Origin of the sequence: Mesorhizobium sp. CO1-1-8 (genome assembly GCF_020164875.1) — a bacterium.
Taxonomy (GTDB): domain Bacteria; phylum Pseudomonadota; class Alphaproteobacteria; order Rhizobiales; family Rhizobiaceae; genus Mesorhizobium.
Genome location: NZ_JAIUGZ010000004.1, coordinates 1 through 54687 on the forward strand (window position 1 = coordinate 1; position 54687 = coordinate 54687).

The 54687-nt window shown below is 63.7% G+C and carries 60 protein-coding genes and 1 tRNA gene (1 of these 61 only partly in view); 37 read left to right on the forward strand and 24 right to left on the reverse strand.

Going from position 1 to position 54687, the window contains the following annotated elements; all coding sequences use genetic code 11:
- Nucleotides 1–381: 381 nt before the first annotated feature.
- Nucleotides 382–636 (forward strand): hypothetical protein, encoded by a 255-nt coding sequence (locus tag LB558_RS08885; protein WP_224697230.1) that lies wholly within the window; start codon nucleotides 382–384, stop codon nucleotides 634–636.
- Between the two features lie 55 nt (nucleotides 637–691).
- On the opposite strand, the gene LB558_RS08890 is transcribed toward LB558_RS08885, so the two are convergent.
- From LB558_RS08890 to LB558_RS08900, 3 genes are all read right to left on the reverse strand, one after another.
- Nucleotides 692–768 (reverse strand) — tRNA-Arg (locus LB558_RS08890).
- A gap of 132 nt (nucleotides 769–900) precedes the next feature.
- The gene (locus LB558_RS08895; protein ID WP_224697231.1) at nucleotides 901–1827 is read right to left on the reverse strand and encodes a DUF1003 domain-containing protein; all 927 of its coding nucleotides are present in this window, start codon (nucleotides 1825–1827) and stop codon (nucleotides 901–903) included.
- 399 nt (nucleotides 1828–2226) lie between these two features.
- Complete coding sequence (locus LB558_RS08900; protein ID WP_224697232.1) at nucleotides 2227–3117, reverse strand: D-alanyl-D-alanine carboxypeptidase family protein; 891 nt, start codon at nucleotides 3115–3117, stop codon at nucleotides 2227–2229.
- Between the two features lie 205 nt (nucleotides 3118–3322).
- Between LB558_RS08900 and LB558_RS08905 the strand changes: the two genes are divergently transcribed.
- The 4 genes from LB558_RS08905 (at nucleotide 3323) to LB558_RS08920 (ending at nucleotide 7523) form a co-directional block, all read left to right on the forward strand.
- Nucleotides 3323–5137, forward strand: coding sequence for a methyl-accepting chemotaxis protein (locus LB558_RS08905; protein ID WP_224697233.1), 1815 nt, complete (start codon nucleotides 3323–3325; stop codon nucleotides 5135–5137).
- 120 nt (nucleotides 5138–5257) lie between these two features.
- Nucleotides 5258–6358 (forward strand): hypothetical protein, encoded by a 1101-nt coding sequence (locus LB558_RS08910; RefSeq protein WP_224697234.1) that lies wholly within the window; start codon nucleotides 5258–5260, stop codon nucleotides 6356–6358.
- Nucleotides 6359–6468: 110 nt separating this feature from the next.
- Nucleotides 6469–7089 (forward strand): nucleoside triphosphate hydrolase, encoded by a 621-nt coding sequence (locus tag LB558_RS08915; RefSeq protein ID WP_224697235.1) that lies wholly within the window; start codon nucleotides 6469–6471, stop codon nucleotides 7087–7089.
- 86 nt (nucleotides 7090–7175) lie between these two features.
- Complete coding sequence (locus tag LB558_RS08920) at nucleotides 7176–7523, forward strand: hypothetical protein (protein ID WP_224697236.1); 348 nt, start codon at nucleotides 7176–7178, stop codon at nucleotides 7521–7523.
- A 23-nt stretch (nucleotides 7524–7546) separates the two neighbouring features.
- Here the strand turns inward: LB558_RS08920 and LB558_RS08925 are convergent, their stop codons facing one another.
- The 3 genes from LB558_RS08925 to LB558_RS08935 are packed head-to-tail and all read right to left on the reverse strand — an operon-like array spanning nucleotide 7547 to nucleotide 9755.
- Nucleotides 7547–8251: a glutathione S-transferase family protein gene (locus LB558_RS08925; RefSeq protein WP_224697237.1), complete on the reverse strand. Its 705-nt coding sequence runs from the start codon at nucleotides 8249–8251 to the stop codon at nucleotides 7547–7549.
- A 35-nt stretch (nucleotides 8252–8286) separates the two neighbouring features.
- Nucleotides 8287–9495: a beta-ketoacyl-[acyl-carrier-protein] synthase family protein gene (locus tag LB558_RS08930; protein WP_224697238.1), complete on the reverse strand. Its 1209-nt coding sequence runs from the start codon at nucleotides 9493–9495 to the stop codon at nucleotides 8287–8289.
- Between the two features lie 5 nt (nucleotides 9496–9500).
- Nucleotides 9501–9755, reverse strand: a complete 255-nt coding sequence (locus LB558_RS08935; RefSeq protein WP_013528393.1) for an acyl carrier protein — start codon at nucleotides 9753–9755, stop codon at nucleotides 9501–9503.
- A 213-nt stretch (nucleotides 9756–9968) separates the two neighbouring features.
- Here LB558_RS08935 and LB558_RS08940 point away from each other — a divergent pair, with 213 nt between their 5' ends.
- The 5 genes from LB558_RS08940 to LB558_RS08960 are packed head-to-tail and all read left to right on the forward strand — an operon-like array spanning nucleotide 9969 to nucleotide 12328.
- On the forward strand, nucleotides 9969–10802 hold the full coding sequence (locus tag LB558_RS08940) for an urease accessory protein UreD (RefSeq protein ID WP_412033453.1): 834 nt from the start codon (nucleotides 9969–9971) through the stop codon (nucleotides 10800–10802).
- A 28-nt stretch (nucleotides 10803–10830) separates the two neighbouring features.
- Nucleotides 10831–11133, forward strand: a complete 303-nt coding sequence (locus LB558_RS08945; RefSeq protein WP_015314510.1) for an urease subunit gamma — start codon at nucleotides 10831–10833, stop codon at nucleotides 11131–11133.
- Between the two features lie 10 nt (nucleotides 11134–11143).
- Nucleotides 11144–11398, forward strand: a complete 255-nt coding sequence (locus LB558_RS08950; protein WP_027161066.1) for a DUF1272 domain-containing protein — start codon at nucleotides 11144–11146, stop codon at nucleotides 11396–11398.
- Nucleotides 11399–11426: 28 nt separating this feature from the next.
- Entirely contained in the window at nucleotides 11427–12014 is a 588-nt protein-coding gene (locus LB558_RS08955) for a HupE/UreJ family protein (RefSeq protein WP_224697239.1), read from the forward strand.
- An 8-nt stretch (nucleotides 12015–12022) separates the two neighbouring features.
- The gene (locus LB558_RS08960; protein WP_224697240.1) at nucleotides 12023–12328 is read left to right on the forward strand and encodes an urease subunit beta; all 306 of its coding nucleotides are present in this window, start codon (nucleotides 12023–12025) and stop codon (nucleotides 12326–12328) included.
- Nucleotides 12329–12348: 20 nt separating this feature from the next.
- Here the strand turns inward: LB558_RS08960 and LB558_RS08965 are convergent, their stop codons facing one another.
- Nucleotides 12349–12843 carry a hypothetical protein gene (locus LB558_RS08965; RefSeq protein WP_224697241.1) on the reverse strand — a complete coding sequence of 165 codons (495 nt, stop codon included), beginning with the start codon at nucleotides 12841–12843 and terminating at the stop codon, nucleotides 12349–12351.
- 129 nt (nucleotides 12844–12972) lie between these two features.
- Complete coding sequence (locus tag LB558_RS08970) at nucleotides 12973–13356, reverse strand: hypothetical protein (protein ID WP_224697242.1); 384 nt, start codon at nucleotides 13354–13356, stop codon at nucleotides 12973–12975.
- Nucleotides 13357–13538: 182 nt separating this feature from the next.
- Between LB558_RS08970 and ureC the strand changes: the two genes are divergently transcribed.
- From ureC to LB558_RS09010, 8 genes are all read left to right on the forward strand, one after another.
- Nucleotides 13539–15251 (forward strand): urease subunit alpha, encoded by a 1713-nt coding sequence (ureC, locus tag LB558_RS08975; protein WP_412033454.1) that lies wholly within the window; start codon nucleotides 13539–13541, stop codon nucleotides 15249–15251.
- A 97-nt stretch (nucleotides 15252–15348) separates the two neighbouring features.
- Nucleotides 15349–15942 (forward strand): hypothetical protein, encoded by a 594-nt coding sequence (locus LB558_RS08980; RefSeq protein ID WP_224697243.1) that lies wholly within the window; start codon nucleotides 15349–15351, stop codon nucleotides 15940–15942.
- Nucleotides 15943–15986: 44 nt separating this feature from the next.
- Nucleotides 15987–16592 carry a glutathione S-transferase family protein gene (locus LB558_RS08985; RefSeq protein ID WP_224697244.1) on the forward strand — a complete coding sequence of 202 codons (606 nt, stop codon included), beginning with the start codon at nucleotides 15987–15989 and terminating at the stop codon, nucleotides 16590–16592.
- The gene (gene ureE / locus LB558_RS08990; protein WP_224697245.1) at nucleotides 16589–17182 is read left to right on the forward strand and encodes an urease accessory protein UreE; all 594 of its coding nucleotides are present in this window, start codon (nucleotides 16589–16591) and stop codon (nucleotides 17180–17182) included. The genes LB558_RS08985 and ureE overlap by 4 nt, the downstream gene beginning before the upstream one ends.
- Nucleotides 17175–17846 carry an urease accessory protein UreF gene (locus tag LB558_RS08995; RefSeq protein WP_224697246.1) on the forward strand — a complete coding sequence of 224 codons (672 nt, stop codon included), beginning with the start codon at nucleotides 17175–17177 and terminating at the stop codon, nucleotides 17844–17846. Before ureE ends, LB558_RS08995 begins: the two co-directional genes overlap by 8 nt.
- A complete protein-coding gene (locus tag LB558_RS09000) occupies nucleotides 17843–18283 on the forward strand; it encodes a DUF3995 domain-containing protein (protein ID WP_224697247.1) in 441 nt (146 codons plus the stop codon). Before LB558_RS08995 ends, LB558_RS09000 begins: the two co-directional genes overlap by 4 nt.
- Complete coding sequence (ureG, locus tag LB558_RS09005; RefSeq protein WP_224697248.1) at nucleotides 18280–18924, forward strand: urease accessory protein UreG; 645 nt, start codon at nucleotides 18280–18282, stop codon at nucleotides 18922–18924. Before LB558_RS09000 ends, ureG begins: the two co-directional genes overlap by 4 nt.
- A gap of 83 nt (nucleotides 18925–19007) precedes the next feature.
- Complete coding sequence (locus tag LB558_RS09010; RefSeq protein ID WP_224697249.1) at nucleotides 19008–19775, forward strand: class II aldolase and adducin N-terminal domain-containing protein; 768 nt, start codon at nucleotides 19008–19010, stop codon at nucleotides 19773–19775.
- A gap of 61 nt (nucleotides 19776–19836) precedes the next feature.
- Here the strand turns inward: LB558_RS09010 and LB558_RS09015 are convergent, their stop codons facing one another.
- Nucleotides 19837–20469 carry an HAD family hydrolase gene (locus tag LB558_RS09015; protein ID WP_224697250.1) on the reverse strand — a complete coding sequence of 211 codons (633 nt, stop codon included), beginning with the start codon at nucleotides 20467–20469 and terminating at the stop codon, nucleotides 19837–19839.
- Nucleotides 20470–20726: 257 nt separating this feature from the next.
- Here LB558_RS09015 and LB558_RS09020 point away from each other — a divergent pair, with 257 nt between their 5' ends.
- The gene (locus tag LB558_RS09020) at nucleotides 20727–21686 is read left to right on the forward strand and encodes a sugar-binding transcriptional regulator (RefSeq protein ID WP_127260856.1); all 960 of its coding nucleotides are present in this window, start codon (nucleotides 20727–20729) and stop codon (nucleotides 21684–21686) included.
- Nucleotides 21687–21721: 35 nt separating this feature from the next.
- Here LB558_RS09020 and LB558_RS09025 read toward each other — a convergent pair whose 3' ends face one another.
- Nucleotides 21722–21907, reverse strand: a complete 186-nt coding sequence (locus LB558_RS09025; protein ID WP_224697666.1) for a hypothetical protein — start codon at nucleotides 21905–21907, stop codon at nucleotides 21722–21724.
- 110 nt (nucleotides 21908–22017) lie between these two features.
- On the opposite strand from LB558_RS09025, the gene gcvA (LB558_RS09030) reads away from it, so the two are divergent.
- The 10 genes from gcvA (LB558_RS09030) to LB558_RS09075 all read left to right on the forward strand — a co-directional run bounded on the left by gcvA (LB558_RS09030) (nucleotide 22018) and on the right by LB558_RS09075 (nucleotide 33601).
- A complete protein-coding gene (gene gcvA / locus LB558_RS09030; RefSeq protein ID WP_224697251.1) occupies nucleotides 22018–22923 on the forward strand; it encodes a transcriptional regulator GcvA in 906 nt (301 codons plus the stop codon).
- A gap of 225 nt (nucleotides 22924–23148) precedes the next feature.
- A complete protein-coding gene (locus LB558_RS09035) occupies nucleotides 23149–24459 on the forward strand; it encodes an ABC transporter substrate-binding protein (protein ID WP_224697252.1) in 1311 nt (436 codons plus the stop codon).
- Between the two features lie 124 nt (nucleotides 24460–24583).
- Nucleotides 24584–25456, forward strand: coding sequence for a carbohydrate ABC transporter permease (locus LB558_RS09040; protein WP_013528414.1), 873 nt, complete (start codon nucleotides 24584–24586; stop codon nucleotides 25454–25456).
- An 11-nt stretch (nucleotides 25457–25467) separates the two neighbouring features.
- A complete protein-coding gene (locus LB558_RS09045; protein WP_023810705.1) occupies nucleotides 25468–26292 on the forward strand; it encodes a carbohydrate ABC transporter permease in 825 nt (274 codons plus the stop codon).
- Nucleotides 26293–26341: 49 nt separating this feature from the next.
- Nucleotides 26342–27340, forward strand: coding sequence for an ABC transporter ATP-binding protein (locus LB558_RS09050; protein ID WP_127260858.1), 999 nt, complete (start codon nucleotides 26342–26344; stop codon nucleotides 27338–27340).
- Between the two features lie 2 nt (nucleotides 27341–27342).
- Nucleotides 27343–28113, forward strand: a complete 771-nt coding sequence (locus tag LB558_RS09055) for an L-iditol 2-dehydrogenase (RefSeq protein WP_224697667.1) — start codon at nucleotides 27343–27345, stop codon at nucleotides 28111–28113.
- A gap of 156 nt (nucleotides 28114–28269) precedes the next feature.
- On the forward strand, nucleotides 28270–29748 hold the full coding sequence (locus LB558_RS09060) for a mannitol dehydrogenase family protein (protein ID WP_224697253.1): 1479 nt from the start codon (nucleotides 28270–28272) through the stop codon (nucleotides 29746–29748).
- Nucleotides 29749–29763: 15 nt separating this feature from the next.
- Entirely contained in the window at nucleotides 29764–30447 is a 684-nt protein-coding gene (locus tag LB558_RS09065; protein WP_224697254.1) for an HAD family hydrolase, read from the forward strand.
- Complete coding sequence (locus LB558_RS09070) at nucleotides 30444–32030, forward strand: FGGY-family carbohydrate kinase (protein WP_224697255.1); 1587 nt, start codon at nucleotides 30444–30446, stop codon at nucleotides 32028–32030. Before LB558_RS09065 ends, LB558_RS09070 begins: the two co-directional genes overlap by 4 nt.
- A gap of 167 nt (nucleotides 32031–32197) precedes the next feature.
- A complete protein-coding gene (locus LB558_RS09075; protein WP_224697256.1) occupies nucleotides 32198–33601 on the forward strand; it encodes an MATE family efflux transporter in 1404 nt (467 codons plus the stop codon).
- An 86-nt stretch (nucleotides 33602–33687) separates the two neighbouring features.
- On the opposite strand, the gene LB558_RS09080 is transcribed toward LB558_RS09075, so the two are convergent.
- The 10 genes from LB558_RS09080 to LB558_RS09125 form a co-directional block, all read right to left on the reverse strand.
- Entirely contained in the window at nucleotides 33688–34269 is a 582-nt protein-coding gene (locus tag LB558_RS09080; RefSeq protein WP_127260870.1) for a cupin domain-containing protein, read from the reverse strand.
- Between the two features lies 1 nt (nucleotide 34270).
- Entirely contained in the window at nucleotides 34271–35527 is a 1257-nt protein-coding gene (locus LB558_RS09085) for a cysteine desulfurase-like protein (protein ID WP_224697257.1), read from the reverse strand.
- Between the two features lie 70 nt (nucleotides 35528–35597).
- Complete coding sequence (locus tag LB558_RS09090; RefSeq protein ID WP_224697258.1) at nucleotides 35598–36356, reverse strand: cyclase family protein; 759 nt, start codon at nucleotides 36354–36356, stop codon at nucleotides 35598–35600.
- Nucleotides 36357–36358: 2 nt separating this feature from the next.
- Nucleotides 36359–37537, reverse strand: coding sequence for an ABC transporter substrate-binding protein (locus LB558_RS09095; protein WP_224697259.1), 1179 nt, complete (start codon nucleotides 37535–37537; stop codon nucleotides 36359–36361).
- Complete coding sequence (locus LB558_RS09100; RefSeq protein ID WP_027040063.1) at nucleotides 37534–38583, reverse strand: branched-chain amino acid ABC transporter permease; 1050 nt, start codon at nucleotides 38581–38583, stop codon at nucleotides 37534–37536. Before LB558_RS09100 ends, LB558_RS09095 begins: the two co-directional genes overlap by 4 nt.
- A complete protein-coding gene (locus tag LB558_RS09105) occupies nucleotides 38580–39482 on the reverse strand; it encodes a branched-chain amino acid ABC transporter permease (RefSeq protein WP_224697260.1) in 903 nt (300 codons plus the stop codon). Before LB558_RS09105 ends, LB558_RS09100 begins: the two co-directional genes overlap by 4 nt.
- Nucleotides 39479–40210 (reverse strand): ABC transporter ATP-binding protein, encoded by a 732-nt coding sequence (locus LB558_RS09110; RefSeq protein ID WP_224697261.1) that lies wholly within the window; start codon nucleotides 40208–40210, stop codon nucleotides 39479–39481. The genes LB558_RS09105 and LB558_RS09110 overlap by 4 nt, the downstream gene beginning before the upstream one ends.
- On the reverse strand, nucleotides 40197–40976 hold the full coding sequence (locus LB558_RS09115) for an ABC transporter ATP-binding protein (RefSeq protein WP_224697262.1): 780 nt from the start codon (nucleotides 40974–40976) through the stop codon (nucleotides 40197–40199). Before LB558_RS09115 ends, LB558_RS09110 begins: the two co-directional genes overlap by 14 nt.
- A gap of 313 nt (nucleotides 40977–41289) precedes the next feature.
- Nucleotides 41290–41748: a nuclear transport factor 2 family protein gene (locus LB558_RS09120; RefSeq protein WP_224697263.1), complete on the reverse strand. Its 459-nt coding sequence runs from the start codon at nucleotides 41746–41748 to the stop codon at nucleotides 41290–41292.
- Nucleotides 41749–41835: 87 nt separating this feature from the next.
- Complete coding sequence (locus LB558_RS09125; RefSeq protein ID WP_224697264.1) at nucleotides 41836–42189, reverse strand: hypothetical protein; 354 nt, start codon at nucleotides 42187–42189, stop codon at nucleotides 41836–41838.
- An 80-nt stretch (nucleotides 42190–42269) separates the two neighbouring features.
- Here LB558_RS09125 and LB558_RS09130 point away from each other — a divergent pair, with 80 nt between their 5' ends.
- The 3 genes from LB558_RS09130 (at nucleotide 42270) to LB558_RS09140 (ending at nucleotide 45065) form a co-directional block, all read left to right on the forward strand.
- On the forward strand, nucleotides 42270–42848 hold the full coding sequence (locus LB558_RS09130) for a TetR/AcrR family transcriptional regulator (protein WP_224697265.1): 579 nt from the start codon (nucleotides 42270–42272) through the stop codon (nucleotides 42846–42848).
- Nucleotides 42849–42892: 44 nt separating this feature from the next.
- Entirely contained in the window at nucleotides 42893–44158 is a 1266-nt protein-coding gene (gene fabF / locus LB558_RS09135) for a beta-ketoacyl-ACP synthase II (protein ID WP_224697266.1), read from the forward strand.
- Between the two features lie 91 nt (nucleotides 44159–44249).
- Nucleotides 44250–45065: an oxidoreductase gene (locus LB558_RS09140; protein ID WP_224697267.1), complete on the forward strand. Its 816-nt coding sequence runs from the start codon at nucleotides 44250–44252 to the stop codon at nucleotides 45063–45065.
- Nucleotides 45066–45087: 22 nt separating this feature from the next.
- Here the strand turns inward: LB558_RS09140 and LB558_RS09145 are convergent, their stop codons facing one another.
- From LB558_RS09145 to speB, 4 genes are all read right to left on the reverse strand, one after another.
- Entirely contained in the window at nucleotides 45088–45735 is a 648-nt protein-coding gene (locus LB558_RS09145; protein ID WP_013528435.1) for an amino acid ABC transporter permease, read from the reverse strand.
- The gene (locus LB558_RS09150; RefSeq protein WP_127260882.1) at nucleotides 45732–46388 is read right to left on the reverse strand and encodes an amino acid ABC transporter permease; all 657 of its coding nucleotides are present in this window, start codon (nucleotides 46386–46388) and stop codon (nucleotides 45732–45734) included. Before LB558_RS09150 ends, LB558_RS09145 begins: the two co-directional genes overlap by 4 nt.
- 6 nt (nucleotides 46389–46394) lie before the next feature.
- Nucleotides 46395–47201, reverse strand: a complete 807-nt coding sequence (locus tag LB558_RS09155) for a transporter substrate-binding domain-containing protein (RefSeq protein ID WP_224697268.1) — start codon at nucleotides 47199–47201, stop codon at nucleotides 46395–46397.
- 80 nt (nucleotides 47202–47281) lie between these two features.
- On the reverse strand, nucleotides 47282–48343 hold the full coding sequence (gene speB, locus LB558_RS09160; RefSeq protein WP_224697269.1) for an agmatinase: 1062 nt from the start codon (nucleotides 48341–48343) through the stop codon (nucleotides 47282–47284).
- A gap of 254 nt (nucleotides 48344–48597) precedes the next feature.
- Between speB and gcvA (LB558_RS09165) the strand changes: the two genes are divergently transcribed.
- The 5 genes from gcvA (LB558_RS09165) to LB558_RS09185 all read left to right on the forward strand — a co-directional run.
- Nucleotides 48598–49572 carry a transcriptional regulator GcvA gene (gcvA, locus tag LB558_RS09165; RefSeq protein ID WP_224697270.1) on the forward strand — a complete coding sequence of 325 codons (975 nt, stop codon included), beginning with the start codon at nucleotides 48598–48600 and terminating at the stop codon, nucleotides 49570–49572.
- Between the two features lie 136 nt (nucleotides 49573–49708).
- Nucleotides 49709–51013: a nicotinate phosphoribosyltransferase gene (pncB, locus tag LB558_RS09170; RefSeq protein WP_224697271.1), complete on the forward strand. Its 1305-nt coding sequence runs from the start codon at nucleotides 49709–49711 to the stop codon at nucleotides 51011–51013.
- A 181-nt stretch (nucleotides 51014–51194) separates the two neighbouring features.
- Nucleotides 51195–52643: a hypothetical protein gene (locus LB558_RS09175; RefSeq protein ID WP_224697272.1), complete on the forward strand. Its 1449-nt coding sequence runs from the start codon at nucleotides 51195–51197 to the stop codon at nucleotides 52641–52643.
- A gap of 154 nt (nucleotides 52644–52797) precedes the next feature.
- A complete protein-coding gene (locus LB558_RS09180) occupies nucleotides 52798–54138 on the forward strand; it encodes an ABC transporter substrate-binding protein (RefSeq protein ID WP_224697273.1) in 1341 nt (446 codons plus the stop codon).
- Nucleotides 54139–54359: 221 nt separating this feature from the next.
- Nucleotides 54360–54687: the 5' end (the start) of a branched-chain amino acid ABC transporter permease gene (locus LB558_RS09185; RefSeq protein ID WP_224697274.1), read on the forward strand. Its footprint extends 554 nt past the window's final position; 328 of the gene's 882 nt are visible here — the first part of the coding sequence; the start codon lies at nucleotides 54360–54362; its stop codon lies beyond the right edge, outside the window.

Consider the following 54687-nt stretch of genomic DNA (forward strand, 5'->3'; position numbering starts at 1 on the left):
ATGGCAGTCAGCTTCGATCGGCGAGAGGGTCCAACCTCGCATTGACGCTGACAAGAACTCCCATACGCCTCCGCATTGTGCCGTATCAATGCGCACGTCTTGGCACGCGGCTTGCAAAGCCTTTCCATCTTGGGAGAAGATGGAATGCCTTTATCCAATCAGCTGCTCGACAAAAACCTGACGTTTCATTGTCCGAGCTGCAAAAACCCGATGGTCAGGAAGGGCTCATGGGTCAAGTCTGTAACCACATTCACATGCAACCGGTGCGGTGAGAAGGTGCGGCTCACCTACAGCGCCAAGCTGGAGATTTTCAGGCTGGGGGCCTCCAATTGAGCAGCGGATTTAAGAGGAACCTAATATCCCTCAGCGACTTGTGTCGGGATGAGCACGCGCGGCGTCAACTTTCTTGACAAGTGGCTGAGCAGCAATGTGTCTGGCCTAGCCAGTTCAGACGTGATCTCGGTGGCGGAGGCTATCCAGAAGCTGTTCGTTGACGCGAAGACGGTCGGGATCAGCAGCGCCGAAATCGAGGAAGAGACCGGCAGCGTCTATGTCGCTCACCTGGCGGGCGCATCGTTCCCGTGGGTCCAAACCCCCAAGCCCCCATCCCCTTGGACCCACCCCAGCTGCACGTAAGCGCAAGCGAGAACAAATTGGGTCCTGGGCAAGGTGCCGATTTCATTAGGGAATCTGGCGCACCCGACAGGATTCGAACCTGTGACCTCTGCCTTCGGAGGGCAGCGCTCTATCCAGCTGAGCTACGGGTGCTTCCCGGAATCCGGAAAACGAACCAGCCGGTGAACCGGCAAGTCACGGCTTCTTAGCGGAAGCCGGCGCGGGCTTCAACGGGCAATTGGAGATTGGCGCAGCGACTTGCCTCGGGTGCGTCCAGGCTACCGCCTATGAGGTTTCCACCCCCGCCTTCACCGTCCGCCGTCCGCGCACCGCGCGCTTCGGCTTCTTCGCGCCGGCCAGCTCGTGCATCGCATCCAGCTGCATCTGCTGCATTTCGGCCAGCCGCGTCCATTGGCGCGAGATGAGGTAGTCGAGTTTTTCGTGCAGGTGGCGCACTTCGAGCTCGGCCTTGAGGTTGACGCGGTAGTCGTTGAAGGAGCGCAGGCGGTCCTTGGACTCCTGCCGCCTCTGGCTCATCATGATGATCGGCGCCTGGATGGCGGCGATGCAGGAGAGCAGCAGGTTGAGCAGGATGAAGGGGTAGGGATCGAAGGCGGCGCTCATGCCGGCGATCAGGTTGATGCCGATCCAGACCAGCAGCACGCTGCCGAACGAGATCAGGAACCACCAGCTGCCGCCGAAGGAAGCCATACTGTCGGAGACGCGGTCGGCGAAGGTGCGGTGCTCCTCGAACTCCTCCTCCGAGTTTTCGGAAATCGTGTCCTGCCTGGCGATCGATTCGACCACCTGGCGGTCGAGCTCGGAGAATTCGCCGTGCTCCTGCTGCAGCAGCTCCTCCATGTAGCGCATGCGGTAGCGGCCGAGCTCGGCGCGGCTGATGCGGGCGCCGGTTGGCAGGTCGGGATGGTCCGAGCGGATGCGGTCGGCGAGGCTCGGGCGCAGCGTGTCGATGCGCACCAGATCGCGCTTGCGGAATTTGCGGCCCGATATCGCCGACGGTTTTTTCTTCGGCTTGCCACGGTGGGCGCCTGGGCCCGCGGGTTCGGAGTCCGGCACTTCGGGTGTGTCGAATTGCTCGTCCGATACCGGATCGGCCTCGAGCTCACCGACGATCGGCGCCTCGAAATATTCGCCGCCGTCATCGTTCTGATTGTCTGCCGGTTGCTCGGGCGTTTTGGGGACGGTGCTCATGGTGGGCTCCTGGTAGTGCTGGGCGACGCTATGCCTATGCCGCAACATCGCCGGCTTCGCGACGGATTTCGCGGTGGGACAAGTGTTTTTGATCGGGGCTGCGAGCTCGTGCGTCGGCGGCGCTTGCGGGCTAGGGCGTTGACATTCGAGATTGGCCGAAGCCTCCATCGCTTTGTCATCCACGGGCGGAGCAGGAAGAACTTGCCCGATGTTAGCGCCAAGCCCGCTAACGTGCACAAGGTTCTGCACGGCGACGGCAACAAAAAACCCGCCTTGCCGGCGGGTCACGTTTCCAGTGGATCAATTGGCGCGACTCGGCACCATACCCAAAACAGTAGCATAACTGCCCTCACCGGGCAATCCATCACCGCGCAGCCAGGTGCAAATGTGCGGCGGCCGCTATTGTTCGGCGAACATCAGCCTTGTCTTGGCGCCGTCCATCGTCGGCGACAGGCTGCGCTGGATCAGCGCTTCGACATGGTCGTTGCGCTGGCGGGCTGAGTCCGCGCCCATCACCACGACGATCAAATTGCGGCCGTCGGCGTTGTAGGAGGTGACGATGTTGAAGCCCGAGGCCCTGATGTAGCCGGTCTTGATGCCGTCGACGCCGCGCACGCGGCCGAGCATGTCGTTGTGGCCGCGCACCAGCCGGCCGCGGAACATGAAGTCGCTTTCGGAGAAATAGTGGAACTGCTGGGGAAAGCGCTGATGCAGCGCCATGCCGAGCACCGCCATGTCGCGCGCGGTGGTCATCTGGCTGTCGTCGGGCAGGCCCGATGCGTTGCGGAAGGTGGTGCTGGTCATGCCGAGCTGGCGCGCCTTGGATGTCATCATGGCGGCGAACTGATCCTCCGAGCCGCCGAGATATTCGCCGACCGCCACCGCCACGTCATTGGCCGATTTGACGACGATGGCGCGGATCGCCGAATCGACGTCGATGCTCTCGCCGCGCCGGAAGCGCATCTTGGTCGGCGGCTGCGAGGCGGCGTGGTCCGACACCGGGATCTGCGTTTCCTTGCTGATGCGGCCGGAGTCCAGCGCCTCGAACAGCAAATAGAGCGTCATCATCTTGGTCAGTGAGGCCGGGTAGCGCTGCGCCGTCGAGCTGACCTCGAACAGCTGCTTGCCGGTCCTGGCGTCGACGACGATTGCCGCATATTTCTGCGCAGGCGCCGGCACGGCCAGCACGCTGTCGGGCGGCGCCACGGTCGTGCAGCCGGCAAGCAGCACCAGCAGGGCGAGTGCCGCAAAAACTCTCTGGATGATCGGAAGGGGACGCAGGTTGGACAAGGGCAGGACTGTTCTGGCGAAGCTGTTGCTGAGATGAAGCGAAGCTAACGTAACGCAAGTGATGCGTCCATTTGGTTAATGGCTGACAGGCCCAGGATTGTCGAGGGCCGGGGTTCGCCCCGAAAACGCCCGTTTCCGGTGTCTTTCCTTGCCAAGGCCGCGTTCCCGTGGGAAGGGGCGTGGTATCTGAGGGCGGGGGCTTGGCATGACTGACATCGGGGCCGGGGGCGCGGCGCCCTCGCTTATCAGGGCATCGCTCAGCCGCACCGGCAAATGGGCCGGCAGCGTCGCTTTCATCAGCGGCGCCGTTGGCGACGTGCTCAATCCGCTGGCGCCGTTCGCCGCCTATATCGCACTGGTCGCCGCGGTGGCCGCAATCATCATCGCCATTGCCATCGTGCTCAGGCTGGTGCTGGCGGCCAAGGCGCTGCCGGCCTTGATCTTCGCCACAAGTGCTGCCGCCGTCGCCGGCGGCGTCTACGGGCTGCAACAGCAGACCAACGCACAGAACGGGGTGATCGCCAGCTTGGTGCCGGCCATTGCCGGGCTGCAGCAGTCGATTGGCATCGTTTCCGAAAAAGTGGCCAGGATCGAGCAGACGGTTACGCAGACGCAAAAGACGGTCGAGGCGGTCAAGCAGACCACCGACACGGTGGCGAAGACGACCGACGAGATCGCCTCCGTCCAGCAGCAGCAGACCCAGCAGACGGCGGAAGTGCAAAAGACCACCGAAGAGGTGAAGAAGCAGACCGAGACGCTGGCCGCCGGCCAAGCACAGCAACAGGCCCAGACCGAGAAGCTGCAGGCGACAACGCAGCAGATCGCCGCCTCGATCGACACCATCGCCAAGGGCTTTGCCGCCTTGGCCGCGCAGGGCGGGACGATTGCCGAGCCGAAGCGCCCGGACGAATTCTACCACAATGCCCGCGTCTACGAGCTGTCCGGCGACATGCTCAATGCGCGGCGCTCCTACCTCGCCTTTGCCGGCTTCGATGTCGACGCCATCGACCCCTACACGCGCTTTGCCACGCTGCTTCGGGTGCAGGACGGCAAGGCCGGCGCGCGCGAAGTGTTCGGCGCGCTTGCCGACAGGGGCAAGGCGCTGTCGATCAAGGTGGTGCATATCCAGCAGTTCGACGACGCCCAGCGCCTCGACAAGCTCAACGCCTTCATCGCCGCCAATCCAGATTTCGCGCCGGCCTATTTCCTGTTGGCGCAGGAGTTTTCCGAAGACCGCCTCGGCACCCAGACGCTGGCCGACAAGCGCAACGAGGCCAAGGCGCTGACCAAGTTCACGTCCTACGAAAAGGATGGCGGGCTGCTCACATATTTCGTCGACCAGACGCAGTTGGCCGAATGGCTGGACCGCAGCCGCAGCCGGATGGCGGCGCTTGGCGACGTGCTCGACCCCGCCCGCTTCGTGCCTTCGCTGACGCCGATGCGCTCCAACCAGGGCTGGTCGATGACCATCTCGCTGCCGGAACCGGCAACCGCCATTTCCTGGCGCATGGGCGACAGCGGCCCGTTCACCGACACCGGTTTTCTGGCCATGAACGACCCGACCACCGGCAAGCCGATGGCCAATCCGAGCTTCGAGATGCCCGACAGCACGGCGGCTGGGAGCATCGCCATCAAATATCTCGACATCAGGGGCCGCGAGACCGGCCCGTTCGACATCCACTTCGACCCCGAGACCGCCCTTCAGCAGGGCAACAAGCAGATCCTCGACCAGTTCTGGACGTCATGGATCGCCTTCGATGTCAGCGGCAATCACGGGCTGGTCTATTTCACCCAGATGCTGTCCTACCGCTGCGCCATCAAGCAGGTGCATTACAGCCTGAACGGCGCGGCGCTCGACAAGGAGATCAAGATGCCGCCTTGCGACAAGAAGGATCCCTACGCCATCCCCTACGACTACCAGCCCTATTTCAAGGTCGCCGACAGCGTGAAATCGATGTCGGTGCAGGTCACCTACACCGACGACACCAAGTCGCCGGTGCGGGAATACAAACGGCAGTAGCTTACCCTCCCCACAAGGGGCAGGGTGAAGGGGGGCGCCGATGCAAATTGCCGGTCGCTATGCTTGCGTATTCGCAACCCAGCGGGTTTTGCTGGCGCAGACAGAATCAACAGGTGCGCGATGACCATCCATACGATCAAGGCCAGGGGTATTTCGGTTTCGCTCGACCTCACGGTCGGCCACATCGCCGACATGGCCGTCGAGGGCGGCGGGCGGCAGTTGAAGCCGCTGCACCGCGCGCCCTGGGTCGATGCGAACGAGACGCTGCCGGACAATTTGCCGGAAGGCACGGTTCGGCTGTCCGGCGATTTTCTCTGCGCGCCGTTTTCGCGCAGCGATGTCGAGGAAGCGCCTCTGCATGGCTGGCCGGCCAACAGCCCCTGGGATGTCGTCGAGAGTGCCGCGACAGACGACGGCTGGCGCGCGGTCTACCGCCTGCGGCACAAGGTGATGGGCGCCAGCGTCGACAAGATCCTGACGCTGCGCGACGGCCATCCCTTCGTCTACCAGGAGCATGTGTTTTCCGGCGGCCATGGTGCGATTTCGGTCGCGCATCATCCGATGACGGCAATGACCGGCGGCGGCAGGCTGGCCTTTTCGCCCAAACGTTTTGCCGCGACGCTGGACGATCCGCTGGAGCCCGATCCCGCACGCGGCCGCTTCATGCTGGCCTATCCGGCGCGGTCTTCGGATCTCCGCCATTTCCCCGCGGCCGGCGGCGGTGCGCTCGACCTGACGGAATACCGCATGGATGACCGCCGCGAGGATTTCATCACCCTCGTCGAAGCCGATCACGGCGGGCCGGGCTGGACCGCGCTGGCGCGCCAGGCCGAGGATGATCTGGTGCTGGTGCTGAAGAACCCGGCCGAGCTGCCGATCACCATGCTGTGGTTCAGCAATGGCGGGCGCGACTACGCGCCCTGGAGCGGCCGCCACCTTGGCGTGCTCGGCATCGAGGACGGCCGCGCCGCCGTCGGCCATGCCGCCTCGATCGGCGACAACTGGCTGAAGCGCGAAGGGGTGGCGACCGCTTTTGCACTGGGCGAAGGCCAAAGCGTGTCCTTTCGCCATGTCATTGGCGCCATACCGCTGTCCGGCGGCGAGCCGCCGCAAGCGGTCACGACGGCGGATGGCCGCATGCGGCTGGTGACGGGCGGCGCGGCGCGGGAGGTTCCCTTCGACAGCGATTTCCTGCGCATTGGCCAGCCGGTAGCCGCCTGAGGCGGGATTGCGCGACCGCAGGTTTGAAATTTCCGCGAACTGCCGCCAAGATGTGGCCGAAATCATCATGCGGAACATGGTGGATCTGAAGCTCTGCCAGGGAGGCTCTCATGTCCGAAATCGCCCATCTCGCCGCCACCATCTTCAAACGCGCCGGCAAGGCAAGCCGCTTCATCGTCGCCATTGCCGGCCCGCCGGGCTCCGGCAAGTCGACGCTGTCGGCAAGGCTGCATGAACTGCTGCCCGAAGGGGCAGCGGAAGTCGTGCCGATGGATGGCTTCCACTATGACGACGCCGTGCTCGAGCGGCGCGGCCTGCGCGCGCGCAAGGGGGCGCCGGAAACCTTCGACTTTGCCGGTTTTGAGGCCCTGCTGAAGCGTATCCGGGCCGGTGAAGCCGATATCGCGATCCCGGTCTTCGACCGCAGCATGGAACTGTCGCGCGCCGCAGCCTCGATCGTCGCCACCGAAACCAAATTCATTCTGGTCGAGGGCAACTACCTGCTGCTCGACGAGGAGCCGTGGTCGCGGCTGGCGCCGCTGTTCGATTTCTCGATCTTCGTCGACGTGCCGCGCAACGAGCTCGAGCGCCGCCTGATGGAGCGCTGGCACGGACATGGCCGCTCCGATGAAGACGCGCGCGCCTGGATCGCGTCCAACGACCTGCCCAACATCGAGCGCGTGCTCGCCCGCCGCAGTGCCGCCGATCTGGTGATCGGCCTTTCCGCTTGATTGGGCGAATTGCGCAAGGGGAACCTTAAGACTTTCAGGCCGTTATTCCGAACACGGCAATTCTGCCAAAAGAGGGATTCGGCCCAATGGCAACCAAGGCAAGAAAGCCCGCGCCCGCCAAGGGCAAGGCGACCCAATCCAAGGCCGGCGCAGGCCCGGCGATGACAGCCCGTTCGAAAGACGCCAAGCCGGCCTTCGGCAAGGCTGAGCCGAAGAAAGTGGTGCCGGCTGCAGCGAAAGCCGCGCCAAAAGCCGCAAAGCCGAAGAAGCCCGCGAGTTCCAGCGACTCCCTGAGCGGCGGTGCGATGCGCACGGCCAAGGCCACGGCCAACGTCGCTGCCGGCGCGGTCATGGTCGCCGCCCGAGGGGCTGCGTCGCTCGCTGCTTCCGTCATGGGCAAAGGCGGTTCGAAGGCCAAAGCGAAGGCGAAATAGCCGCGCTTCGGAGGCTGGTTCGGCTATCCCTTGGCCGGGATGGCCAGGCCTTTCTGCACCGCTGGCCGCGCCAGGCCGCGCTCCAGCCATGTTCCCACATTGGCGAAATCGTCAAAGCCGACGAGTTCGCGCGCTTCGTAGAAGCCGATCAGGTTGCGCACCCAGCCGAGCAGCGAGATGTCGGCGATGGTGTAGTCATTGCCCATGATCCACTTGCGCCCCTTCAGCCTGCCGTCGAGCACGCCGAGCAGCCGCTTTGATTCGTGGCGGTAGCGCTCCAGCGGGCGCTTGTCGGCGATCTCGCGGCCGGCGAATTTGTGGAAGAAGCCGACCTGGCCGAACATCGGCCCGACCGATGCCATCTGGAAGAACACCCACTGGATGGTCTCATAGCGGCGCGTGGCATCAATGGGCATGAGCAGGCCGGTCTTTTCGGCGAGATAGAGCAGGATGGCGCCGGATTCGAATAGCCCGATCGGCTTGCCGTCAGGACCGTTCGGATCGATGATCGCCGGTATCTTGCCGTTGGGGTTGAGCGACAAGAATTCCGGTGTCCAGCTTTCGTTTTGGCCGATGTTGACCCAATGCGGCTCGTAAGGCAGGCCGAGTTCCTCCAGGGCGATCGATATCTTCACCCCGTTCGGCGTTGTCGCCGAATAGAGCTGGAGCTGGTCCGGATGCTTGGCCGGCCAACGCGTTGCGATCGGAAAGGCGGACAGGTCTGCCATGGAAACTCCTGAATGGGGATCAGACGACCTTGGGTTCAGACGGCCTTGAAGGCCAGCACGGCATTGGTGCCGCCGAACGCGAAGCCGTTGCTGATCGCGGCGCGCACCTTGCGCTCGCGCGGCACATTCGGCGTGACGTCCAGGTCGCAATCGGGATCGGCCTCACGAAAATTGGCCGTCGGCGGCACGATGCCTTCGCGGATCGCCATCACGCAGGCGATCATCTCCAGCGCACCCGATGCGCCGAGGCAATGGGCGTGCATCGACTTGGTCGACGACACCGAAAGCTTGTAGGCATGGTCGCCGAAAACGCGCTTGATCGCTGCCGTCTCGATCTGGTCGTTGGCCTTGGTGCCGGTGCCATGGGCGTTGAGGTAGTCGACATCCTCGGGATTGAAGCCGGCATCGGCCAGGCAGGCGCGCATGGCCGCTGTCGGCCCTTCGATGGTCGGAGCGACAATGTCGGAGGCGTCGGCGGAGAGGCCGGCGCCGGCGACCTCGGCAAGGATGGTGGCGCCGCGCGCCATGGCGTGCTCGTACGTCTCCAGGACCGCCATGCCGGCGCCCTCGCCGAGCGACAGCCCCTGGCGGTCGGCCGAGAATGGCCGGCAGGTGTCGGGCGCCAGCACGCGCAATGCTTCCCAGCCCTTCAGGATGCCCCAGACCAGCGGCGCATCGGTGCCGCCGGCGACCATCACGTCGGCGCGTCCAAGCCTGATCTGGTCGACGGCCGAGGCGATGGCGTGGTTGGATGAGGAGCAGGCCGAGGTGACGCCGAAGACCGGGCCGCGCAGGCCCAGATTCATGCTGACGTGGCCGGAGGCCGCGCTTGGCATAACCTTTGGCACAGTGAAGATACCGGCGCGGTTCTTGCCCTCGACCAGGATGGCGCGATAGCTCTCCTCGATCGCCTCCCAGCCGCAGACGCCGACACCGACGACAGTGCCCATCCGATAGGTGGTGGCCTCATTCGAAACCAGGCCGGCCTGCTGCATGGCTTCCCTGGCTGCGATCGTCGCCAGCAGGCTGAAGCGGTCCATCGACACGGTCTGCTTGCGGTCGATGCCGTGATCGGGAAGCGTCTTGATTTCGCAGCCGACCTTGACCTTCAAATCATGCAGTTGGGGACTTGTGATCTGGCCGATGGCCGAGCGGCCGGCGCGCATCTCGTTCCAGATCGCGGGCGCGCTGGTGCCGAGCCCGCAAATGCCGCCCATGCCGGTGATGACAACGCGCTGCCGCATTCAGTTCAGGCTTTTTTCGCGATCAGCGCGCGCACAGCTTCGACCATGTCGCCGACATTCTTCAGATTGCTCCAGGCGTCGACCGTGTTCATCTCGATCTCGATGCCATACTCTTCCTCAAGATCGAAGATAATCTCCGTCAGCTCGAGCGAATGGATGCCAAGCGAGGTCAATTCGGTGGTGGTGGTGATTTCTTCGCCGCCCGGCTCGGCATGAGCCTTGATCTTCGCGATGATATCCGTTGCCAGCTGGTCGGCCATTCGGTTCCTTCCCACTATCTCGCGTTTCCCGACGCCAACTGAGCAGCGCCCCTTTTCTCCTGGTATCAAGCCGCCGTCGTCGATTAATACCCCCGCCAAGCGCAGCATGACCGTACCAAGGTGGTTCCCTCTATAGAAACCGAAACGTTGTCAAGCAACAAGCTATATCGAACTCCGTATCGACAAAGCCGCCGGAGTGCTTAACGTGCAGGCATGGATATGGGCGAACATGGCGGGATTTCGACGCAGCGCGTTGCGGGCGTCGCGCGGCTTTCCTGCGCGCTCAGTGAGGGCCGCACGCGCCTGCGGCGCCTCTATCAGGACGGCGCCGCTAAGATAAGAATGCCGGCCGTCTCGGCCGATCCGCTCGAAGCGGTGCTGATCAACACCGCCGGCGGAATGACGGGTGGCGACCGTATCGCCTGGGACGTGGATGTCGGCGCGGCCGCTTCGGCATCGATCACCACGCAGGCCTGCGAGAAGATCTACCGGGCCGCGTCCGACCGTGCCGAAGTGCGGGTCAATTTGTCGGTCGGGGAAAACGGCCGCATCGCCTGGCTGCCGCAGGAAACCATCGTCTTCGACCGGGCGGCCTTTGCCCGCACGCTCGACGTCGAGCTTGCCGTCGGCGCCGAGGCGCTGGTGCTGGAAGCCGCCGTCTTCGGCCGCCTGGCAATGGGCGAACGCGCCACGCAGGGCAACTTCCATGACCGCTGGCGTGTGCGCCAGGAGGGCGCCCTCATTCATGCCGAGGATTTCCGCATCGGACCAGATATCGCCGCCACGCTCGACCGCCCGGCGGTTGCCGGCGGCGCGATCGCGGTGGCGACGCTGCTTCTGGTGTCGCCGCGCGCCGAAACCCTGCTCGATCCGGTCCTGGAGATCGTCGGCGACCACGGCAGCGCCAGCGCCTGGAGCGTGAAGAAATCTGGCAAGCTTCTTGCGAGGCTTTACGCCGGGGACGGCTACCGGCTGCGCCAGCGGCTGGTTCCCCTCGTCGAATTGCTCAACGGAAGGGCGGGGTTGCCCAAATTATGGTCACTATAGGCCTGTCTCTACCAATCCAGGGAAACGCATGAACCTGACGCCGAGGGAAAAGGACAAGCTGCTGATCGCCATGGCGGCGATCGTGGCGCGCAAGCGGCTCGAACGCGGCGTCAAGCTCAACCATCCGGAAGCGATCGCGCTGATCACCGACTTCGTCGTCGAGGGTGCCCGCGACGGCCGCCCGGTCGCCGAACTGATGGAAGCCGGCGCTCATGTCGTCAGCCGCGCGCAAGTCATGGAAGGCATCGCCGAGATGATCCATGACGTGCAGGTCGAGGCGACTTTTCCCGACGGCACCAAGCTGGTGACCGTGCACGAACCGATCCGTTGAGGAGGACAGGATGCTGGAGCTGCGTCCAAACTGCGAATGCTGCGACAAGGACCTGCCGCCTGAGGCGACGGATGCGCTGATCTGCACCTTCGAGTGCACCTTTTGCGCCGGATGCGTGGAACAGGTGTTGGGTGGCATCTGCCCCAATTGCGGCGGTGGTTTTTCGGCGCGTCCGATCCGGCCGGCGGCAATGCTGAAGAAATATCCGGCATCGAGCAAACGCGTTCTCAAGGCCGAAGGCTGCGGCCCTCGCAAGGCCGCGTGAACAGCACAGCAAACGAAAGGCAAATAAAATGATCCCTGCCAAACGCCTCTGCCTGTCGGCGATCCTGCTGCTGGCCGCTGCCATGCCGGCCTATGCCCATGTCGGCATCGGCACGGCCTCCTCCTTCACGGCCGGCTTCATGCACCCGCTTTCCGGGCTCGATCACATGACGGTGATGATCGCGGTCGGACTGTGGGCGGCGCTCAAGGGCGGCAAGGCGGTTCTTGCCTGGCCGGCGGCTTTTGTCGGTGTCATGCTGGTCGGCGGCGCGCTGGGCATGCTGCATATGCCGCTGCCCTTCGTCGAACCGGGCATACTGGCATCGGTCGTGACGCTCGGGCTGCTGGTGGCGCTGGCGATCGATCTGCCGGTCTCGGCCGGCGTCGCCATCATCGGCCTGTTCGCACTTTTCCACGGCCACGCGCATGGCACCGAGGTGCCGGAGAGTGCCGGCGGACTTGAATACATGGCCGGCTTTGCCGTCGCCACGCTGTTGCTGCATGCCACCGGCATCGCCGCCGGTCTCAGTCTCGGCTTCCGGTTCCGTGGCCTGGCCCGCGCTGCCGGTGCCGCCGGCGCGGCGATCGGCATCGGTCTCGCCTTTGGCATCGTGTGAGGGCGACCATGATCCCCGGTGAAATTATCACGGTGGGCGGCGACATCGAGCTCAACAAGGGCCTGCCGATCGTCACCCTGAAAGTCGCCAACAGCGGCGACCGGCCGATCCAGGTCGGCAGCCACTACCATTTCTTCGAGACCAATGAGGGGCTGAAATTCGACCGGGAGCGCGCCAGGGGCATGCGCCTCGACATTGCCGCGGGCACGGCCATGCGTTTCGAGCCGGGCCAGGAGCGCGACGTCATGCTGGTGCCGCTCGGCGGCAAGCGCGAGGTCTACGGATTTCAGCAGAAGGTGATGGGCAAGCTGTGAGATCTTCCGGCGCGCTCAGCTCAGTTCGACGGCTTGGCCGCGGCGTAGATGACGATCTTTCCGGGATCGTCGAATTCGACGGCGAGGACATCCTGCGCCTGCACGCGCCGCGATTCGATGGCGTTGAACAGCAGCGCGTTGGCCTCGATCTCCTTGCGCAGCTCCGCGATGTCGTCTTGATGCTGCTTGACCTTGCTTTCGATCTCCGGCGGCGGGCCGCCTTCGCTGCGCGCGGCATCGGTGAGGAACACGATGTCAACCTTATCGAGCTTGGACGTCTTGCGCACCGTACCGATGTTTTCACGCGTCCGGTCGATTGCCGTGTTGACGTTCGCGGCTTCGGCGGTGGCGTTGGTCTCTTCCTGCTTGACCTGCGAGCCGACGATGCGGTTGACGGTCTCCGTGCTTTCCAGCCCTTGCGCCTTCAGTCCGGCAGCAGAACCTGCCACCGCCAGGAACGCCATGACGGTGGCCGCCTGCAGCCGTCTTTTGGGAGAAATGGAAGTGGTCGCCATCGCTCGCTCCTGAGAGGGATTGTTTCGGGGCGCGGGTTAGCGCGAAAAGAACAAAACGAATCCCACCCGGCGGAGGTTCCTTTCCCGATGCGGCCGGCCGGCCGGATACCGGCCCGCCGCGCCGTGGCGTCAGCTCGCCTTCTTGGTGATCAGGGTCAGTGCGCCATTGGGTTCCATGCTGGCGGCCACGACTTGCGCCGAACTGAGCCCCTTGGCCTCCAGCGCGGACTTGACCTTGGGTGTGGCGTCGATCGAGCTGCGCAGTTTCTTCAAGCCGTCGTCGCCACGCTGGGCGATAACCTGGTTTACCTGCGTCTGCGTGTCCTTTGGCAGCTCGGTGATGTCGACGATGTTGACGCTCTGGATCGTCGGCACCGCCGGCTGAGCCTGGGGCGTGGCTGGAGCAGGCGTTGCCGGCGCCGGAGTGGGCTGTGGCGCGTGTTGCTGCTGGGCACTGGCGGCGCCCGCCAGCATGAGGCTGGCTGCGGCGGCGAGAACTATCGTTTTGCGCATGGATTTTCCTTTCCATCGATTGGCAAACGGTCGGTCTGGGGTGACCCCCTAACCTCAACCGCCAAATGGGATCAGAAGGCGTCGCCCAGCAGGTCATTGCGTGACCATAGGATGGCAGCAATGTGCCGCCGCGCTTCAATCCCACCGCATTTCGGCTAACCGCATTTCAGGAGCAATCGCTGATGGCCAGAATTACCCGCGCCGCCTATGCGCAGATGTATGGTCCGACGGTCGGCGACAGGGTGCGGCTTGCCGACACCGAACTGTTCATCGAGGTCGAGAAGGATCTCACCATCCATGGCGAAGAGGTGAAATTCGGCGGCGGCAAGGTGATCCGCGACGGCATGGGCCAGAGCCAGGTTTCGGGGGCCCAGGGCGCTGTCGACACGGTGATCACCAACGCGCTGGTGGTGGACGCCAGCGCCGGCATCTTCAAGGCCGATATCGGGCTTCGCGACGGGCGCATCGCGGCCATCGGCAAGGCCGGCAATCCCGACACGCAGGATGGCGTCACCATCATCATCGGCCCCGGCACCGAGATCATCGCCGGCGAAGGCAAGATCCTGACATCAGGCGGCTTCGACGCGCATATCCACTTCATCTGCCCGCAGCAGATCGAGGAAGCGCTGATGAGCGGCATCACCACCATGCTCGGCGGCGGCACCGGTCCGGCGCACGGCACGCTGGCCACCACCTGTACGCCGGGGCCATGGCACATGGCGCGCATGATCCAGTCCTTCGACGCCTTTCCGATGAACATCGGCCTGTCGGGCAAGGGCAATGCCTCCCTGCCCGCAGCGCTCGAGGAAATGGTGCTGGGCGGCGCCTGTTCGCTGAAGCTGCACGAGGACTGGGGCACGACGCCGGCGGCGATAGACTGCTGTCTGTCGGTCGCCGACGACTATGACGTGCAGGTGATGATCCACACCGACACGCTGAATGAATCCGGCTTTGTCGAAAACACCGTCGCCGCCATCAAGGGCCGCACCATCCATGCCTTCCACACCGAGGGTGCCGGCGGCGGCCACGCACCCGACATCATCAAGGTCTGCGGCCTGCCCAACGTCATCCCGTCCTCGACCAACCCGACGCGGCCCTACACGGTCAACACGCTGGCCGAGCATCTCGATATGCTGATGGTCTGCCATCATCTGTCGCCGTCGATCCCCGAGGATATCGCCTTTGCCGAAAGCCGCATCCGCAAGGAGACCATCGCGGCGGAAGACATTTTGCACGACATCGGTGCCTTCTCGATCATCTCGTCGGATTCGCAGGCCATGGGCCGCGTCGGCGAAGTCGCGATCCGCACCTGGCAGACCGCCGACAAGATGAAACGCCAGCGCGGCTCACTGCCGCAGGAAACCGGCAACAACGACAATTTCCGCGTCCGCCGCTACATCGCCAAATACACGATCAACCCGGCCATCGCGCATGGGCTGTCGAAAGACATCGGCTCGATCGCGGTGGGCAAACGCGCCGACCTGGTGCTATGGAACCCGGCCTTCTTCGGCGTCAAGCCGGACATGGTGCTGATCGGCGGCATGATCGCCGCCGCCCCGATGGGCGATCCCAACGCCTCGATCCCGACGCCGCAGCCGATGCACTACCGGCCGATGTTCGGCGCCTATGGCAAGGCCAGGACCAACTCGTCGGTAACCTTTGTTTCGAAGGCAGCGCTCGAATCAGGCCTGCACGGCAGGCTCGGTGTCGACAAGCAGTTCGTCGCCGTCGAAAACACCCGCAGCGGCATCGGCAAGCACTCGATGGTGCTCAACGACGCCACGCCGCATGTCGAGGTCGACCCCGAAACCTACGAGGTTCGCGCCGACGGGGAATTGTTGACCTGCGAGCCGGCGACGGTGCTGCCGATGGCGCAGCGGTATTTTCTGTTTTGAAGCGATAGCGGCGATTCAACGGGCGAGCATTATCCGTTGCAGCCCTTGGTGGGAGGCAGCAATATGCGGCCGACCACCAGCTGCATTGTGATCGAGCATGGCCACCGAAATCGCTTCCGCCCACGACATCTTCCCGCATATCCGGATCGTCATGGGCATGGTGATCGGGCTTGGCGTTGCCCGTCTGCTGTCGGGGGTGGCGCGCATCGTCCAGCATCCCGGCCAGTACAAGCTCTATACCGTGCATCTGGCCTGGGTCGTCTCGGTGCTCCTGATGCTGGTGCATTTCTGGTGGTGGGAGTTCGGCCTCTACGCCATCGAAACCTGGACCTTCGGCAAATATTTGTTCATCATCTTCTACGCGATCACGCTGTTCCTGCTGTGCGCGCTTTTGTTTCCCGATTCGATGCTGGACTACACCAGCTACGAGGATTTCTTCTATTCGCGCCGGGCGTGGTTCTTCGGCCTGTTGGCGGCGACCTATCTGCTCGACGTGATCGACACGCTGCTGAAGGGGCCGGAGCATTTCGCCCGCTTCGGCAGCGAGTATCTGTTCCGCACGCCGGTCTTCGTCGCGCTCTGCATCGTCGCGATCCTGGTGCGCGACCGCCGCTTCCACATCGCCTTCGTCACGGCGGCGCTTATCTACCAGATATCGTTCATCCTGCGGCTCTTCGACACCATCGTCTGAACGAACGCGATGGTCTAGCTTGTTGGGGAAAGGCAAGGTTCGACATGTACAAGGCCGTTGGATCGCGTGGATCCCGGGTCAGCCGCGTTCTCTGGATGCTCGAGGAACTCGGGCAGCCTTATGAATTCGTCGAGGTTCATCTGCGCTCACCGGAAGCCTATGCGCTCAACCCATCGGGCAAGGTGCCGATCCTCATCGACGGCGAACTGACGGTGACGGATTCGGCGGCGATCTGCGTTTGTCTCGCCGACAAGCACGCGGACAAGGGCATGGGCGCCAATCCGGGCGTCGCGGGCCGTGCCGAGATGGATTCCTGGATGCATTTCGCCCAGAGCGAGTTCGAGGCGCCGCTGTGGAACAAATTGCGCCATCGCTTCCTGCTGCCTAGAGATGTGCGCGTCGATGTCGGTCCTGCGGCGGCTTACGATTTTGCCTTGGAACTGAACGCGCTGGAGCGGCGTCTGGGCGACAAGCCGTTTGCTCTCGGCGAGCGGTTTTCAGCCGTCGACGTGCTGCTCGGCGACATGGGTGGGTGGGCGCGTGCCGGCCGGTTTGCGATCGAGTCCGAACGCATCAACGCCTATTTCGACCGCGTGCTGGTGCGGCCTGCGCGTGTGCGGGCACAAGCAAATGGGGGATCGATGAAATGAAACTCAACCTGAACACCGACTTCACCAAATTCCCGCGCGCCGTCTCGGTGCTGTCCGCCGGCCATGCCGGAACCACCCTACCGTCCGGCCGGGCCATTCTCGCCCATGACGAGCGGCATCTGCGCCGCCGGGCCATCGAACTTGCCGACGGCAGCAAGGTGCTGGTCGACCTGCCCGAACCCGTCGCCCTGAACGATGGGGACCGGCTGGTGCTGGAGGATGGCGGCCATGTCGAGATCGCCGCGGCGCCGGAAGAGGTCTATGACATCCGCGCCCGCGACGGCGTGCACCTGGCCGAACTCGCCTGGCATATCGGCAACCGCCATCTCGCGGCGAGCATCGAGGCCGGGCGCATCCTCATCCTGCGCGACCATGTCATCAAGGCGATGCTGGAGGGGCTGGGCGCCACCGTGACCGACGCGTCCGAACCGTTCAAGCCGGTGCGCGGCGCCTATTCCGGCCATGGTGGGCAAAGCCACGATCACGGCCATGCGCATGCGCACAGCCACGCGGAAGCGCACAGCCATTCTCATGGCGAATCGCATTCCCATTCGCACAGTCATGCCGGCCATCACCACGATCATGACTGACCAGCCTTCGAACATCGCCCTGCTGCGGCTGATGGCGTGGCTGTCGCCTGCCTTTCCGGTCGGCGGCTTCTCCTACAGCCATGGTCTCGAGCGTGCGGTGCATGACGGGCTGGTTGCCGATGCCGGGAGCCTGGCCAACTGGCTGGAAACGCTGGTCGAGATCGGTTCGGGCTGGAACGACGCCGTGCTGTTCGCCGAGAGCTGGCGCCGGGCGCGCGGCACCGGTGATTTCGATGAAGTGGCGGCACTCGCCGAGGCGCTGGCCGGCTCGCGCGAACGCCATACAGAAACCATGCTGCAGGGTGCGGCCTTCCTAAAAGCGGCGGCAGCCTGGCCTAATCCGGTGCTGGAGCGCTTGCCGGCCGAATGCGCCTATTGCGTCGCTGTCGGCGCGATCGCCGGCGGCAACGGCATCGCGCTTCAGGATGCGCTGTCGGCTTTCCTGCAAACTTTCTTCTCCAACCTCGTGCAGGCAGCGATCCGGCTTGGCATCGTCGGCCAAAACGGCGCGACCGCGTTGTTGGCCGGCTTCGAGCCGCTGGCCCTGGCGACCGCAAGCCGCGCCGCGCGGTCGGCATTGGACGATCTCGGTGGCTGCGCCTTCGTCTCCGATGTCATGGCGATGAAGCATGAAACCCAGTATTCGCGATTGTTTCGATCATGATTTTTCTCGCCTTCGCGCTCTCCTTTGTCCTGCTGCTGATCACCGCGCTGCATGTCTATTGGGGCCTTGGCGGCATCTGGCCGGGCCAGGATGCGGCCTCCTGCGCTCGTGCCGTGGTCGGCTTTCACGGCGTCGATGAGATGCCGACGCCGTTCGCCAGTTTCGCCGTTGCCGCGTGCCTCTGCCTGGCGACATTGTGGCCGCTGGCGCTCGAACGCGTCTTTGCCTCGCCCTTTCCCCGGGAGGGCCTCGCCGCCACCTCGCTGCTCATCGGTCTGGTGTTCCTGGGCCGCGGCATTGCCGGCTTCACGCCATGGTGGCGGCGGCTGACCCCGGAACAGCCTTTCGCGCGGCTCGATGTCCGCTATTATTCGCCGCTGTGCCTGTTGATCGGGCTCGGCTTTGCCATCCTCGCCATCACGGAGTTTCCCGCATGACACAGACAAATGGTCCGCTGCGCGTCGGCATTGGCGGCCCGGTCGGTTCGGGCAAGACGACGCTGACCGAAAAGCTTTGCAAGGCGCTGCGCGACGAGTTTTCCATCGCCGTCGTCACCAACGACATCTACACCAAGGAAGACGCCATGATGCTGGCGCGGCTGCAGGCACTGCCCGAGGACCGCATCATGGGTGTCGAGACCGGCGGCTGCCCGCACACCGCCATCCGCGAGGACGCGTCGATCAATCTGCAGGCGATCGCGCAGATGAACAGGAAATTCCCGGACCTCGACATCGTCTTCATTGAATCCGGCGGCGACAACCTTGCCGCCACCTTCTCGCCCGACCTCGCCGACCTGACGCTTTACGTCATCTCGGTTTGCCAGGGCGAGGAGATTCCGCGCAAGGGCGGGCCGGCGATCACCCGCTCCGATTTCCTGGTGATCAACAAGAGCGATCTTGCTCCTTATGTGAACGTCAACCTCGATGTCATGGAGAGCGACGCCGGCCGCATGCGCGGCAAGCGGCCGTTCGGCTTCACCGACCTGTCGCGCGGCAAGGGATTGCAGGAGGTGATCGATTTCATCATCGAGCATGGCGGCCTGCGAGCCGACACTGCCGCTGCCAGCACGGCGGCGTGAGACACGCCATCCCTGCACCAACCAAAACCGGTTGCGGGAATGGGCTGGCCACGGCATTCTTGCCGAAACCGGAGGATTTTTCGATGAGCCTTGCCCGTCTGCAAAAGGAACCGCTGACCAATTTGCCCTACTATGAGGAGCGCGTCGATCTCGCCTGCGCCTTCCGCTGGACGGCGCGGCTCAACATGCACGAGGCGGTGGCCAATCATTTCTCGCTGGCCGTCAATGATGGCGGCACACAGTTCCTGATGAACCCCAACCAGGTGCATTTCTCGCGCATCAAGGCGAGCGACCTTCTGATGATCGATGCCAACGATCCAGAAACGCTCTCCAGCCCCAATGCGCCCGACCCGACGGCGTGGGGGCTGCATGGCGCCATCCATCGCAATGTGCGCCACGCGCGCTGTGTCATGCATGTGCATTCGATCCACGCCACGGTGCTGGCATCGCTCGCCGACTCGACATTGCCGCCGATAGACCAGAATTCGGCGATGTTCTTCAACCGCCATGTCGTCGACGCGCATTATGGCGGGCTGGCCTTCGAGGAGGAGGGCGAGCGCTGCTCGCAGCTTCTCGTCGATCCCAAGGTCAAGGTGATGGTGATGGGCAATCACGGCGTGCTGGTCATCGGCGACACGGTCGCCGACGCCTTCAACCGCATGTTCTATTTCGAACGCGCCGCCGAGACCTACATCAAGGCGCTGTGGACCGGCCGCCCGCTGCGCACGCTGTCAGATGCGATCGCCGAAAAGGCGGCGAGCGAGATGGACGACTATCCCGGCCAGGCCGAACGCCATCTCAGCGAGTTGAAGGCGATCCTCGACGAGCAGGAACCGGCCTACCGGAACTGAGGGCTCTTAGTTTGACGCAATTCCGGACGGAAAACCGCTTCACACTTTTCCTGGAATCGCTTTAAAGCCCAAGTTCGGCGCGCAATTCCTCGGCGCTGTTGATAACGACGGCGCCGGGCGGGCCCTCCATGGGCTTTTCCGGCCAGAAGATCGTCTTCATTCCCGCCGCCAGCCCCGCCATGGCGCCCGGCCAGCTGTCGTCGATCGCTATCGCCTGCGCGGGGTCGACATCGGCCAGATAGGCGGCCCGCAGGAACGGCTCGGCATGCGGCTTGCCTTCGCGCACATCGTTGCGGCTGATCGTCTTCATGCCGGGGTAGATCAGGCCGACCATGCTCAGATTGGCGTCGACGATCATCCGGTCCGAATTCGAGACCACGGCCTGCTGGATGCCTCTTGCACGCAGTTCGTTGAATATCTCGATCGCGCCCGGGCGCGGCTTCAGGCTCTCCACCAGCGGCAGGTAGTGTTCGTATTTGCGCACGATCCAGTCGTCGAAAGGCAGGTCCAGGCCGAACTCGTCACGCATCATCTCGTAGACCGGCCAGGCGGCGACACCGAGCACGCGCTCATGCAGATCGTCCGGTGGGACAAGGCCGACATTGCGCATCGCCGCCATCAGGGCGGCCTCGTGCAGCGGTTCGCTGTCGACCAGCGTGCCGTCCATGTCCCAGAAAACCGCTTTCGGCGTCATGCGAGGCTCCTTTTTGCCATCCCTTAAAGGGTTTGAGCCGGGAGATAAACCTTCGGGACCGAAGAACGTGCCGCCTGCCCGACCGGGGGCAAGTCTCTTTGGCGACACAGACATCGTCGGAGACGAAAAACTGGGCCGTGCCTACGCCGATGGGCAGCAAGCAATTGCCCCCGAGATTGACAATTGCGCAGCAGGCCGTTCCCTGCGAAAGTGGGCATGGGCCGCTCTCATGACCGGCGGTCTCGGGAGGCAGGAACTTGAATAGCCGGCAGGATGGTGGCAGCAACAGGCTGGACGATGCGGCGCGCGCCGGCTGGCTTTATTATGTTGCCGGCAACACACAGGACCAGATCGCTTCGACGCTTGGCATCTCGCGGCAAACGGCGCAGCGGTTGGTGTCGCTGGCGGTGTCGGAGGGCTTGATCAAGGTTCGCGTCGACCATCCGATCGCCAACTGCCTCGATCTCGCGGCACGGCTGAGATCGCGCTTTGCGCTTGATCTGGTCGAAGTGGTGCCGAGCGACCCCAACTCGTCGTCGACCACGATCGGCATCGCCGAAGCGGCTGCCGCCGAGATCGAGCGGCGGTTGCGTTCACCAACCCCGATCGTCATGGCGATCGGCACCGGGCGCACGCTGAAGGCGGCGATCGAGCAGTTGCCGCCGATGGAATGCCCGCAGCACAAGGTGGTGTCGTTGACCGGCAACATCTCGCCGGACGGTTCGGCCGCCTTCTACAACGTCATCTTCACCATGGCCGACAGGGTCAAGGCGCGCTCCTTCCCGATGCCCTTGCCGGTCATCGCCTCGTCACCGGAGGAGCGCGAGATGCTGCTCAACCAGCCGATGATCCAGCCGACGCTTGCGCTCGCCGCCGAGGCCGACGTCACCTTCATCGGCATCGGCGACCTCGGCGCCAAGGCGCCGCTCTACGAGGACGGCTTCATTTCGGAGAGCGAATTGAAGGCGCTGCAGAAGGCCGGCGGCATCGCAGAGATCGTCGGCTGGGTGTTCGATAGGGAGGGCCGCATGATCGAGGGCATCACCAACGATCGTGTGTCGTCGGCGTCGCTGCCGTCACGCGAGAAATCGCTGGTCATCGCACTGGCCATGGGCGAACGAAAGCTGCCGGGCATCCTGGCCGCCGCCAACCGGCGGCTGATCAACGGCCTTATCACCGATGAACGGACCGCCGCCGCCCTGCTGGCCAGCATCTGACCGGAAGCAACTGGTTTGCGATAAAACCAACCGCACTAGCCGTGCCGGCCGAAAGGATCGTTGCCATCGAGAAAACCGAGATCGCGCTGCAGATGCGGCGACAGGTCCCTGATGTCGAGATGCGCCCGTCTTTTGGCCGCGAACCAGCCGAATCCATCCGTCAGCCACGAAAACCAGCGGTGATCCGGTGCGTGAGTGCATTTTTGCTGCGCCATGGTCATGATCGTCAACCTTCGCTATCCTGAACCCGAATGACGGGTTGACTGGGAATGTCGGTCTTGACAGCCGCCTTTGCCAATCGAACGTCGATAAGGACCCATAAGGAGGCTTTATGCCGGATCTCAGCTCTCGGCAGGTTTCACAGCTTCCGCCGCTGCAGGCGATCCGGGTGTTCGAAGCGGTGGCGCGGCATCTTTCCTTCACCAAGGCAGCCGAGGAACTTGCCATGACGCAAGCGGCTGTCAGCTATCAGATTAAGGTGCTGGAGGAACGGGTCGGCGCGCCGCTGTTCCTGCGACGACCGCGTCAGATCGCACTCACCGAGGCCGGACAGCGCCTCGCGCCGGCGGTCAGCGAGGCCTTTGCCATTCTCGGCCAGGCCTATGCGGCGGCGCGTGGCGGCGCCGACGGATTGCTGTGCGTCACGACGGTGCTGACCTTTGCCTCGAACTGGCTGGCGCACCATCTGGGCTCGTTCCAGATCGCTCATCCCTCCCTTGCCGTGCGGCTCGAAACGTCAAGCCGGCTGACGGATTTCGCTCGCGAGGATGTCGACCTCGCCATCCGGTCGGGCGGCGGCAAATGGCCGGGGCTGGAAGCCTACAAGCTGCTCGATGCCGATTTCACGCCGATGCTGAGCCCGAAGCTCGCGGCAAGCATCGGCGGCATCAGGGAACCGGCGGACCTGTTGCGGCTGCCGATCCTCGATCCCGGCGATGTCTGGTGGACGCAATGGTTCGAGGCTGCCGGCGTGCACTCGCATGATCTCGCCAAGCGGCCCGGCAGCAGCATGGGCGCGCAGGCCTACGAAGCCAATGCGGCGATCGCGGGTCATGGCGTGGCGGTCCTGACCAGGGCGCTGTTCAAGGCGGAACTCGCCGACGGGCGCCTGATCCAGCCTTTCGATCTGGTTGGCGACGACGGCCATGCCTATTGGCTGGTCTACCCCGAGGCGCGCCGCAACGTGCCGAAGATCCGTGCCTTCCGCGACTGGCTGCTGGCCGAGATCGCCTGCTGACCGGCAAGCTTCCGGGCTGCACCCTGGTTCTCGCAGATCTACCCGCTGTTGCCTCACTGTATGCCGCCGGGACGATCCTCGCCCTGGCAATTTCCGCTCGTCCCGGCCTGCGGTGTCGCCGGGTGCTGCGCTGCAACATCGAATCCGACTTGACATAATTCACGCCAAGTGAGTAATTGCCCAAAGCCAAGGCAAATGCTCATCTTGGTTCAAGGGAGGAATTTGATGAAACTTCGCACGCTCACCCTGGGCTTGTTGTCGGCCAGCACGCTTGCGTTCGCCGCACACGCCGAATCCATCACCATCGCCACCGTCAACAATGGCGATATGGTCCGCATGCAAAAGCTGACCGAGGACTTCACCAAGGCGAGCCCCGACATCCAGCTCAACTGGGTTACGCTCGAAGAGAATGTGCTGCGCGAGCGCGTCACCACCGACATCGCCACCAAGGGCGGCCAGTACGACGTGATGACCATCGGCACCTATGAGGTTCCGATCTGGGCCAAGCAGAGCTGGCTGCTGCCGCTCGACAAGCTCGGCGACGACTATGACGCCAAGGACATCATCCCCGCCATCGCCGGCGGCCTTTCGGTCGACGGCAAGCTCTATGCCGCGCCCTTCTATGGCGAAAGCTCCTTCGTCATGTACCGCAAGGACCTGATGGACAAGGCCGGGCTGAAGATGCCCGACGCGCCGACCTGGGACTTCATCAAGCAGGCCGCCGACAAGATGACCGATCGCGCCAATGGCGTGAACGGCGTGTGCCTGCGCGGCAAGGCCGGCTGGGGCGAGAACATGGCTTTCCTGACCGCCATGTCGAACTCCTTCGGCGCCCGCTGGTTCGACGAGAACTGGAAGCCGCAGTTCGACCAGCCGGAATGGAAGAACACGTTGCAGTTCTATGTCGATCTGATGAAGGCCGACGGCCCCGAGGGGGCTTCCTCCAACGGCTTCAACGAAAACCTGGCGCTGTTCCAGCAGGGCAAATGCGGTATGTGGATCGACGCCACGGTCGCCGCGTCCTTCGTTTCCGATCCGAAGAACTCCACCGTCGCCGACAAGGTCGGCTATGCGCTGGCGCCCGATAATGGCCTGGGCAAGCGCGGCAACTGGCTGTGGGCCTGGTCGCTGGCCATTCCCGCCGGCACGCAGAAGGCCGATGCCGCCGAGAAGTTCGTCTCCTGGGCGACCAGCAAGCACTATGCGGAGCTCGTCGCTTCGAAGGAAGGCTGGGCCAACGTTCCTCCGGGCACGCGCTCCTCGCTCTATGCCAATGCCGAGTACCAGAAGGCGGCTCCGTTCGCCAAGATGACGCTGGACTCCATCAACGCCGCCGATCCGACGCATCCGACCGTCAAGCCGGTGCCCTATGTCGGCGTCCAGTTCGTCGCCATCCCTGAGTTCCAGGGGCTTGGCACCACGGTCGGCCAGCTCTTCTCGGCGGCGCTTGCCGGCCAGTCGAGCGTCGACGATGCCCTGAAGCAGGCCCAGGACGCTGCCACCGCGGCAATGACCGAGGGCGGATACATCAAGTAAGGCTCCTCCCGGTGCCGAGTGCCGGTCGCCTCCTTGACCGGCAACGGCCGCCCGAATTCCCAGTTCGGGCGGCCGCCTTTAACGTCTTTTGAAAATTCCGTCTGACCAGTGAAGGGTGACCGTCATGGCTACTCAGCAGACCCGTTCGCTTGCCCGTTTCATGATGGCGCCATCCGTGGTGCTGCTGTTCGTCTGGATGATTGTGCCGCTGGTCATCACCATCTGGTTCTCCTTCCAGCAATACAATCCGCTCAATCCGATCCGCGACGGCTTTGTCGGCTTCTCGAACTACGCGCTGTTCTATTCCAACCCGGCCTTCCTGCAATCGATCCTCAACACGCTCACTTTGGTGGTCAGCGTGCTCCTGATCACGGTGATCGGCGGTATCCTGCTGGCGCTGCTAATCGATCAGCCGATGTGGGGCCAGGGCATCGTGCGCATCCTCGTCATCTCACCGTTCTTCGTCATGCCGCCGGTGGCCGCATTGGTCTGGAAGAACATGATCATGCACCCGCAATACGGGGTGTTCGCCGATATAGCCCGCTTCTTCGGGGCCCAGCCGATCGACTGGTTCGGGCAACATCCGATGCTGGCGATCATCATCATCGTCGCCTGGCAGTGGCTGCCCTTCGCCACGCTCATCCTCTTGACCGCGCTTCAGTCGCTCGACGGTGAGCAGAAGGAAGCCGCCGAGATGGACGGCGCCGGCTTCATCAGCCGCTTCATCTATCTGACGCTGCCGCACATGTCGCGCGCCATCACGGTCGTCATCCTGATCCAGACGATCTTCCTCCTCTCCGTCTATGCCGAGATCCTCGTCACCACCAATGGCGGCCCGGGATACGCCTCCACCAACCTGCCCTTCCTCGTCTACCAGAAGGCGTTGCTGGAATTCAAAATCGGCCAGGCATCCGCCGGCGGTGTGATCGCCGTCATTCTCGCCAACATCGTTGCCTTCTTCGCCATGCGCGCCGTCGGCAAGAACCTGGACAAGTAAGGGAGGCTACGATGGCACGCTCTGTCACCACCCAGCACAAGACGATTGCGACAGTTGCCGCCTGGATCGTCGCCCTGCTGATCTTCTTCCCGATCCTCTACACGATCATCACCTCGTTCAAGTCGGAGCAGGAAGCCATCCAGGGCTTCAGCATCATCCCGTCGGGAACGTTCGAGAGCTATGCCGAGGTTCAGGCGCAAAGCGGCTACTTCAAGTTCTTCTTCAACTCGGTGCTGCTCTCGGTCGGCTCGACCATCCTGGCCCTGCTGGTCGCCATACCGGCGGCATGGTCGATGGCCTTCTCGCCGACCAAGCGGACCAAGGACATCTTGATGTGGATGCTGTCCACCAAGATGATGCCCGCGGTCGCGGTGCTGTTCCCGATCTACCTGATCTTCCGCGACACAGGACTGCTCGACAGCCGCATCGGCCTGATGATCATGCTGATGCTGATCAACCTGCCGATCGTGGTGTGGATGCTCTACACCTATTTCCGCGAAATACCGGGCGAGATCCTGGAAGCGGCGCGCATGGACGGCGCATCGCTGTGGAACGAGATCGTCTATGTGCTCACACCCATGGCGGTGCCGGGCATCGCCTCGACGATGCTGCTCAACATCATCCTGGCCTGGAACGAGGCGTTCTGGACGATCCGGCTGACGACGACGGAAGCCGCACCCCTGACCGCCTTCATCAGCTCGTTTTCCAGCCCGCAAGGCCTGTTCTGGGCCAAGCTCTCGGCCGCCTCGACACTGGCCATCGCGCCGATCCTGATCATGGGCTGGTTCAGCCAGAAGCAACTGGTGCGCGGCCTGACATTTGGTGCGGTGAAGTAACGGAATTGCCCGAAGCAATCGGCAGAAATAACCCCTCGGGGAGGAAATCATGGGAAACATCACGCTCAAGAACGTCTCCAAATCCTTCGGAGCGACGTCCATCATCCCCGGTCTCGACCTGGTGATCGAGAATGGCGAGTTCGTCGTCTTCGTCGGCCCGTCGGGTTGCGGCAAGTCAACGCTGCTGCGCCTGATCGCCGGGCTCGAGGACACCAGCGGCGGCTCCATCAACATCGACGGCCGCGACGTCACCGGCGAGGCACCGGCCAAGCGCAAGCTCGCCATGGTGTTCCAGTCCTACGCACTCTATCCGCACATGACGGTGGCCAAGAACATCGGCTTCCCGCTGAAGATGGCCGGTGAGGACAAGGCGACCATCGACAGGAAGGTGGGAGACGCGGCGCGCGTGCTCAACCTGACCAACTATCTCGAACGCCGGCCCGGCCAGCTTTCCGGCGGGCAGCGCCAGCGCGTCGCCATCGGCCGCGCCATCGTCCGTCAGCCGACCGCCTTCCTGTTCGACGAACCGCTGTCCAACCTCGATGCGGCACTGCGCGGTACCATGCGGCTGGAGATCAGCGAGCTGCACCATCAGCTCAAGACCACCATGATCTACGTTACCCACGACCAGGTCGAAGCCATGACCATGGCCGACAAGATCGTCGTGCTGAACGCCGGCAACATCGAGCAGGTCGGCTCGCCGATGGAGCTCTATAAGACGCCGAAGAACCTGTTCGTCGCCGGCTTCATCGGCTCGCCGAAGATGAACCTGATAGAAGGCGCGCCGGCTGCCAAAAACGGCGCCAAGACCATCGGCATCCGTCCCGAGCACCTGGAGATCTCGACCACGGCGGGCGAATGGAAGGCGGTCGTCGGCGTCGCCGAGCATCTCGGCTCCGACACCTTCCTGCATGTTCAGGCCGATGGCGTCGGTCCGCTGACGGTGCGCGCCGACGGCGAACTCGCCGTCCATCATGGCGACACCATCTACCTGACAGCAGACAAGGCCAAGCTGCATCGCTTCGGCGCCGACGGAAAGGCGATGTGAACATGCGACTGGCCGGCAAATCCGCGCTGATCACGGGTTCGGCCCGCGGCATCGGCAGAGCTTTCGCCGAAGCCTATGCCGGCGAAGGCGCAACCGTCGCCATCGCCGACATCAATCTCGAGGCTGCGCAGAAGACGGCCGCCGAGATCGGCGGCAAGGCCTATGCGGTCAAGCTCGACGTCACTGACCTCGCCTCGATCGAGGCGGCGGTGAAAGCCGTCGAGACGAAGACCGGCGGCCTGGATATCCTGATCAACAACGCCGCTCTGTTCGATCTGGCGCCGATCGTCGAGATCACCAAGGCAAGCTACGACAAATTGTTTTCCGTCAATGTCGCCGGCACGCTGTTCATGCTGCAGGCGGCCGCCCGCTCGATGATCGCCGCTGGCCGGGGCGGCAGGATCATCAACATGGCAAGCCAGGCCGGGCGACGCGGCGAGGCGCTGGTCGGCGTCTATTGCGCCACCAAGGCCGCCGTCATCTCGCTGACCCAGTCGGCGGGGCTCGACCTGATCAAGCACCGCATCAACGTCAACGCGATTGCCCCCGGCGTCGTCGACGGCGAGCACTGGGATCACGTCGATTCGCTGTTCGCCAAATATGAAAACCGGCCGAAGGGCGAGAAGAAGAAACTGGTCGGCGAGGCGGTGCCCTATGGCCGCATGGGCACGGCGCAGGATCTCACCGGCATGGCGGTGTTTCTCGCCAGCGGCGACGCCGAATACATCGTCGCCCAGACCTACAATGTCGATGGCGGCCAGTGGATGAGTTGAGGGCGGGGACGGCCTTTGCTCCCCGTCCCTCCGCGGGGAGCAGAGGCCGACATCAGAGGCTGTATCGACCTCAGGAAGTGCCACCCCTTAGCCTCTCCGCGTGAAGACGGGGAGAGGGCGTAACGAAGGCCGAAGCCCGGCCAAAGGGTAAAACAGATGACCGTGAAACTCTCGTCCTCAAACCTCTCCAAGCTGCCTACCGAGGTCGCCGGGCCGAAATATGACCGCGCGACATTGAAGGCCGGCATCGTGCATTTCGGCGTCGGCAATTTCCATCGCTCGCATCAAGCTGTCTATCTCGACGATCTGTTCAATGCGGGCATCGGCCATGACTGGGCACTGATCGGCACCGGCGTGTTCGACGGTGAAAAGATCGGTCGCGGCAAACTGGAAGAGCAGGACTGGCTGACCACGGTGGTCGAGCAGGATAGCGGCCATATGAGCGCCCGCGTCACCGGCGCCATGATCGACTTCCTGATGCCGGGCGACGCGGCCGGCGTCATCGAACGGCTTGCCGACCCGGCGATCAGGATCGTTTCGCTGACCATCACCGAAGGCGGCTATTTCATCGACCCGGCCTCCGGCGTGTTCAACCCGACCCATCCCGACATCGTCGCCGACGCGCAGGCCGGCGCCACGCCGAAGACGGTGTTTGGCATCATCCTCGCCGGTCTGGTGCGGCGGCGCGACGAGGGCACCGTACCGTTCACGGTCATGTCGTGCGACAACATTCCTCACAATGGCCATGTCACCTCCGACGGCGTCATCGGTCTGGCCCGTTTGATCGACGAGGACCTGGCGAACTGGGTCAGCGAGCATGTCGCCTTTCCGAACGGCATGGTCGATCGCATCACGCCGGCCACCACGGACCGCGAGCGCGGCATTCTGGCCAAGGATTTTGGCCTTGAGGACAACTGGCCGGTGTTTTGCGAGCCGTTCCGGCAGTGGGTGCTGGAGGACCATTTCACCGATGGCCGGCCGCCGTTGGAAAAGGTTGGCGTGCAGTTCGTCAAAGACGTTGCGCCCTATGAACTGATGAAGATCCGTATCCTCAATGGCGGCCACGCGACGATCGCCTATCCGGCCGGCCTGATGGATATTCATTTCGTCCATGAGGCGATGCAGGAGCCGCTGGTGAGCGGTTTTCTGGCCAAGCTCGAACGGGACGAAATCATTCCGACGGTGCCGCCGGTGCCGGACACGGTTCTGGAAGACTATTACCAGCTCATCGAGAGCCGCTTTTCCAATCCCAAGATCGGCGACACGGTGCGCCGGCTCTGCCTCGATGGCTCCAACCGCCAGCCGAAATTCATCATCCCGACCATCGCCGACCGGCTGAAGGCCGGGAAAGGCGTCGCCGGCCTGGCGCTGGAATCGGCATTGTGGTGCCGCTATTGCTTCGGCACGACGGACAGCGGCGCCGTCATCGAGCCCAACGACCCTAGCTGGGACCGGTTGCAGGCAACGGCAAAAGCGGCAAAAGATGCGCCCGCCGCCTGGCTTGCCATGGAGGACATCTATGGCAATGTCGGCCGCGCGACGGCGTTTGTTGAGGCCTTCGCCCATGCGCTCAACGTGCTGTGGGCGAATGGCGCGCGCGCCACGCTGACGCGCTACCTCGCCGGCAAGCTCTGAGAGCCATTCTCCGTCATGACGCCTGAACTGGTCATTTTCGACTGCGATGGCGTGCTGGTCGACAGCGAGGCGCTCTCCGTCTCGGCGCTGCTCGGCATGGTCAAACTTGCCGGCGGCAGTGTCGGTGAGGATGCCGCCTACGAGCATTTCCTCGGCAAGAGCATGAAAAGCGTGCGCGAGATCCTCGGCCGCGACTTCGGGCTCGATATCACCGACCTGCACCTGACCGAGATGCGCGTTGAATTGATGCGCAAATTCCGTGAGGAGCTGAAGCCGATCGCCGGCGTCAAGGAGATGCTGCCGAGGCTTGGGCTGCCGTTCTGTGTCGCGTCCTCGGGCACGCTCGACCGCATCCGCTACGCGCTCGACGTCACCGGATTGCTCGGGCTGATGGAGCCGCATCTGTTCAGTGCCACCATGGTGGCCAAGGGAAAGCCGGCGCCGGATCTGTTCCTGCATGCCGCCGCCAGCATGCGGGCCCATCCGCGCAAATGCCTCGTCGTCGAGGACAGCCCGGCCGGCATCGCTGCTGCGCGGGCGGCGGGGATGCGCGTGCTCGCCTTCACCGGCGGCTCGCATGCCGGCAATCCCATCTTGAAAGCGCGGCTTGCGTCGAGTGAGCCGGACTTTATATTCGCTGACATGCTGCAATTGCCCGATCTGATTGCAGGCCTGGGAGCGAGAGACAGAGCATCTTGACGAAACAGTTTGTCTGCGCGGTCGATGTCGGCACCGGGAGCGCTCGCGCGGGCATTCTCGACACCAGTGGCACCTTGCTCGGCCGCGCCGAGCGGCCGATCGCCATGAACCAGCCGAAGCCCGATCACGCCGAGCATGATTCGCGCGATATCTGGTCGGCCGTCTGCACCGCAGTGCGCGCTGCCCGCGAAAAAGCCGGTGTCGAGCCTGAGGACATTGTAGGCATTTCCTTCGATGCTACCTGTTCGCTGGTGGTGCGCGACCGGCAAGGCAGCCAGCTCAGCGTCTCGACCACCGGCGACAGACGCTGGGACACCGTCGTCTGGCTCGACCACCGCGCCATCGCCGAGGCCGACGAATGCACGGCAAGCGGCCACGCCGTGCTGAATTACATCGGCGGCGTCATGTCGCCGGAAATGGCGACGCCGAAGCTGATGTGGCTGAAGCGCAATTTGCCGGAGACGTGGTCGCAGGCCGGCACTTTATTCGACCTGACCGATTTCCTGACCTGGCAAGCGACGGGCTCTCTGGCCCGCTCGCAATGCACGCTGACCGCCAAATGGACCTATCTGGCGCATGAGAACACAGGCTGGCGGCGCGATTTCTTCGAACTCGTCGGCCTCGGCGATCTTTTCGAGCACGGCAACCTGCCGGAGAGGGCCAGCCCGGTCGGCACCGATATCGGCCGATTGACGGCGCAAGCGGCGGCCGAGCTTGGGCTGAGCGAGAAATGCCGGGTCGGCGCCGGGGTCATCGATGCCTATGCTGGCGCGCTTGGCGTGCTCGGCGGCTTTGCCGACTATGAACAGGACATCGGCCGGCATTTGGCGCTGATCGCCGGCACGTCGAGCTGCGTCATGGCGATGTCACCGGATCCGCAGCCCTTCGCCGGCGTCTGGGGGCCGTATTACGGCGCGGCGCTGCCCAGGCTGTGGCTGTCGGAAGGCGGCCAGTCGGCGACCGGCGCCCTGCTCGACCACATCATCCGCTGGCACGGCGCCGGCGGCGAGCCGGATGCCGCCATGCATGCGAAGATCGCCAAGCGTGTCGCCGAACTGCGCGCCACCGAGGGCGACAGCCTCGCTGCAAGGCTGCATGTGCTGCCCGACTTTCACGGCAACCGCTCACCGCTCGCCGATCCGCATGCCGTCGGCGTCGTCAGCGGGCTGACGCTGGACTCCTCCTTCGACAGTCTGTGCAAGCTCTACTGGCGCACCGCCGTCGGCATCGCGCTCGGCGTGCGGCATGTGCTGGAGGCGCTGAACGAGAACGGCTACCTGATCGACACGCTGCACGTCACCGGCGGCCACACCAAGAACCCGCTGCTGATGGAGCTCTATGCCGACGCCACCGGCTGCACGGTGATCGAGCCGCTGGCAGACGAGGCGGTGCTGCTCGGCACCGGCATGATCGCCGCCACCGCGGCCGGGCTGTTTCCCGACCTCAACGCGGCCTGTCTTGCCATGCAGCAAGGCGGCAGGACGCGCGCGTCGAACCCGAAATCGTCCGGACGTTTCGACCGCGACTACAGGGTCTTCCTCGAGATGCACCGCCAACGGCAGATGCTGGACGCGATCCGCTAGCGCATCGGGGCCGGTCCCTGGCTCAATCCGTTCCCGTCCCTCCTCTCTTGCCTTCATGTCGCGTTTCGTCCAGAAGCTGACGCAAACGCCGCGAAACCGAAGGTTTTGCCGTTTGACATGCGGCTTCCGGCTCTGGCCGACGTGCCGTAGCTGGAAAGAGCGGAACAATGTCTGCGATCGAAGCCGGCGCTCGCGCGCCGGAAAATCTTTGGCGTCAGGAAATCAGGGCGACGCTGGCGCTCGCCTGGCCGATGGTGCTGACCAATCTCGGCCAGACCGCGATGACGGCCACCGACGTCATGATGATGGGTCGTCTGGGTTCGGATACGCTGGCCAGCGGCGCGCTTGGCGCCAACCTTTATTTCATGCCCCTGATCTTCGGCCTCGGCCTGATGCTGGCGACCTCGCCGATGATCGCCACCGAGCTTGGCCGCCGCCGCTATTCGGTGCGCGACCTGCGCCGCACCGTGCGCCAGGGCCTGTGGCTGGCGATCCTGATCTCGATCCCGATCTGGCTCGTGCTTTGGCACGGCGAGGGCATCCTATTGGCCATGGGCCAGGACCCGGTGCTGGCCCATCAGGCCGGCACCTATCTGCGCTGGCTCGAATGGGCGGTGCTGCCCTTCTACGGCTATATCGTGCTGCGCTCGTTCATCTCGGCGCTGGAACGGCCGGGCTGGGCGCTGGTCATCGTCTTCGTCGCCGTCGCCTGCAACGTCTTCTTCAACTGGGTGTTCATGTTCGGCAATCTCGGCGTCACCCCGATGGGCATTGCCGGGTCGGGCCTTGCCACCTCGCTGTCCTCAATGCTGATGTTCATCGGCCTGGCTGTCGTGGTGATGCTGGAAAAGAAGTTCCGCCGCTACCGTCTGTTCGGGCGCTTCTGGCGCGCCGACTGGCCGCGCTTCAAGGGGCTGTTGCGGCTCGGCCTGCCGATTGCCGGCATCCTCGCCTTCGAGGTGACGATCTTCAATGCGGCCGCCCTGCTGATGGGCCTGATCGACGCGGATTCGCTGGCCGCGCACGCGATCGCCATCCAGATCGCCTCGATCTCCTTCATGGTGCCGCTTGGCCTCAACCAGGCGGTGACGGTGCGCGTCGGGCTTGCGCACGGCGCCGGCAATCCGGAAGGCGTTTCGCGCGCCGGCTGGACCGCCTTTGTCATCGGTGTCTCGTTCATGGCGCTGATGGGACTGGTGATGATCCTGTGGCCGCATCCGCTGATCAGCGCCTTCATCGATCTGGGCAATCCAGCCAATGCCAGGGTGATCGCGCTTGCCGTGTCGTTCCTGGCCTTTGCCGCGCTGTTCCAGGTCTTCGACGGCGCCCAGGCGGTGGCCGCCGGAATGCTGCGCGGCCTGCACGACACCAAGGTGCCGATGATCTATGCCGCGATCGGCTATTGGGGCGTCGGCCTGCCGCTCGGCGTGCTGCTCGCCTTCCATTTCGGCCTGCATGGCGTCGGTATCTGGATCGGCCTGTCGTCGGGGCTGGCCGTGGTGGCCGCGCTGCTGCTGGCGCGCTGGCTGCGGCGCGACCGACTGGCGCCGCCGCTCGCGTTCGGGCATTGAAACAGGACGGCCGGTGGGCCGTCCATTATTGTCCTGCGGACATTGGCTCATTGAACAACGCCTTCACAACTCCGCGATGGAGGCGGTCAGAATGTCGGCGGCGTGTTGACCCAAAGGATGCGGACCGTGGTCGAACCGATATTGCGGTAGCCGTGGCCGAGTTCCGAGTTGAAATAGAACGCGTCGCCTGCCTCGAGCGCCACCACGTTCGCCTCGACCAGCAACTCGACCGAACCTTCGAGCACGTAGCCGAATTCCTGTCCCTTATGGCTGATCAACTCAAGGCTGCCGCCGCCGGCCTCGATCACGTGGACGTTGATCTGCAGCAGATATTCCGGACCTGATGGCACCAATTGCTCGAGCACGACATGGTTGCCCGAACGCCGATGTCCCGTCTCCATGTGCGGACGCTCGTTTTGCCGCAAGACGAACACTTCCGAGGCATTGTGCTGCAGCGTGCCGAACATCGCGTTCATGTTGATGCCCAGCGCCTGCACCAGCCGGTGCAGAGCCGCCATCGAGGGCGTCGCGCGGTCGTTTTCGATCTTCGAGAGATAACCCTCGGTCAGCCCGATGCGGGCGCCGAGCTCTTCCAGGCTGAGGCCAAGCACCTGTCTGGCATGGCGCAGCTTGACGCCGATCCTCGGGGTTCCGTTTCTGTCGCGCATGTCAGGTCCGCGTCTTCATCCAGTCCGCCAGCTTCGCCAGCAGAAAATCGACTTCCGCCTCGGTGTTATAATGGGCCAGCCCGATGCGGACGACGCCGTTGCGGTCCGCAAGCCCCAGCCGCTTGATTGGCTCCAAACCGTAATTGTGGCCGTGCCAGAGATAGATGCCTTCCTTTGCCATCGCCTTGGCGATATCGGCGGGATCGGTTCCGTCAACGGTGATCGACACGGTAGGCACACGGCGCGCCAGCGCCGCCACATCGGTTATACCCTGGATCAAGACGCCATCAATTCTGGACAATCCGGCAATCAGCCGTGCTGTCAGGACACGCTCATAACGGTCGGCGACTTCAATGCCGGCGACGATGCGCTCGCGCCGCGTCGCCTGCGGGTGGACGTTGCCGAAGGACTGTCCGAGCCAGGCATAGTGCTCGACGGCGCCAAGCACCCCGGCAAGCGCCTCGCGGCTTGTCGTCCCCGTCTCGAATTTTCCAGGTGGCGCGTTCGAAGCCGCGCGCACCTTATAGGCGGTCAGCGCCTGCAGCAGATCGAACCGGCCCCACAACACCCCGTGATGCGGTCCGAAAAATTTGTAGGCCGAACAAACCAGGAAATCACAGCCGATCTCCTGGACGTCGATCACCCCATGCGGCGCGAACTGCACCGCGTCGATATAGCTCAGCGCCCCGACCGCGCGTGCGCGCTGCGCGATCCGCTTGACGTCGTTGATCGTGCCGGTAACGTTGCTGGCATACCCAACGGCGACCAGCTTGACCTGCTCGTCGATAGTGGCCTCCAGCGTCGACAGGTCGAGTTCGAAGGTTTTTGGATCGAGGTCGATCCAGCGCACTTCAAGCCCGCGATCCTCCGCCAGCATCAGCCAGGGTGCGACGTTGGCGTCATGATCCATGCGCGTCAACACGATGGCATCGCCGGCGTTCAGATCGCGGCCGATGGCGCGCGAGACGGCGAAAGTCAGAGTCGTCATGTTCTGGCCGAACACCACCTCACGCCGGTCCGCGGCATTGAAGAAATCGGCCATCGCCTGATGCGCGTCGTCGACCATCGCCTGGGCCGCGAGTGAGGTTTCGAAATAGCCACCAAGATTGGCGTTGGTCTCGATCATGGCACGCGTCATACGCTCGATCGAACGGCTCGCCATCTGGGTTCCCGCGGGATTGTCGAAGAAAATCCGCTTCTTCGGCTCGGCACCTCTCGCCATCGCCGGAAAAGCATCGCGGACTGTGTCTATATCCATGTCTGAATTCCGTGTCTGATGAACGTTGTGCGACGGCCCTTAGGCCGCCGCCAGCTGCGGTTTCACGCGTTCAGCCGGCCGCTTCATGGATGGCGACAGCGCGAGCCGGGAAGCCAGATCCGGCCTTTGGCTTTGGCCAGCTTGCCATTATCAACGCGCCGGCTTCGGGCACCTTGTCGAGATTGGCCAGGAGTTCGATCTGCCAGCAGTCGCGGGACAGCACATAGTATTCCAGGCTTGCGTCACCCGCGGAAGTGGCGCGGCCGGGATCGGTGTCCATGCCCTCGTGCCCGATCGCAGCGACACCACGGCGTTCCAAAAGTTCCTCCAGCACCGGCTTCGACCAGCCCGGCGCATGTGAGATACCGTCGGCCGACTTGTTCTGAAACGCCACGGGGTCTGGCCAGCGCGGCCACCACCCGGTGCGAAGTGCGACAAAACACTTTTCAGGGATACGGCCATTCCGCGTCTCCCAGGCGCAAATGTCGTCGAGCGTCGGCGTCGCGTCGGGATCGGCGGCGACCCTGTCGCTGATGTCGAGTATGACCAACGGCAGAAGCATCTCCGCCACCGGCAGTTGGTCGATCGAGCGGCCGCCATCGATGAAGTGCACCGGCGGATCGACATGGGTGCCCCACTGTCCGACAAAGGCGTAGTGGTGGACCTGGAAGGCGTCGCCCTTCGAAAAATCGAGCAACGCACGGCGCTCCTCGTCCGGGAAGGCCGGGAAATGCGGCTGGCCCGGATGAAACGCATGCGTCAGGTCAGTGAAGGTCGCGGCGGAGAGCCGCGACCTGTAGATGTCCCAAAGGGTACCCGGAGTGGACAAGATCACGGCTCCGCGACGAAGGTCGGTGCCGCTTCACTTGCCAGGACAAGCTTGCCGTCCTTGACCCCTATGACCGAAACCGATTTGTCCGGCACCGAAATGCCCGGGCGGTAGGTGATCGTTCCGGTCACGCCGTCGAGCCCGGACGTAGCGGCCAGCGCGTCGCGGATCTTGGCCGGATCGGGCGCACCGGCACGCTTGATCGCGTCGGCCATCAGCTTGACCGAGTCGTAGCCGAGCGCAGCGAACGCGTTCTCCGGGGCATTGCCGGCCGACTTGGTGTAGGCGTCGATGAAGGCCTGCACCTTCGGGGTGGCGCCCTCACCGATATAGGCGTGGGTGGTGAAGTAGGTGTCCTTGGCCGCGTCGCCGCCGACCTGGATCAGCAAAGGCGTGTCGTAGCCGTCGCCGCCGACCACCGGCAGGTTGATGCCGGCCTGGCGCATCTGCTTCAAGATCAGGCCGATTTCCTCGGCATTCGACGAGGCGTAGACGAAGTCGGGCTGCGGCGACAGCGCCTTCAGTTTGGCGATCTGCGCGGTAAAGGTCTTGTCGCCGATCTTGTAGGTGTCGCGCTCCAAAATCTTGCCCCCGCCATGCTCGTAGGCGGTGACGAAGTAGTCCGACAGCAGCGTTGTGTATTCGGTGCCGATGTCGGTCAGCAGGTAGGCGGTCTTGCCGTTCAGCTTGTTCAGCGCAAATTCCGCGCCAACCGCAGCCTGAACGTTGTCGCCGAAGGCGGCGAGGAAGATCTCGTTGCCGAGCTGGCTCGGCAATTTCGGCGAGGTCGCGCCGGGCGTGATAAACGGGATCTGCGCCTTCTGGACCTGCGGTCCGATGGCCAGCACCGAGTCGGAATCGGCGAAGCCGATGATGCCGACGACCTTGTCGCTGTCGATCAACTGGCTGGCGACGGTCGAGATCGTCGTCGAATCGCTCTTGGAGTCGTAGACCACCAGTTCTATCTGCTGGCCGAGCACGCCGCCGGCGGCGTTGATTTCGCTCGCCGCCAGCTTGGCGCCATTCAGCATCGGACCGTCGAGTGAGGCCTGAATGCCGGTCAGGTTTGCCGGATAGCCTATCTTGATCGTGTCGGCAGCAAGTGCCGTGCTGGCCGAGGCAAGCGCGAAGAATGCGCCCAGTCCCAGGCCGATGGTGCCGCGTCGAGTGAGTTTGATCATCGTTTTCGTTCCTCTGTCTGGTTCACCGTTGCCGATCTTTGGGTTAATCCGAACGTAAGTTCCCGGTCCCCCATGATCCCCTTCGGCCGGAAGATCATGACTAGAATGAAGATGAAGCCGAGCACGATCTGGCTGGCGCCAAACAGGGCCGGCACCGCGAAATCGCCGATCGTGAAGCCGCGTTCGACCGAGCGCAGGACCTCCGACAACAGCGAAACGCAGATGACGCCGACCACCGCGCCTGTCAGGGATCCCATGCCGCCTAGCACCAGCATTGTGATCAGACTCATCGTCAGCGCGAAGTAAAAGGTGTTCGGCGAAAACGAGCCGAGATAATGGGCGTAGAGCGACCCGCCGACGCCTGAGAAGAACGCGCCGATGACGAAGGCGATCAGTCTGGTCCGCAACACGCCGATTCCGACAGCGCTGGCCGCGATTGTGTCGTCGCGCACCGCCTTCATGGCGCGCCCGAAAGGCGAATAAACCAGGCGCGCCAGAACGAACACTGTGATGGCGAGCCAACCCATCACCCAGGGCAACGTCGTCTCCAGCGGCACGCCGGTGAAAGTGCGGGCGCCTCGGGTGAAATCCGAGGCATTGATCAGCACTACGTTGACGATAATCAAGAATCCCATCGTCGCCACCGAAACGAAATAGCCCGACAGGCGCATCAAGGGATAACCGACGACCACCGCAAGCAGTGCCGTCAGAAGACCTGCCACCAGAGTCGCCGGCAGGAAGGGGAGGCTGAAAGCATGCAGAAACGTCGGCAGATGCGGCAGCAGTGCCATCTTCTGCTGTACCGGAATCGACAGGATTCCCGAAATATACGCGCCAGCGCCGATGAAGCCGACATGACCGAGCGAAAACACGCCCGTAAAACCGTTGCTCAGCGACAGCGCCAGCACCAGGATTGCATTCAGCGCGATCAGCAGGATAATCCGGACGAAATAATCGCTCAGCACGTGCGGTGCACCGAAAGCGACAGCTGCTCCCGCCACCAGGGCGACGAGGACGAGGAGTGTGATCCGCGCTTCCCGGCTCACAGCTTTATCTCCCGGTTTGGCTGGAGCAGCCCGCCCGGGCGCACCAGCAGAAAGGCAATCAGCACGGCGAAGACGATTGCGTCGCGATAAGACGAGACGCTGCTCGGCAGGAATGCGACGATGAATATCTCCAGCGCGCCTAATATGTAGCCGCCGACCAGAGCGCCCGCGATCGACCCGAAGCCGCCGATGATTGCCGCCACGAAAGCCTTCAGGAGCGGCGTGAAGCCCATCTGCGGCTGCACCACGCCGGCCTGTGCCGCCCACAAAATGCCGGCGAGGCCGGCATAGGCGGATGCGACGATGAAGGCGACGATGATCAGCCGGTTGACGTTCAGACCGACAAGGTGTGCCGCCGACATGTCCTCGGCCGCGGCGCGCATGCCGAGCCCGGTCGTGGTGCGCGTGATGAACCAGCCGAGGAGCAGCAGCGACACGAAGGTCAGCGCGATGGTCAGGAGATTGATGCTGGTGAAGGTGATGGCGCCATTCGACACTTCCCAGGAGGTGTTGAGAATATCGGGGAGTGGAAAATTGCGCGGCGAGGAGGTGAACACCAGGATGCCGACGTTCTCGATGATGTAGGTGACGGCGAGGCTTGTCAGCAGCCGCGCAACGTCGGGCGCGTCGCGGATCGGACGATAGGCGATGCGTTCGATGAGGAAGCCCGCGACGGCCGCCGCGGCGATGCCGCAGATCACGGCGACCGGGAACGGAACGCCGGCTCCTGCCAGCAGAGCTACCCCGAATGCGCCTACCATCATGACGTCGCCATGCGCGAAATTGGTGAGCTTGAGGACGCCGAAGACGATCGACAGGCCGACCGCCACCAGTGCGTAGAGGCTGCCGAGGCTCACCGCATTGACGATCTGCTGCAGGATATAGTCGAGCTGGGTCATGTTGCCGCCCCGAGATATGCCTGCGCCACGCGTTCGCTGTCGCGCAGTTCCGCGGACCGGCCCGACAGCGCCACCTGACCCGTGCGCAACACATAGGCACGGTCGGCGAGGTCCAGCGCGAGCGTGATGTTCTGTTCCACCAGCAGCATCGTCATGCCCTGGCGCTTCAGTTCGGCAAGCGCGCTGAAGATGTGGCGCACCAGCAGCGGCGCAACGCCGAGCGAAGGCTCGTCGAGCAGCAGCAGGCGCGGCGCCGCCATCAGCGCACGCGCCAGAGCAAGCTGCTGCTGTTCGCCACCCGACAGCGTGCCGGCCAGCTGCTTCAGCCGCTGCTTGAGAATCGGGAACAGCATGAACATGCGCTCGCTGTCTCTGCCGACGGCCTCCTTGTCGGTACGGGTGCAGGCGCCGAGCCGCAGATTGTCGGCCACCGTCAGGCCGCCGAACAGGCGCCTGCCCTCCGGGCTCTGCGCGATGCCCAGACTTACGATGCGCGACGGAGCGATACCTCCAATCGGCTTGCCATCGAAGATGATCTTGCCGCCGCGCGGCCGCGACAGGCCGGAAATGGTGCGCAAGGTCGTGCTCTTGCCGGCGCCGTTGGCCCCTACCAACGCCACCACCTCGCCGGTATGGACGTCGAGCGAAATGCCCTTCAGCGCACGCACCGCGCCGAAATTGACCTCGAGGTTCTCGACGCTGAGCAGAACGGGGCTAGGCGTGGCCAAGATACGCCTCCCGCACTTTCGGGTGTTCGCGTACCTGCTCCGGTGTTCCGACGCAGATCACCTCGCCGGTCGCCAGCACCTGGATGCGTTCGCACAACGCCATGATCAGGTCCATGTCGTGCTCGACAACGACCACCGTTACGCCGTAGCGGTCACGGATCGTCCGGATCAGCGCTGCCAACACCTTGGTCTCGTTGGAATCAAGCCCGGCCGCGGGCTCATCGAGCAGCAGCAGCTGCGGACCGGTTGCCAACGCACGCGCAATCTCCAGCCGCCGCTGATCGCCGTAGGGAAGATCCGCGGCGACCCTGCCGGCCTGCCCTGTCAGGCCCATGAGGTCGAGGAGTTCGTCGGCCTTCTGCCGCGTCGCGGCCACCCGCTCGCGATAGCGCCGACCGCGCAGCACGGTATCGGCGGGCCCGACAGGATGGCGCAACTGCGCCGCCGTCAGCACGTTCTGTGCGACGCTGAGGCTGCCGAATAGGCGAGAACCCTGAAAGGTGCGGGCGATGCCCATCGCCACGATCTGCGATGTGCGCAGGCCGACGATCGAACGGCCCTCCATCTCGATGCTGCCTGAATTCGGCTGGGAGAAGCCGGTGATCAGGTTGAAAAGCGTGCTCTTGCCCGAGCCATTCGGCCCGATTACCCCAACGATTTCACCTTCGTGGAGTTCGATGGAATGATCCCGCAGGGCAACCAGCCCTCGAAAGGCTTTTGTCAGCCCAACCGTCTTCAACAGCACTCGACTCGACTGTCTATCCACGCGCCGGTTTGCCCCTATCCGCCCTCGCCGCCCCGTTCGGCCCGGTCAAGCGTCAAATGGACAATTCGAACGGCAGGATGTCAAGGCCTATTCCCACTAGGAAAGCTATATGCCTGCCTCGGCTCGACCGTTGCCGCGACAGCACCGGCATCGATGCAGCGCTGCGCTACCGAACTGGGTTTCCTGGCTTGCAGTCCAGTGCCCGCGCTCACTTCTCAAGCCTCCGCGCATACTGCGCGGGCGGAAGGCACGTGACGAAGAAGGCCAGCGCGACCAGCCCCGTAAGCCTTGGCGTCCCCGGACCGTGCTTCTGCTAGCTTGTTATCTGTTCGGCGACAGCTTCTTCGAGGCCGGATGCCGCTTGGGCGGCGAGACCGCGCGCCGCCGCCTGTGAATCGTAAAATTCCTCGAGCGCATGAACCCTGCCCCACCGCAGCGTGAACACGTGGAGACCACGGTTGATGTAGGACGTATCGCCGTTGAGCAGGGTTGCGGTGCCATCCCACTGGGCAAACACGGTGGTATGCCACGGCCAGCCCTTCACCCAGACGTGGTTGACCGTGAGATGGAGAGTGGGCAGAACACGGCCGAGGCGCTCGAACCACCGGCGCAGGGCTTGCTTGTCGTGGCGCTCCCCACCAAGCGCGTGTGCGCCACCAACCCGGTGATGGACATGCGGCGCAATGGCCTTCACCGCCGCATCCCAGCGATGGTTGTTGACGTCGTCGAAGCTCTGCCGGATCGATTTCTCGACAAAATAGCTGTAAAGCATGTGACCTCTCTCCAAACTTGTTGGTGGCGCGCCGTTCCGACGCGGGAGCCCCAGCCAGCATCGCGCGGCCGCAGCCTGGGCGTCAGGTCAGGGCATTGTCGCGTCGGCTCGCAGGGATGTGTCGGTCGAGACCGTCACTTCCTTGCCGGACCTTGAGAATGCGTAGAGCGAGCCCGGGTAGCCCGGTATGGAAAACGCCACGGAGTCACTGTTGGCGAGGCCCATGACAACCCGCAACGGATCACCCCCGGTCTTCGGTGCGAAAGTGGCGGTGACCTCAAGCAGGTCGCCGTCCGGAACGTAGTAGGCCACCATGTCCAGGTGTCCCTGGTGCAGGCTGCCACCTTGGATCGGGCGTCCGATGGTGGCTTCCTCGGCAAGAGCCGGGGTTGCAAGAAACAGCGCCGCCAGCAGCGAGGCGCTCAGGGTTTTGCGGATCATCTCATTTCTCCTTTTTTAGATTGCGCTCACCCTCTATATAGGGTATAGATTACGAATGCAATCTAAAAAAGGAGATGACGATGCGTGTAAGTCGCACTCAGGCCGCGGAAAACCGCGAGACCGTGATCAATGTGGCAAGCCGGCTTTTTCGGGAGCGCGGCTTTGACGGCATCGGCCTCAAGGACCTGATGAAGGGTGCCGGGCTGACCCAGGGCGCCTTTTACAAGCAATTCGAGTCGAAGGACGACCTGGCGGCGCTGGCGTCCAGGCGGGCGATGGAAAGCGCCACCCACAAATGGTCGGCCGCGACCGCGGCAAATCCCGGGAACCCGCTCGACGGAGTGATCTCATTCTATCTCAGCATGGATCATCGCGGGGAAAAGATGGACGGCTGCCCGGTCGTTGCTCTCGGCTCGGATGCAGCCAGGCAAGGTGCCGAGGTGAAGGAGTCATTCGAAGCCGGCATCAAGGCGTACCTTGAGATGCTCGGCGGTTGGGTTGGCGAGGGCGACAGCGAAAAGACCGGGAAGAAGGCAATGGCCGTTCTCTCGACGATGGTCGGCGCGGTCGTGCTCTCGCGGGTCGTCAACGACTCCGACCTTGCGCAGGCTTTTCTGGATGCGGCGGCCGATCAGGTTCGCGAAGCAGTCGCCGCTTGAACGGCGCGAGCAGCGCCGCCGGCACACCAAGGATAGGAGAGCAGATGCAACGGATTGTCATCACGGGCATGGGAGCGGTCACGCCCCTGGCCGCCAATGTCGAAGCGTCCTGGTCACGCCTGCTTGCCGGCCGGTCGGGCGTTCGCAGGCTTCGCGACGATATGGTGGGAGAGCTGCCGGCTAAGATTGGCGGCGTGGTTCCCTCCCTGGGCGAAGATCCGGAGGCTGGTTTCGATGCCGATGCCGTCCTGTCCGCGAAGGATCAGCGCAAGGTAGACCGGTTCATTCTCTTCGCGCTGGCGGCGGCGGAAGAGGCGCTTGCGCAGGCGCAATGGAAGCCTGCCCTGGAGACGGATCGCCTGCGCACGGCCACGATCATCGCTTCAGGGGTCGGCGGGTTCCCCGCCATCACCGAGGCGGTGCGCACGGTGGACCTGCGTGGCGCCCGCCGCCTGTCTCCCTTCACGGTGCCGTCCTTCCTGGTGAACCTCGCGGCGGGCCACATCTCGATCCGTCATGGTTTCAAAGGTCCACTCGGCGCACCGGTGACGGCATGCGCGGCGGGCATCCAGGCGATCGGCGACGCCGCCCGCCTGATCCGCGCCAACGAAGCCGACATCGCCGTATGCGGCGGAACGGAAGCGTGCATCAACACCGTCAGTCTCGGCGGCTTCGCCGCGGCTCGTTCTCTTTCAACCGGCTTCAATTGGGCGCCGGCTCAAGCCTCGCGCCCTTTCGACACATCGCGGGACGGCTTCGTCATGGGCGAAGGAGCCGGCGTGCTGGTCATCGAGGCGTTGGACCACGCGTTGGCGCGCGGCGCAAAGCCGCTGGCTGAGCTCGTCGGCTACGGGACGACCGCGGATGCCCACCACGTCACCTCCGGGCCAGAGGACGGCGATGGCGCGCGCCGGGCCATGCAGATCGCGATTGCCCAGGCAGGGATTTCACCACGCCAGGTCCGTCATCTCAATGCGCATGCGACCTCCACGTCAGTAGGCGACCTGGGTGAGATCGAAGCGATCAAGAGCGTGTTCGGGCGCGATTTCGCGATAGCTGTCAGTGCGACGAAATCGGCGACCGGACACCTGCTCGGAGCGGCCGGCGGGCTTGGTGCGATCTTCGCAATCCTGGCGCTCAGGCATCAGGTCGCCCCGCCAACCCTCAACCTGGGCGAAGCCGATCCGGCCGGCGACGGAATCGACTTCGTCGCCAACACGCCCCGGCCCATGGAGATGGAGTACGCGATCTCCAATGGCTTCGGCTTTGGCGGCGTGAATGCCAGCGCCCTGTTCAGACGCTGGAACTAAACGGCGGCCAGACGCAGTCAGACCAACGCCCTTGCCCCGGCTTCCCATGCTTTTCCCAATCCGATCCAACGCAAACAAGGATATGATTTCCATGAACAAGACCAATCCTGGCGTCGCCCTGGTCACAGGGGCATCTTCCGGCATCGGCCGCGCTACCGCCGACGCCTTGCTAGGCGCCGGCTTTCGCGTCTTCGGAACCAGCCGTCGCACGGCCTCCCAGCAATCCACCGGCGTGACCATGCTGACCTGCGACGTGACCGACGACGCGTCCGTCGTGACAATGGTCGAGGACGTTCTGGCCAAGGCCGGACGCATCGACCTGCTTGTCAACAATGCCGGCATGGGCCTGTTTGGCGGCGCGGAGGAGTCCTCGACCGCGCAGGCCAAGGCGCTGTTCGACGTGAACGTCTTCGGCGTCTTGCGCGTGACCAACGCGGTGCTGCCGGCAATGCGGCGCCAAGGGAAGGGCAGAATCGTGAATCTGAGTTCGGTACAGGGGTTCATCCCCGCTCCCTATTTTGCGCTTTACTCGGCGACCAAACATGCCATCGAGGGGTATTCCGAGTCGCTCGATCACGAACTGCGCCCGTTCGGCATTCGCGTTTCATTGGTGGAGCCCGCCTATACCCGCACATCATTCGAGGACAATCTCGCCGCTCCCGACCGGTCGCTCGAAATCTACGACTCCGCGCGTGCCGGGATGACCACATCAGTGCGGAAGGCGATGGAAAAAGGCGATGCGCCCGAAGTGGTAGCCAAGACCGTTTTGGCAGCAGCAACCGATCCCGCTCCGAAGAAGCGCTATGCGGCGGGAAAAATGGCGCGCCAGGTCAGTTTCCTGCGCCGTTTCGTCCCAGCGTCCGCATTCGACAAGAGCCTGCGCAAACAGCTTGGGCTGCCGGCCTGAAATCGAGCGCTGCCTTGGCGCGTCAGCGAGCAGCCGCCTGTTTCTCGAGCCTGCGGGCGTATTGCGTCAGCGGAAAACACATGACGAAGAAGATCAGCGCCACCAGCCCGTAGACCTTGAACGGTTCGAAGGTCGCATTGTTGATGGCGTTGGAGGTTCGCACCAACTCCTCGAAGCCGATGATCGAGGTCAGCGCCGTCGATTTGATCAGCTGCACCAGGAAGCCGACGGTGGGTGCGCGGGTGATCGAAAAGGCCTGCGGCAGGATGATCAGCCTCAGCTCCTGCAGATAGTGCAGGCCAAGGCTGGCGCCAGCGTCCCATTGGCCGAGGGGTAGCGCCGCGACGCCAGAGCGCCAGATCTCGGCGAGATAGGCGCTGGCGAAGAAGGTCAGGCCGAGCGCCGCCGCCGTCCAGGGTTCGATGCGCAGACCCAGCATCGGCAGGCCGAAGAACATCAGGAACAGCTGCATCAAGAGTGGCGTGCCCTGGAACAGGGCGATGTAGCCGGAAGCAACACGCCTGCTCCACTTGTTCTTGGCGATCCTGAAGAACAGCACGATCATGCCGACGATGCCGCCGCCGATGAAGGCGGCCAGCGATAGCAGCACCGTCCAACGGGCGGCGAGCAGCAGGTTGCGCACGATGTCCCAGAAGGTGAACTCGATCATGACACGCCGGCTCCGAGCGCACGGCGTCCGCCTGACACCAGCAGTCGGCGCAAGGCCATCGACAGAGCAAGATAGACCAGCGTCACGACGAAATACGTCTCGAAGGAACGGAAGGTGCGCGCCTGCAGCATGTCGGCCTCGTAGGTCAGCTCGCGCACGGCGATCTGCGATACGACAGCCGATTCCAGCATCATGATGACGATCTGGCTGGTGAGCGCGGGATAGATAATCTTGAGCGCCTGCGGCAGCACGATCTTGATGAAGACCTGGCGGGGCCGCAGGCCAAGCGCAAGCGCTGCTTCCGTCTGCCCGCCGGGCACGGCGTCAAGCCCGGCGCCGACGATCTCGATCGTGTAGGCCGCCATGTTGAGCGTCATCGCCAGCATGGCGGCCAGGATCGGGTCGAGCCGGATGCCCAGGCTGGGCAGTCCGAAGAAGATGAAGAACAGCTGCACCAGGAACGGCGTGTTGCGCATCACCTCGACGTAACAGGCGATTGCCCGCTTGAGCAGCACCGGGCCGTTTCGTCGCCCCGCGGCACCCAGGATGCTGAGCAGCGTTCCGGCCAGCGTGGTCACGGCGATCAACAGGATCGTCGTGGCCGCGCCGTGCGCGATGTCGCCCAGGGCACCCGGGAGCCAGGCAAAGGCCACGGAAACTCAATCCTTGAGGTTGTCGGGATTGAGCGGCGTCTTCAGCCAGGCTTTCGAGCTTTCGTCCAGCTTGCCGTCGGCCAGCATCTTGGCGACCGCATCGTTGACGGCCTTCTTCAGGCTGTCCTCGTTTTTGTTGAGGCCGATGTGCGAAGGCGAGGTCAGAAGCTGGAACTTCTGCTCCGGCTTCAGCGCGTCCTGCTTGGCAAGCACCTGCGCGCCGACATCGTTGCCGACGACCATCAGCTGCGTCTGGCCGGAGATGAAGGCCTGGATCACCGAATTGTAGTTGTCGAAGCGCTTGATGTCGGCCGACGCCGGTGCTGCTTCGGTGAGCGACGTGTCCTCCAGCGTGCCACGATTGACGGCGATCGACTTGTCGGCGAGGTCTTCCTTGCCCTTGACCGCAAGTGCCGCCGGACCGATCACCGCGATGTAGTAGGGCGCGTAGGCGGCGGCGAAATCGATGACCTGCTCGCGTTCCTTCGAGTAGCCGACGCTCATCAGGATGTCGACGCGCTTGTCGTTCAGATACGGGATGCGGTTCTGGCCGGTAACGGCGATGGGGTTGAGCTTCACCTTGAGCGTATCGGCAATGTATTGCGCGACATCCATGTCATAGCCCTTGAGGCTCATGTCGGCGCTGGCCGAGGAGAAGGGCGGAAAGTCGGCGAAGACGCCGACACTGATGGTGCCGGCCTTGGTGATGTCCGCCAGCGCATCGGCGCTGGCGGCCTGAACTGCAAGGCCGAAACCGGCGGTGCCGAGCATCAGCACGGCGGCGATGGATGAAAATGTCTTTCGGATTGTCATTGTTATTCCCCTGTCTGGAAGCTTGTTTGTTGGATACGGTCGCCGGCTCCAGCGCGGCGGCCGCCTTGCTTTTCTGAAATTCAGACGCCCTTGCCTGTGATTGCCGGGCTGAACACCATCAGGCTCAATATCTCGAACAGCACCTGTGCGGCGGCATGGGCCGTGTTGGTGGTCGCGTCATATTGCGGCGCCACCTCGACGACGTCGCCGCCGACGATGTTGAGGCCTTTGAGGCCGCGCAGCAGCTCAAGCACTTCGCGCGTCGTCAGACCGCCGACTTCCGGCGTGCCGGTGCCGGGCGCGAAGGCCGGATCGACGCTGTCGATGTCGAAGGAGACATAGGTCGGCCCGTCGCCGACTATTCTGCGCGCCTTCTCGATGATGGCCGGAATGCCGAGACCGGTCACCTCCTCGGCATGCACCACGGTCATGCCGGACTCGTAGGTGAACTCCCACAGATATTCGGCCGAGCCGCGGATGCCGATCTGGATCGTGCGCGTCGGGTCGAGCACGCCGTCAAGCACCGCGTTGCGGAACGGGCCGCCATGGTGGAACTTGGTCATGTCGAACAGGCCGCTGGTGTCGCAGTGGGCGTCGATATGGATCAACCCGACCGGAGCTTTCTTGCAGACGGCCTTCAGGATCGGATGGCTGATCGAATGGTCGCCGCCGATCGACAGCGGGATGACGCCGGCATCGACGATCTGGTTGGTGCGGCGCTCGATATCCTCATGGCTGATCTCCAGCCGGTAGCGGCTGCGGAACGGCGTGTCGCCGATGTCGGCGACCCTGAGTTCGTGCGTCGGCGCGCATTCCAGCACGTGATTGTAGGGGCCGATGCGCTCGATGGCGCGCAACGCCCTTGGCCCGAAGCGCGAACCTGGCCGGTTGGTGACGCCGAGATCCATCGGCACGCCGATCATCGCCACCTGGAGGTCGCCGAAATCCGGATTCTCGGCCGATATTTCGCGGTAGGGCGCGGCGAGGAAGGTCGGGATGCCTGAGTAGGGTGCCAGCCGCGTGCCGCTCTTGGAGAATATCTTGTCGGCGACCTTGCGGAATTTCGGGTCGAACATCTCGCCGCCATGGCTTTCACCATATTTGCGACGCAACGCGTCGAGCTTGCCGCGATCGTATCCCATGTCCGCTCCTCCTGGGCTGATACAGTGCCGGCGCGGGTGACGCCTGCGACCGACCGTCATCCGGCCGGGCCGCTGTCCCGCTGGCTGCCTGCAGATTTCACGTCTTGATGCTGTTCCGGGCTCAGTGTCTGGCAGCGGCATTGAAAAATCAATTGATATTGTTAGGGTGTTTTCTGTGAGAAAATCTCACAATCAACCCAGAGCACGATCTCATCCGGCCTCCATTTTTCGGGATCGCGCTTCGATGGATGTTCATGACCAATCGCCTGCCGCCCCTCAACCCGTTGCGCGCCTTCGAGGCAACGGCCCGGCATGGCTCGTTGACCAAGGCGGCCAGTGAGCTGAACGTCACGCATGGCGCCGTCAGCCACCAGATCAAGGCGCTCGAGCAGTCGCTCAATGTCAAGCTGTTCGAGCGGGTCGGCCAGCGGGTCAAACTGACACCGCATGGCGCGGAGCTTCTGCCGGCGGTGTCGACCGCCTTCGACGGCATCGCCGCCGCCACCCAGCGCATGACAAGGCCGGCGAGCAGCGGCACACTTTCGGTCTCCTGCGTGCCGGCGCTTCTGTTGTTGTGGATGACACCGCGGCTCGGCAGTTTCATGGCGCAATATCCCGACATAAGGCTGACGCTTATTCCTTCCAACGATCCCAAGGATTTGCGGGCGCCGAACATCGATGTCTGCGTGCATTATGGCGACGGCAGCTGGACCGATTGCTGGATGCGCAAATGGTCGGGCCTCGAACTGTTTCCCGTGGTCAGCCCGACCTTGATCAACAACCGGCCGATCCGCAGCGTCAGGGATCTCGCCGACCATGTCTTCCTGCATGGCGATGACGGCCGCGAATGGCACACCTGGCTGGCGACCGCCGATGCGCTGGACCTGGAGCGGGGTCGCCGCCACCATCTCGGCGATGCGCGTATGGCGACCGAGGCGGCGGTGCATGGCCATGGCGTGGCGTTGGGCGACTCCGTGACGGCAAGCGCGCTGCTGGCCAGGGGCATGCTGGTCGCGCCATTCAGCCTGTCGGTGCCGGCGGTCGACGATTTCTATGTCGTCTGCCGCAACGAGATGCGGGCGACGCCGATCGTGCAGGTGTTCATCGACTGGCTGTTTGCCGAGAAGGCCGGGGATGACGGCCGCGCCGATGCCCCGGTGGCCGGCCGCATCGTCAGCCGCCGCAAACGTCCGGCGCTCAGGGTGATGGGCGGCAAATCCGCAAGCTGATGCCAAGCTGCGCGCCGCCGCATGCAGGCAGCTCTTTTTGTCAGGCCAGCCTGAAAGCGGGCAGCGTTCCGGCCGATTCGATGCTATGAGGCCTGTCGCGATTGTGGACGGCAGGCAGCGAAGGCGGTGTTGAAACATGGCTAAGACCGATATTGCGCGGCGCGTCTACAACCACACCTGGAAGCTCGATCCGATCGTGCGCAGCCTGCTCGATACGGATTTCTACAAGCTTTTGATGCTGCAGATGATCTGGGGCATGTATCCCAAGGTCGACACCACCTTCTCGCTGATCAACCGCACGACTTCGGTGCGGCTTGCCGACGAGATCGATGAAGGCGAACTGCGCGAACAGCTAGACCATGCCCGCACGCTGCGCTTCTCCAAGAAGGAGATGATCTGGCTCGGCGGTAACAATTTCTACGGCCGCAAGCAGATCTTCGAGCCGGAATTCCTCGCCTGGCTGGAAGGCTTCCGGCTCCCCGAATATGAGCTGTCGAAGCGCGACGGACAGTATGAGCTGACCTTCAGCGGGCCGTGGATGTACACCACGTTGTGGGAGATCCCTGCGCTCGCCATCATCAATGAACTCCGATCTCGCGCGGCCATGCGGGCCTTCGGCCCCTTCGCGCTCGATGTGCTCTATGCCCGCGCCAAGGCCAAGATGTGGGCCAAGACCGAGCGGCTGAAGGCGCTGCCCGGCATCCGCATCTCGGACTTCGGCACGCGCCGGCGCCATTCCTTCCTGTGGCAGCGCTGGTGTGTCGAGGCGCTGAAGGAAGGCATCGGCGAGGCGTTCACCGGCACCTCCAACGTGCTTCTGGCCATGGACAACGACCTCGAAGCGCTCGGCACCAACGCACATGAGCTGCCGATGGTGTTCGCCGCCCTCGCCAATTCGGAAAAAGAGCTGAGACAGTCGCCCTACAAGGTGCTGCAGGACTGGCAGCGTTACTATGGCGGCAATCTGCTGATCGTGCTGCCCGACGCCTTCGGCACCGCCTCCTTCCTGCGCGACGCGCCGGACTGGGTGGCCGACTGGACGGGCTTTCGCCCCGACAGCGCGCCGCCGATCGAGGGCGGCGAAAAAATCCTGTCCTGGTGGCGCGAGAAGGGCAAGGATCCCAAGCAGAAGCTGTTGATCTTCTCCGACGGGCTCGAGGTCGAGACGATCGAGGAAACCTACCGCCACTTCAAGGGCAAGGTGCGCATGTCGTTCGGCTGGGGCACCAATTTGACCAATGATTTCGAGGGCTGTGCGCCGACGGAAACCAACAGCCTCGATGCCATATCGTTGGTCTGCAAGGTCACCGAGGCCAATGGCAAGCCAGCGGTGAAGCTGTCGGACAACCCGGCCAAGGCGACGGGCGACGAGGAAGAGATCGAGCGCTATCTCAGGATTTTTGGCGAGAAGGATCGCGTGGAGCAACTGGTCAAGGTGTGAGGGTAGTGTGGTCGCAAGTGACATGACCGCCAAGTCGCATTCGTTCACACCCCCCTCTGTCCTGCCGGACATCTCCCCCGCAAGGGGGGAGATTGGCCGCTTCGACCGGCCCGCCTTTTTCTCCGACGTTGAAAATTGGCGAAAGCCTGGACGACATCCGATCTCCCCCCTTGCGGGGGAGATGGCCGGCAGGCCGGAGGGGGGTGTGAAGGATCGCGGCGGCGAAGGTTGTTGCCTCTTAAAGACAAGCTTCACTTGCTTATTCGCTTCCCTCCCCATCCCCGCCTTCGCCCACGCCTCCGACCGAGGCCACGTCCTGCTCCTGCCGACCGGCTACTATCTGATCGGCGGCGCCTTCGCCGTTGCCGTCAGCTTCCTCGTCCTGGCGCTGTTGCCGGCGGATTCGCTCGATCGCTTCTGGCGCCGCCGCCTGCCGTTATTCGCGCTCGGCGACGCCGCCCACACCACCATCAGCCTGATATCCTTCGCCGGCTTTGCAATCCTCATCACCGCCGGCTTTTTCGGCAGTCGCGACCCGCTCTCCAACCCGCTGCCTCTGGTGATCTGGACCTTGCTATGGGCTGGCGTCACCTTGCTGCAAGGTGTCTTCGGCGATCTCTGGTCGTGGCTCAACCCCTGGTATGGGCCATGGCGTCTCGTCTCTCGCCTGTCAGGCAGAAACAAGGAAGGAAGATGGCGCCTGCCCCGCTGGCTGGGCTGCTGGCCGGCTGTCATCTTGTTCTTCGCCTTTGCCTGGTTCGAACTCATCGATCCGGCGCCCGACGATCCGGCTCGACTGGCCTTGGCCGCGGGCCTCTACTGGCTGTTCACTTTCCTGGCCATGCTGGCGTTCGGCTATCGCGCCTGGAGCCGCAGCGGTGAATTCCTGACGGTCTTCCTTTCGATGGTGGCGCGCTTCGCAATCGTGGAACGGAACGAACATGGCCGGCTTGCGCTTTGCTGGCCGGGCGCCAAACTGCTCGCCGCAGAGCCGCTGCCGACCAGCGGCATCGCCTTCCTGCTGCTGGCCCTCTCATCTGTATCCTTCGACGGCCTGTCGAAAACGTTCTTCTGGCTCGGCCTGTTCGGCATCAATCCGCTTGAATTTCCCGGCCGCACCGCGCTGACCGGCAGCGGCACTCTCGGGATCGTGCTGACATTCGTGCTGCTGGCGGCGGTGTTCTTGCTTGCCGTCTGGCTCGGCCGGCGTCTCGCAAAGGGCGATCACACCCTTGCCCAGGCGGCCGGCCTGCTGGTGTGGTCGATCGTGCCAATCGCGCTTGCCTATCACGTCGCGCATTATCTGGCGGCGCTGCTCGTCGACGGCCAGTATGCGCTTGCAGCCCTTTCCGACCCGTTCGCGCTGGGCTGGAACCTGTTCGGCACCGCCGACATGCAGATCGAGGCCGGCATCGTTGCCGGGGCGGACTCGGCGTGGTGGCTGTGGAATGTCCAGGCCGGCGCCATCATCCTTGGCCATGTGCTCGCCGTCCTCGTTGCCCACGGCTTCGCCTGGCGGCTGCATCCGCAGCCTGCCCGTGCCGCGCTCAGCCAGTTTCCGCTCACTCTGCTGATGATTGCCTATACGGTGTTCGGCCTCTGGTTGCTTGCCACGCCGACCGCCGGATGAGAAAAGGGCGGCCCCGATGTCGTTGGGGAAAGCTCGCTTGCCACATCAAGGCTTTGGTGATTTAGTTTGTACACATGCAATTTTTTGCGTCCTCTGAGCGAGGATGCCGAAGCCGCCTTATCGTTGGTCAAAACTGAAAAACAGGGGAACGAACATGGCTGACAAGAACGGATTTTTTGACCTCTCCAAGACTGGCCTCACCTCCAAGACTGGCCTCACCTCCAAGACTGGCCTCACCCGCCGCACGGCGCTGAAGGGTCTGGCCGCGGGCGCCGGCCTCGCCGTAGCACCGGGCTTCGTCCGCTATTCCCAGGCGCAGAGTTCGGCGCCGATCAAGATCGGCTTCCAGTCGCACCGCACCGGCATCGGCGCCGCCTATGGCCGCTGGTACGAAAAGACCACCGCTGCCGCGGTCAAGGCAATCAACGCCGCCGGCGGCATCAATGGCCGTCAGGTCGAGGTGATCATCGAGGATGACGGTACCGATCCCGGCCGTGGCGCCGAGGTGGTCGGCAAGTTCGCCACCCAGCACAAGACCGACATCGTCTTCGGCACGCTGTTTTCGCATGTCGTCATCGGCTCCGCGCCCGCCGCCGGCGAAAACAAGATGCCCTATTTCGTCGTCAGCGAAGGTCACCACGTCGCCTCGACCAAGCTGAACCGTTATGTCTTCCAGCCCGGCATCACCGACGTGAAGAGCCAGATCCAGTCGATGGCGCCGTGGATCGCGGCCAATGCCGGCAAGAAGGTGACGCAGATCTTCCCCGATTTCGCCTTCGGCTACGACCATCGCGACTACCTGCCGCCGGCACTGAAGGCGCAAGGCGCCGAGGTCATCGCGCAGATCGCCATCCCGCCGACGGAGTCGTCCTTCACCAAGTACTTCCCGCAGATCCCGGCCGAGACCGAGGTGATCTACCACGTCATGGTCGGCCCGGCCGTGCTCACCTTCGTCAAGGAACTCGGCGAGTTCTACGGCTCCAACCGACCGCAACTGTTCGGCTTCATCGATTCGCTCGAAGCCACCGACATCAACAGCCCCGGCCTCGAATTTTTGGACGGCAGCCATTTCTGGGAAGGCTCGCCACGCTATGCGCAGGCCGACGATTCCGAGGCGCAGAAGGCCTATCGCGCCGCTGTCGGCATCGACGACAATGGTGCTGCCGTCGGCGACCCCAAGGATGTCTCCACGGCAGCCCACATGTTCGGCTGCTGGGAAACGCTCTATGTCGTCAAGAAGGCGATGGAAGACGCCGGCTACAAGGGACCGGAAGACCGTGCCAAGCTGGTCGAGGCGACCGAAGCGCTGACCGAATTCGCCGAAGGTCCGGAGCATCCGCAGGGGCCGAAAACCTTCAACGGCAAGATCCACCAGTGCTTTGGCATCCAGAACATCTCCAAGGTCGAAGGCGGCAAGCTGAAGGTCGTGCACAAGACCAAGATCGAGGACGGGCTTTACGAGGCCGAAGGGGATTACACGACGCAGGCGCTTTAGACATAGCTTCGTCTGTAAGCGTGGGCTCCAAGCCACCCCCCTCTGTCCTGCCGGACATCTCCCCCTCAAGGGGGGAGATCGGCAGTTCTTGCGAAGGCGGCCATTTATCACCCTTGGCTATTGGCGAAGGCAGTGGGGACAGCCAATCTCCCCCCGTGAGGGGGAGATGCCCGGCAGGACAGAGGGGGGTGCGCCTCGCGCCTGCCTTGGGCGTGTAACCGATGCACTTTGGTCCCCATCTTCTCCTCGCTGCCCTCGAAGGCCTCGTCACATCGGCGGTGCTGGCGCTGACGGCGCTTGGGCTGTCGCTGGTGTTCGGCGTCATGCGGGTGGTCAATGTCGCGCATGGCGAGTTCTTCATGCTGGGCGCCGTGCTCGCCTGGGCGATCACCACGGCGATCGGTGGCCACCCGGCGCTCGGCTTCCTGGCGGCATTGGTGATCGCGCCGCTGATCGTCGGCGCCATTGCGCTGGTTGCCGAGAGGCTGGTGTTGCGCCGGCTCAACTACAATCCGGAAGCCACCATCGTCGCCACCATCGGCATGCTCT

Bases quoted from the DNA above. Each gene is read 5' to 3' on its own strand.
- LB558_RS08885 (WP_224697230.1), top strand. From the start codon at position 382: ATGAGCACGCGCGGCGTCAACTTTCTTGACAAGTGGCTGAGCAGCAAT.
- LB558_RS08895 (WP_224697231.1), bottom strand. From the start codon at position 1,827: ATGAGCACCGTCCCCAAAACGCCCGAGCAACCGGCAGACAATCAGAAC.
- LB558_RS08905 (WP_224697233.1), top strand. From the start codon at position 3,323: ATGACTGACATCGGGGCCGGGGGCGCGGCGCCCTCGCTTATCAGGGCA.
- LB558_RS08910 (WP_224697234.1), top strand. From the start codon at position 5,258: ATGACCATCCATACGATCAAGGCCAGGGGTATTTCGGTTTCGCTCGAC.
- LB558_RS08915 (WP_224697235.1), top strand. From the start codon at position 6,469: ATGTCCGAAATCGCCCATCTCGCCGCCACCATCTTCAAACGCGCCGGC.
- LB558_RS08920 (WP_224697236.1), top strand. From the start codon at position 7,176: ATGGCAACCAAGGCAAGAAAGCCCGCGCCCGCCAAGGGCAAGGCGACC.
- LB558_RS08925 (WP_224697237.1), bottom strand. From the start codon at position 8,251: ATGGCAGACCTGTCCGCCTTTCCGATCGCAACGCGTTGGCCGGCCAAG.
- LB558_RS08930 (WP_224697238.1), bottom strand. From the start codon at position 9,495: ATGCGGCAGCGCGTTGTCATCACCGGCATGGGCGGCATTTGCGGGCTC.
- LB558_RS08935 (WP_013528393.1), bottom strand. From the start codon at position 9,755: ATGGCCGACCAGCTGGCAACGGATATCATCGCGAAGATCAAGGCTCAT.
- LB558_RS08940 (WP_412033453.1), top strand. From the start codon at position 9,969: ATGGATATGGGCGAACATGGCGGGATTTCGACGCAGCGCGTTGCGGGC.
- LB558_RS08945 (WP_015314510.1), top strand. From the start codon at position 10,831: ATGAACCTGACGCCGAGGGAAAAGGACAAGCTGCTGATCGCCATGGCG.
- LB558_RS08950 (WP_027161066.1), top strand. From the start codon at position 11,144: ATGCTGGAGCTGCGTCCAAACTGCGAATGCTGCGACAAGGACCTGCCG.
- LB558_RS08955 (WP_224697239.1), top strand. From the start codon at position 11,427: ATGATCCCTGCCAAACGCCTCTGCCTGTCGGCGATCCTGCTGCTGGCC.
- LB558_RS08960 (WP_224697240.1), top strand. From the start codon at position 12,023: ATGATCCCCGGTGAAATTATCACGGTGGGCGGCGACATCGAGCTCAAC.
- LB558_RS08965 (WP_224697241.1), bottom strand. From the start codon at position 12,843: ATGGCGACCACTTCCATTTCTCCCAAAAGACGGCTGCAGGCGGCCACC.
- LB558_RS08970 (WP_224697242.1), bottom strand. From the start codon at position 13,356: ATGCGCAAAACGATAGTTCTCGCCGCCGCAGCCAGCCTCATGCTGGCG.
- ureC (WP_412033454.1), top strand. From the start codon at position 13,539: ATGGCCAGAATTACCCGCGCCGCCTATGCGCAGATGTATGGTCCGACG.
- LB558_RS08980 (WP_224697243.1), top strand. From the start codon at position 15,349: ATGGCCACCGAAATCGCTTCCGCCCACGACATCTTCCCGCATATCCGG.
- LB558_RS08985 (WP_224697244.1), top strand. From the start codon at position 15,987: ATGTACAAGGCCGTTGGATCGCGTGGATCCCGGGTCAGCCGCGTTCTC.
- ureE (WP_224697245.1), top strand. From the start codon at position 16,589: ATGAAACTCAACCTGAACACCGACTTCACCAAATTCCCGCGCGCCGTC.
- LB558_RS08995 (WP_224697246.1), top strand. From the start codon at position 17,175: ATGACTGACCAGCCTTCGAACATCGCCCTGCTGCGGCTGATGGCGTGG.
- LB558_RS09000 (WP_224697247.1), top strand. From the start codon at position 17,843: ATGATTTTTCTCGCCTTCGCGCTCTCCTTTGTCCTGCTGCTGATCACC.
- ureG (WP_224697248.1), top strand. From the start codon at position 18,280: ATGACACAGACAAATGGTCCGCTGCGCGTCGGCATTGGCGGCCCGGTC.
- LB558_RS09010 (WP_224697249.1), top strand. From the start codon at position 19,008: ATGAGCCTTGCCCGTCTGCAAAAGGAACCGCTGACCAATTTGCCCTAC.
- LB558_RS09015 (WP_224697250.1), bottom strand. From the start codon at position 20,469: ATGACGCCGAAAGCGGTTTTCTGGGACATGGACGGCACGCTGGTCGAC.
- LB558_RS09025 (WP_224697666.1), bottom strand. From the start codon at position 21,907: ATGACCATGGCGCAGCAAAAATGCACTCACGCACCGGATCACCGCTGG.
- gcvA (WP_224697251.1), top strand. From the start codon at position 22,018: ATGCCGGATCTCAGCTCTCGGCAGGTTTCACAGCTTCCGCCGCTGCAG.
- LB558_RS09035 (WP_224697252.1), top strand. From the start codon at position 23,149: ATGAAACTTCGCACGCTCACCCTGGGCTTGTTGTCGGCCAGCACGCTT.
- LB558_RS09040 (WP_013528414.1), top strand. From the start codon at position 24,584: ATGGCTACTCAGCAGACCCGTTCGCTTGCCCGTTTCATGATGGCGCCA.
- LB558_RS09045 (WP_023810705.1), top strand. From the start codon at position 25,468: ATGGCACGCTCTGTCACCACCCAGCACAAGACGATTGCGACAGTTGCC.
- LB558_RS09050 (WP_127260858.1), top strand. From the start codon at position 26,342: ATGGGAAACATCACGCTCAAGAACGTCTCCAAATCCTTCGGAGCGACG.
- LB558_RS09055 (WP_224697667.1), top strand. From the start codon at position 27,343: ATGCGACTGGCCGGCAAATCCGCGCTGATCACGGGTTCGGCCCGCGGC.
- LB558_RS09060 (WP_224697253.1), top strand. From the start codon at position 28,270: ATGACCGTGAAACTCTCGTCCTCAAACCTCTCCAAGCTGCCTACCGAG.
- LB558_RS09065 (WP_224697254.1), top strand. From the start codon at position 29,764: ATGACGCCTGAACTGGTCATTTTCGACTGCGATGGCGTGCTGGTCGAC.
- LB558_RS09075 (WP_224697256.1), top strand. From the start codon at position 32,198: ATGTCTGCGATCGAAGCCGGCGCTCGCGCGCCGGAAAATCTTTGGCGT.
- LB558_RS09080 (WP_127260870.1), bottom strand. From the start codon at position 34,269: ATGCGCGACAGAAACGGAACCCCGAGGATCGGCGTCAAGCTGCGCCAT.
- LB558_RS09085 (WP_224697257.1), bottom strand. From the start codon at position 35,527: ATGGATATAGACACAGTCCGCGATGCTTTTCCGGCGATGGCGAGAGGT.
- LB558_RS09095 (WP_224697259.1), bottom strand. From the start codon at position 37,537: ATGATCAAACTCACTCGACGCGGCACCATCGGCCTGGGACTGGGCGCA.
- LB558_RS09105 (WP_224697260.1), bottom strand. From the start codon at position 39,482: ATGACCCAGCTCGACTATATCCTGCAGCAGATCGTCAATGCGGTGAGC.
- LB558_RS09120 (WP_224697263.1), bottom strand. From the start codon at position 41,748: ATGCTTTACAGCTATTTTGTCGAGAAATCGATCCGGCAGAGCTTCGAC.
- LB558_RS09125 (WP_224697264.1), bottom strand. From the start codon at position 42,189: ATGATCCGCAAAACCCTGAGCGCCTCGCTGCTGGCGGCGCTGTTTCTT.
- LB558_RS09130 (WP_224697265.1), top strand. From the start codon at position 42,270: ATGCGTGTAAGTCGCACTCAGGCCGCGGAAAACCGCGAGACCGTGATC.
- fabF (WP_224697266.1), top strand. From the start codon at position 42,893: ATGCAACGGATTGTCATCACGGGCATGGGAGCGGTCACGCCCCTGGCC.
- LB558_RS09140 (WP_224697267.1), top strand. From the start codon at position 44,250: ATGAACAAGACCAATCCTGGCGTCGCCCTGGTCACAGGGGCATCTTCC.
- LB558_RS09145 (WP_013528435.1), bottom strand. From the start codon at position 45,735: ATGATCGAGTTCACCTTCTGGGACATCGTGCGCAACCTGCTGCTCGCC.
- LB558_RS09155 (WP_224697268.1), bottom strand. From the start codon at position 47,201: ATGACAATCCGAAAGACATTTTCATCCATCGCCGCCGTGCTGATGCTC.
- speB (WP_224697269.1), bottom strand. From the start codon at position 48,343: ATGGGATACGATCGCGGCAAGCTCGACGCGTTGCGTCGCAAATATGGT.
- gcvA (WP_224697270.1), top strand. From the start codon at position 48,598: ATGACCAATCGCCTGCCGCCCCTCAACCCGTTGCGCGCCTTCGAGGCA.
- pncB (WP_224697271.1), top strand. From the start codon at position 49,709: ATGGCTAAGACCGATATTGCGCGGCGCGTCTACAACCACACCTGGAAG.
- LB558_RS09175 (WP_224697272.1), top strand. From the start codon at position 51,195: ATGGCCGGCAGGCCGGAGGGGGGTGTGAAGGATCGCGGCGGCGAAGGT.
- LB558_RS09180 (WP_224697273.1), top strand. From the start codon at position 52,798: ATGGCTGACAAGAACGGATTTTTTGACCTCTCCAAGACTGGCCTCACC.